The 42366-nt window shown below is 53.6% G+C and carries 27 protein-coding genes; 13 read left to right on the forward strand and 14 right to left on the reverse strand.

Annotation, left to right across the window (positions count from 1 at the left end; translation table 11 throughout):
• Positions 1–58: 58 nt before the first annotated feature.
• The 6 genes from J0A68_RS16530 to J0A68_RS16555 all read left to right on the forward strand — a co-directional run bounded on the left by J0A68_RS16530 (position 59) and on the right by J0A68_RS16555 (position 8155).
• Positions 59–619: a type 1 glutamine amidotransferase domain-containing protein gene (locus J0A68_RS16530; RefSeq protein WP_206579338.1), complete on the forward strand. Its 561-nt coding sequence runs from the start codon at positions 59–61 to the stop codon at positions 617–619.
• 343 nt (positions 620–962) lie between these two features.
• The gene (locus J0A68_RS16535) at positions 963–1370 is read left to right on the forward strand and encodes a hypothetical protein (RefSeq protein WP_206579339.1); all 408 of its coding nucleotides are present in this window, start codon (positions 963–965) and stop codon (positions 1368–1370) included.
• 147 nt (positions 1371–1517) lie between these two features.
• Positions 1518–2612, forward strand: a complete 1095-nt coding sequence (locus tag J0A68_RS16540) for an efflux RND transporter periplasmic adaptor subunit (RefSeq protein WP_206579340.1) — start codon at positions 1518–1520, stop codon at positions 2610–2612.
• 25 nt (positions 2613–2637) lie between these two features.
• A complete protein-coding gene (locus tag J0A68_RS16545; protein ID WP_206579341.1) occupies positions 2638–5862 on the forward strand; it encodes an efflux RND transporter permease subunit in 3225 nt (1074 codons plus the stop codon).
• Positions 5855–7288: a TolC family protein gene (locus J0A68_RS16550; protein WP_206579342.1), complete on the forward strand. Its 1434-nt coding sequence runs from the start codon at positions 5855–5857 to the stop codon at positions 7286–7288. The genes J0A68_RS16545 and J0A68_RS16550 overlap by 8 nt, the downstream gene beginning before the upstream one ends.
• 276 nt (positions 7289–7564) lie before the next feature.
• Positions 7565–8155 (forward strand): DUF4142 domain-containing protein, encoded by a 591-nt coding sequence (locus J0A68_RS16555; protein ID WP_206579343.1) that lies wholly within the window; start codon positions 7565–7567, stop codon positions 8153–8155.
• 415 nt (positions 8156–8570) lie between these two features.
• Here J0A68_RS16555 and J0A68_RS16560 read toward each other — a convergent pair whose 3' ends face one another.
• From J0A68_RS16560 to J0A68_RS16570, 3 genes are all read right to left on the reverse strand, one after another.
• Complete coding sequence (locus J0A68_RS16560) at positions 8571–9728, reverse strand: esterase (RefSeq protein ID WP_206579344.1); 1158 nt, start codon at positions 9726–9728, stop codon at positions 8571–8573.
• A gap of 4 nt (positions 9729–9732) precedes the next feature.
• The gene (locus J0A68_RS16565; protein WP_206579345.1) at positions 9733–10932 is read right to left on the reverse strand and encodes an esterase; all 1200 of its coding nucleotides are present in this window, start codon (positions 10930–10932) and stop codon (positions 9733–9735) included.
• A 147-nt stretch (positions 10933–11079) separates the two neighbouring features.
• The gene (locus J0A68_RS16570; protein ID WP_206579346.1) at positions 11080–13422 is read right to left on the reverse strand and encodes an ABC transporter permease; all 2343 of its coding nucleotides are present in this window, start codon (positions 13420–13422) and stop codon (positions 11080–11082) included.
• Between the two features lie 162 nt (positions 13423–13584).
• On the opposite strand from J0A68_RS16570, the gene J0A68_RS22950 reads away from it, so the two are divergent.
• Positions 13585–13710: a hypothetical protein gene (locus J0A68_RS22950; RefSeq protein WP_262898033.1), complete on the forward strand. Its 126-nt coding sequence runs from the start codon at positions 13585–13587 to the stop codon at positions 13708–13710.
• 201 nt (positions 13711–13911) lie between these two features.
• Here J0A68_RS22950 and J0A68_RS16575 read toward each other — a convergent pair whose 3' ends face one another.
• Both J0A68_RS16575 and J0A68_RS16580 read right to left on the reverse strand, forming a co-directional pair.
• Complete coding sequence (locus tag J0A68_RS16575; protein ID WP_206579347.1) at positions 13912–14070, reverse strand: hypothetical protein; 159 nt, start codon at positions 14068–14070, stop codon at positions 13912–13914.
• 131 nt (positions 14071–14201) lie between these two features.
• The gene (locus J0A68_RS16580; RefSeq protein ID WP_206579348.1) at positions 14202–15386 is read right to left on the reverse strand and encodes an ATP-binding protein; all 1185 of its coding nucleotides are present in this window, start codon (positions 15384–15386) and stop codon (positions 14202–14204) included.
• Between the two features lie 269 nt (positions 15387–15655).
• Here J0A68_RS16580 and J0A68_RS16585 point away from each other — a divergent pair, with 269 nt between their 5' ends.
• Together J0A68_RS16585 and J0A68_RS16590 are read left to right on the forward strand one after the other, a co-directional pair.
• On the forward strand, positions 15656–16504 hold the full coding sequence (locus J0A68_RS16585; protein WP_206579368.1) for a carbon-nitrogen hydrolase: 849 nt from the start codon (positions 15656–15658) through the stop codon (positions 16502–16504).
• A gap of 3 nt (positions 16505–16507) precedes the next feature.
• Positions 16508–17584 carry an agmatine deiminase family protein gene (locus tag J0A68_RS16590; protein WP_206579349.1) on the forward strand — a complete coding sequence of 359 codons (1077 nt, stop codon included), beginning with the start codon at positions 16508–16510 and terminating at the stop codon, positions 17582–17584.
• 59 nt (positions 17585–17643) lie between these two features.
• Here the strand turns inward: J0A68_RS16590 and J0A68_RS16595 are convergent, their stop codons facing one another.
• The 5 genes from J0A68_RS16595 to J0A68_RS16615 form a co-directional block, all read right to left on the reverse strand.
• On the reverse strand, positions 17644–18333 hold the full coding sequence (locus J0A68_RS16595; protein WP_206579350.1) for an ABC transporter ATP-binding protein: 690 nt from the start codon (positions 18331–18333) through the stop codon (positions 17644–17646).
• Positions 18330–19586: an ABC transporter permease gene (locus tag J0A68_RS16600; RefSeq protein WP_206579351.1), complete on the reverse strand. Its 1257-nt coding sequence runs from the start codon at positions 19584–19586 to the stop codon at positions 18330–18332. The genes J0A68_RS16595 and J0A68_RS16600 overlap by 4 nt, the downstream gene beginning before the upstream one ends.
• A complete protein-coding gene (locus tag J0A68_RS16605; RefSeq protein WP_206579352.1) occupies positions 19583–20650 on the reverse strand; it encodes an efflux RND transporter periplasmic adaptor subunit in 1068 nt (355 codons plus the stop codon). The genes J0A68_RS16600 and J0A68_RS16605 overlap by 4 nt, the downstream gene beginning before the upstream one ends.
• A 146-nt stretch (positions 20651–20796) precedes the next feature.
• Entirely contained in the window at positions 20797–22005 is a 1209-nt protein-coding gene (locus J0A68_RS16610) for a serine hydrolase domain-containing protein (protein WP_206579353.1), read from the reverse strand.
• A 50-nt stretch (positions 22006–22055) separates the two neighbouring features.
• The gene (locus tag J0A68_RS16615; RefSeq protein ID WP_206579354.1) at positions 22056–23012 is read right to left on the reverse strand and encodes a glycoside hydrolase family 43 protein; all 957 of its coding nucleotides are present in this window, start codon (positions 23010–23012) and stop codon (positions 22056–22058) included.
• A gap of 620 nt (positions 23013–23632) precedes the next feature.
• On the opposite strand from J0A68_RS16615, the gene J0A68_RS16620 reads away from it, so the two are divergent.
• Positions 23633–24469 carry an alpha/beta hydrolase gene (locus tag J0A68_RS16620; RefSeq protein ID WP_206579355.1) on the forward strand — a complete coding sequence of 279 codons (837 nt, stop codon included), beginning with the start codon at positions 23633–23635 and terminating at the stop codon, positions 24467–24469.
• A 135-nt stretch (positions 24470–24604) separates the two neighbouring features.
• The gene (locus tag J0A68_RS16625) at positions 24605–26038 is read left to right on the forward strand and encodes an alpha-L-fucosidase (protein ID WP_206579356.1); all 1434 of its coding nucleotides are present in this window, start codon (positions 24605–24607) and stop codon (positions 26036–26038) included.
• A gap of 421 nt (positions 26039–26459) precedes the next feature.
• On the opposite strand, the gene tamL is transcribed toward J0A68_RS16625, so the two are convergent.
• The 3 genes from tamL to J0A68_RS16640 form a co-directional block, all read right to left on the reverse strand.
• Positions 26460–28751 (reverse strand): translocation and assembly module lipoprotein TamL, encoded by a 2292-nt coding sequence (gene tamL / locus J0A68_RS16630; RefSeq protein WP_206579357.1) that lies wholly within the window; start codon positions 28749–28751, stop codon positions 26460–26462.
• Complete coding sequence (locus tag J0A68_RS16635; protein ID WP_236025631.1) at positions 28732–33765, reverse strand: translocation/assembly module TamB domain-containing protein; 5034 nt, start codon at positions 33763–33765, stop codon at positions 28732–28734. The genes tamL and J0A68_RS16635 overlap by 20 nt, the downstream gene beginning before the upstream one ends.
• A 365-nt stretch (positions 33766–34130) precedes the next feature.
• Entirely contained in the window at positions 34131–36227 is a 2097-nt protein-coding gene (locus J0A68_RS16640) for a beta-L-arabinofuranosidase domain-containing protein (protein ID WP_236025632.1), read from the reverse strand.
• Positions 36228–36478: 251 nt separating this feature from the next.
• Here J0A68_RS16640 and J0A68_RS16645 point away from each other — a divergent pair, with 251 nt between their 5' ends.
• Complete coding sequence (locus tag J0A68_RS16645) at positions 36479–38521, forward strand: glycoside hydrolase family 3 protein (RefSeq protein WP_206579359.1); 2043 nt, start codon at positions 36479–36481, stop codon at positions 38519–38521.
• Between the two features lie 214 nt (positions 38522–38735).
• Here the strand turns inward: J0A68_RS16645 and J0A68_RS16650 are convergent, their stop codons facing one another.
• Positions 38736–40895, reverse strand: a complete 2160-nt coding sequence (locus J0A68_RS16650) for an alpha-glucuronidase family glycosyl hydrolase (RefSeq protein WP_206579360.1) — start codon at positions 40893–40895, stop codon at positions 38736–38738.
• Positions 40896–41545: 650 nt separating this feature from the next.
• On the opposite strand from J0A68_RS16650, the gene tnpA reads away from it, so the two are divergent.
• Positions 41546–41992 (forward strand): IS200/IS605 family transposase, encoded by a 447-nt coding sequence (tnpA, locus tag J0A68_RS16655; RefSeq protein ID WP_206579361.1) that lies wholly within the window; start codon positions 41546–41548, stop codon positions 41990–41992.
• Positions 41993–42366 lie beyond the last annotated feature (374 nt).

Here is a 42366-nt window from a genome sequence, read left to right on the forward strand (position 1 = left end):
CAGCTTTCAGGCAGAAAGCCGCCGGCGACGGCGATTTGTTCACTAAACCACTAGAACTATGAGTTTGCTAAAAGACGTAAGGGTCGCCATCTTGGCCACCCATGGATTTGAAGAATCCGAACTCCTAGAACCCAAACGGGCCTTGGAAAAAGAAGGCGCAGAGACATTTGTCATTTCTCCAGAGCACGGACAGATCAAGGGCTGGAAAGACGGCGACTGGTCTGATGCCATACCTGTCGATGCGCGTGTGGACCAAGTGAGCCCGGTGGATTTTGATGCCCTATTGATTCCAGGTGGGGTGATTAACCCTGACCAACTCAGAAGGGACATGGGCGCGGTGCAGTTTGTCCGTGCTTTTTTTGAAGAACACAAGCCCGTGGGCGCGATCTGCCACGGTCCGCAGCTGCTGATCGACGCGGAGGTGACCAAGGGGAGGATACTCACCTCATTTTCGTCCATCCGCAAAGACTTGGAAAACAGCGGTGCCAGCTGGGTGGATGAAGAAGTCGTGGTAGACCAGGGCCTGGTCACCTCCAGGAGCCCCAAGGATCTTCCCGCCTTCAACAAAAAGATCGTGGAGGAATTCAGGGAAGGAAAACACGCTGGCCAGACCACCTAAAGCGTTCCGGATGCTATCCCGGCCTGATCTGGCCGGGATTTTTTTTGGCACATTTGGTCAAAAAGGGATTTTCACAAGTCCCAAGCCAGTGTCGGCTCAATTCCATCGCCCGCTGGGTAAGTTGGTTTTATGGAAACTAAACCAGCGGTATCGGATGGGCTAGCCCGGATTGTTTCGGCTTTGATGGGCTTGAATGGCGGGTGTTGGCTTTATTTTGCTGGAAATCAATAATATGGAAATCGTTGTGAGTTAGGCGGTTGGTTGTGAAGTCTGCAATTTTTCTTTCAAAAAATTAATGATTTTTCACTTGCTGGATAAAATATCTCGATTTAGCTTTGTGGTCATGTTCAGAAAAGCGCTTCGGTTAGCCCTTAGTTTTGTGCTTATCCTGTCGATAGGATACAGCCAGCTTTTCCTTGCCTTCTACGGCGGAACATTGGATTTTGCCTCGTCGCAAGGAGAGCCGGTCAAAGTAGAGTCGCGAGTCGCGCATTTTAGCCCAAAAGTAAAAACCGACCATTCGGCAGACCAGCAAAACCAAGACTGGGATTCCGAAGTATTGGAAAAAGATCCCGACGAATACACCGGATCGATCTCCCTAGAGCTTCAGCTTGCTTTTGGCGCGGTTTTCATTTGCCTTCTTTCACTGAGTTTCAGGAAATACCACGTCCGGTTTTTGCGGTATTACCGAAACTTCTTCTATATACACACCCACCGTTTGCACGTGTACAACGGGGTCTTCACTATTTAATTGCTGCCTGGGCCAAGTCCATACCACTTGGTCACCTTTTTCAATAGCAATAGACCCTGAGTTTTGGGGAGAAAGGCCTGATCCAGATCGGCGCTTTTCCGGTTCCCCAGACCGTTGATTACATCACTCTTTCAAACATCCAACATTATGAATTTCAATCGAATTCTCCTTTCGGTGGGAGTGGCTGCGCTGTTGTTTCATACCAGCTGTGAATCCAAACACGCCGAACATGAGGAAGACGCCACCTTCCAGGTGACCAACCCCATCCAAAAAGACACCGTAGTCTTTCGCGACTACGTCAGCCAGATCCGATCTTCCCAGCACATCGAGCTGAGGGCTTTGGAGAAAGGCTACCTTCAAAACATCTATGTAGACGAGGGCCAGTTTGTCAAAAAAGGCCAATTGATGTTCCGCATCATGCCGGTCATCTACCAGTCTGAGATGGAGATCGCCAAGGCTGAGGCCAACTTTGCCGAGATCGAATACCTCAATACCAAAAGTCTGGCGGACAGCAATGTCGTGTCGCAAAATGAACTGGCCTTGGCAAAAGCCAGACTAACCAAAGCCAAGGCGGAGCTGAGCCTGGCTGAAGCCCACTTGGGCTTTACCGAGATCAGAGCACCCTTTGACGGGATCATGGGTCGATTCAATGACGTGAGACAGGGAAGCTTGCTCGACGAGGGAGAGCTGCTGACCACCCTCTCCGACAATGCCAAAATGTGGGTGTACTTCAACGTCCCAGAGGCCGAGTACCTCGACCTGGTGTCTTCCTCCTCGCTGGAGGATATGCCGAGAGTTCACCTGCAGATGGCCAACCACAAGCGCTTTGCCGACGAAGGCGTGATCGAAGCCATCGAGTCCGACTTCAACAACGAGACTGGTAACATCGCCTTTCGGGCAACTTTCCAGAATGCCAACAGAATCCTCAGACATGGCGAGACCGGCAACATCCAGATGCCTGTGCCGCATCCTAACGCCCTGATCATCCCCCAGAAGGCAACCTTTGAGATCTTGGACAAAAAGTTTGTCTTCGTCGTGGGCGAGGACGGCGTGGTCAAGTCCAGACAGATCACCATTGCGACCGAGCTGCCCCACTTATACATCATCTCCGATGGCTTGGCTGCCAATGAGAAGATCCTGATCGAAGGGCTGCGAAAAGTGGAAAACAACCAGAAGATCAAGTTTGAATTTGTCAATCCGGAGAAAGTGCTGTCTGAACTAAACAGCCTACACGCTGAATAAGGCCATCCTTTAAACCACAGCCAAGATGTTTAGTAAATTCATTCAACGCCCGGTATTGGCGATAGCCATATCGCTTGCCATTATATTTCTGGGAGTGCTGGCCATCGCGACCAGACCTATCTCCCAGTTTCCTGAGATTGCCCCGCCACGGGTCAATATATTCATCGCTTACCCAGGTTCCAGTGCCGCGGTACTGGTAGAGTCCACGCTCGTGCCCCTCGAGCGCGCGATCAATGGGGTGCAGGGGATGCAGTACATCATTTCCGATGCCACCAGTGCCGGGGAAGCGACGATCCAGATCGTATTCGAGCCAGGCACTGACCCCAACGCCGCCGTAGTCAACGTGAAGACCCGCGTGGATCAGGTGATGAACAACCTGCCTCCGCTCGTGCAGCGGGAGGGTGTCATCATCACGCCTATCCAGCCCAGTATGTTGATGTATGTCAACCTCTACAGCAAGGACAAAAACGCGGATGAAAAATTCCTCTACAACTACGCCAACGTACACATCCTTCCTGAGCTCCAGCGGATCAGCGGGATGGGCCGCGCCCAGATCCTGGGAAGCCGCCAGTATGCCATGCGTGTCTGGCTGAAGCCCGACCGAATGAGAGCTTACAACATCTCCACGGATGAGGTGCTCGAAGCGATCGATGAACAGAGTGTGATCGGTAGACCGGGCCGACTCGGCCAGGCCTCCGGCAAGACTGCCCAGTCCTTGGAGTACGTGTTGACTTACAAGGGCCGATTCAACAAGCCCGAAGAGTATGAGGAGATCATCATCAAAGCAAATCCCGAGGGGGAAATCCTCAAGTTGAAGGATATCGCCGAGGTGGAACTGGGTTCGGAGTTTTTCGACATCTATTCCAACAAGGACGGATATCCAGCCGCTTCCATCGTATTGAAGCAAAACATAGGCAGCAACGCCAGCAAGGTCATCGAGGAAGTGAAAGCCAAGCTCAAGGAGATGGAACCGGACTTCCCTCCCGGCATGATGTACGAGATCAACTATGATGTGTCCAAGTTTGTGGATGCCTCTATCGACAAGGTAATGCACACGCTGGTCGAAGCCTTCGTCCTCGTGGCAATCGTCGTGTTCCTGTTCTTGGGGGATTGGAGGTCCACCTTGATCCCTGCGATAGCCGTACCTGTATCGCTGATCGGAGCCTTTGTCTTCATGCAGGTCTTTGGGCTGACGATCAACCTGATTACGCTCTTTGCACTCGTACTGGCGATCGGTATTGTGGTCGATGACGCGATCGTGGTGGTGGAAGCAGTCCACGCCAAGATGGAGGAGGAACACTTGTCTCCGTACAAGGCGGTGAAGAAGGTGTTGGGCGAAATCAGCGGCGCGATCATCGCGATCACCCTGATCATGACGGCGGTATTCGTGCCGGTAGCCTTTATGACTGGACCTGTCGGGGTATTCTACCGCCAGTTTTCCATTACCATGGCCAGCTCCATCATCCTGTCTGGGGTAGTCGCCCTGACGCTGACGCCGGTGCTCTGTGCCATGATTTTGAAAAACAACCACGGCAAGGCTCGCAAAAAGACCCCGGTAGATCGATTTATCGACTGGTTCAACGGCAGGTTTGAAAAACTGACCGGAAGGTACACCTCCCTGCTAAACCTCATCGTCAACCGACGCGTGGTCACTTGGGCAATTCTGGCGGCATTTGCTTTCGGTATTTTCGCAGTGGACAAAGTGCTTCCCTCCGGCTTCATCCCCAACGAGGACCAAGGGATGATCTACGCCATCATCCAGACGCCTCCGGGATCTACGCTGGAGCGTACCAACGAAGTCTCCAGAAATCTCCAGAAAATCGCCGAGGAAGTGGAAGGCATCCAGTCAGTCTCCTCTTTGGCAGGCTACGAAATCCTCACCGAAGGTCGTGGTTCCAACGCTGGTACCTGTCTGATCAACCTGAAAGACTGGTCGGATCGTGAGCACTCTGTGCACGAGATCATCGAAGAGCTGGAGGAAAAAACCAAAGACCTCGGCGCGGTCATCGAGTACTTCGAGCCGCCGGCAGTTCCGGGTTATGGTTCTTCTGACGGGTTCTCCCTGCGTCTTTTGGACAAAAACTCGACGGTGGACTACCACGAGTTTGACAAAGTCAATGCGGACTTCATGAAGGAGCTGCAAAAGCGTCCCGAGTTGACTGGTCTGTTCACCTTCTTTGCGGCGAACTATCCACAATACGAACTGATCATCGACAACGAACTGGCGATGCAGAAAGGTGTCTCCATCGGCAAAGCCATGGAAAACCTGGACGTCCTGATCGGCAGTACCTACGAACAAGGTTTCGTCCGATTCGGCAACTTCTTCAAGGTGTACACCCAGTCAGCTCCGGAGTACAGAAAACTGCCTAGCGACATCCTCAACCTCTTTATCAAGAGTGAGCATGGGGAGATGGTGCCGTATTCGGCCTTTATGAAGATGGAGAAAAAGCAGGGGCCAAACGAGATCACCCGATTTAACCTCTACACCTCTTCGTCCATCAAGGGTATTCCCGCCAAGGGCTACACCAGTGGTGACGCCATCCATGCCATCCAGGAAGTGGCCGAGCAGACTTTGCCACACGGCTATGACATCGCTTGGGAGGGGTTGTCCTATGACGAAGCCCGCCGTGGCAACGAGGCGGTGTACATCTTCATCGTCGTGTTGATCTTCGTGTACCTCGTTTTGGCGGCGCAATACGAAAGCTTCATCATTCCGCTGGCGGTGGTGTTCTCGCTTCCTGCCGGGGTATTTGGTTCCTTCCTCTTGCTGAAAGGCATGGGCTTGGCCAATGACATCTACGCCCAGATCGGCTTGATCATGTTGGTGGGGCTTTTGGGTAAAAACGCGGTGTTGATCGTGGAGTTTGCCGTGCAGAAGCGCCAGCAGGGAGCCACCATCTTGGCTGCTGCCATCGAGGGTGCCAAAGTCCGTTTCCGTCCCATTTTGATGACATCCTTTGCCTTCATCGCGGGCTTGATTCCTCTTGTCATCGCGACTGGCCCGGGTGCGATCGGTAACCGGACCATCGGTTCCTCGGCACTAGGGGGGATGCTCTTCGGGACGATTTTCGGTGTGATCATCGTGCCAGGCCTGTACTACATCTTTGGTACTATGGCTGATGGGCGCAAGATGATCCGTGACGAGGACGAGACTCCGCTGAGTGAGGAGTTTGTAGAGAGCGCCTACCGAGAGAGTGCCATCAAGAAGTTAAAGAAGTTGCTGAACAAAAAAGGATACGACAATGACTAAGCATATCATCACCAAATCCCTTGCAGCGGCTTTGATCTTGCTCGCTGTATGGTCTTGTAAAATCACCGCGCCGCCGACGCGTTCGGAAAATAAGGAAGTGCCTGAGAGCTACAATGGCTCTCAGGACACCAGCAATGTCTCTGAGGTCAAATGGGGGGAGTTTTTCAAAGACCCCAACCTGAAATCCCTGATCGATACGGCGCTGGCCAACAACCAGGAACTGAACATGATGCTTCAGGAGATCAGCGTGGCAAACAACGAGATCCGCGCCAGAAAAGGGGAGTACCTGCCCTATGTGAATATTCAGGCCGGCGCTGGAATGGACAAGGTAGGCCGATACACCCGATACGGGGCTTTGGAAGCAAACACTGAAATCCGACCCGGCGAGGAGTTTCCGGAGCCTTACTCCGACTTCATGGTAGGAGCCTATGCCTCCTGGGAACTCGACGTTTGGAAAAAGCTGCGCAACTCCAAGAAAGCGGCAGTGTTTAACTACCTGTCCTCGGTGGAAGGCAAAAATTTCATGGTCACCACCTTGGTAGCCGAGATCGCCAATTCCTACTTTGAACTCATGGCTTTGGACAACCAATTGGCGATCCTAAACCAGAACATCGACATCCAAAAGGACGCGTTGAATATCGTCAAGCTCCAAAAGGAAGCTGCGAAAGTGACCGAGTTGGCGGTGAAGCGATTTGAGGCGGAGGTAGCCAAAAACCAAAGCTTGATCTACAATATCCATCAGCAGATCACCGAGACCGAAAACCGCATCAACTTCCTGGTGGGGCGTTTCCCTCAGCCAGTCCAAAGGAGCTCGGCTTCTTTTGAGCAGCTGACGCCGCAGTTGATCAGGGCAGGTATCCCTTCCCAGCTTTTGGCCAACCGTCCGGATATCCGCCAAGCGGAGATGGATCTGGAGGCTGCCAAGCTGGACGTGAAGGTCGCCAAGGCCAACTTCTATCCGCAGTTTCGGATCACTGCCGGCTTGGGCTATCAGGCTTTCAATCCCAAGTTTCTCTTCAATACGCCGGAGTCCATGCTCTATTCCCTGGCCGGAGATCTGATGGCGCCTTTGATCAACCGAAACGCGATCAAAGCCAACTACTACTCCGCCAACAACAAGCAGATGCAGGCGGTCTACAACTATGAGCAAAGCATCCTAAACGGGTATATCGAGGTGGCAAACCAGCTTTCCAAGATAGACAACCTCGACAAAAGCTACGCGCTCAAGGCTCAGCAGGTGTCTGCGCTCACAGAGTCCATCTCGATTTCCAACAGCCTTTTCAGATCTGCCCGAGCTGACTATGTGGAGGTTTTGCTGACGCAAAGAGAGGCTCTAGAGTCCAAGATGGAGCTGGTCGAGACCAAAATGCAGCAGATGAATGCCATGGTCAACATTTATCAAGCTTTGGGAGGCGGATGGAATTGACCCCAAGTATAACTGAAGACGTTGGCGCAAGCTGACACTGAGTGATGATTAACTTTCTATGCAAAAACCATTCTGCAGCGTTGCGGGATGGTTTTTTTGATTTTGGTGCTTTTCGGCTGTAGCTATACTGTGAAACCCCGAACATGGGAAGTTATTGGGACAGACTGTTGGTATGATACACAGGATGGAGGTGGCCAAAACCGCCTAAAACAGGTTTTTGGCATACGGAACAGTCCTTGTAACAGGTGGTGCCGAACACTAAACCAACTATTTATCATGAAAACAATCAATCAAACCCCGCACACCTCTTCACTCAGAAGCGCCATGGTCAAGAGATCAGGAGCCGTACTGCTGGCTGCATTTTGCATGGTGGGAATGTCCTCCTGCACCGATGAAGACGACGAGCCCATCGTGGATACCGTGAGCCAGCAAGATCGCAATTTCGCCGTTTCCTCCTCCCAGTTTATCAACGCGCAGATCAGCATGGGCCAGCTGGCCATGGACAAAGGCGAGGATGATTCCGTCTTGGAATATTCCAGCATGATCGTGGAGGACAATACCGAGGCTTGGACAGAACTGGAAGGTATTGCCGATTCCAAGGAAATCGAGATTTCCGCGGATATCTCAGCGGAGATGCAGGCCAAGTACGACGAACTGGCGCTGCTGGAAGGCGAGGAATTTGACAAAGCCTACGTGCAGTTTCAGCTGGACGCGCTGGAAAGCTCCAAGTCTATGTTTGAAAACCAGATCGACAACGGACAGAACTTTACCGTGAAAGGCTACGCCGAAAAGACGCTGAGCCTCATCAAGGCCCACCGTACGGAAGCCTTGCTGGTAAAAGCTGAAATCGGGCTGGAGGATCTGTAACAGTATTCTTCCCCGTGAAAGAGCCGGTTTCCATGCAGTGGAGACCGGTTTTTTTATGATTTGGTTATAAAATTGAAATATTTCAAAATTGTACGATTGGCAAGAGCGATTGGAAAGATTAATATGATTGTCCGCTTTTATGCCAGTAGGCAGCCGTGTCAATCCGAAAGAACGATGAAAGTGGGGCTTTGCCCTACTTCGGTCATCGGTCATCGGTCGCCTGTACTGAGCGAAGTCGAAGTATCCGACCCGATTAGAGAAGTGAATACGCTTACTGGCAAGATTGCGGATAATCATGAAGATTAATCTGAAAATCCTAAATCAAAAGTCCAAAACGGAAAAAGCCACAGCTGCACAGATCAAATCCGTGCAGCTGTGGCTTTTTGTTTCATCTGCCTACTGTCGCCGATGGACTTTAGAACAACATCGGGGCAAACAGCACCAGGTAGTCCCGCCAGTTGGCCCAAGTGTGGCCGCCCTCGCTTTCGTGGTACTCATGCTCCAATCCTGTTTTGTCCAAGATGGAAAGCAGGCGCTGGTTGGACTCGATGACGAAGTCGATTTTGCCGCAGGCTACCCAATACTTCTCTACACCGCTGTCTTTCAATGCGGTGAATTTTTTCTCCAGTTCCGCCATGTCCGCATTGGCATCAAAGATCCCGCTGCTGAATACCCCGATGTAGGCAAACTTGCCCGGATAGGTGGTGGAAGCGGTGATGGTGTGCGCGCCGCCCATGGATAGACCGGCAATGGCGCGATGGCTCTTGTCAGACTTCACGCGGTAGTTTTTCTCGATGTAGGGCACCACGTCTTCCACGAGGCTTTTCTCAAATTTTCCCTGGTACTGACCATAGGTTTCGCGGGTGGGGGCAGCCACTCCCGGAGCTTGCTTCAGCGTGGAGCTTTGCCAGGCGTTCCCATTGGTCATCACCACCAGCATAGGCTTGGCTTTGCCCGCAGCGATCAGATTGTCCAGAATCAAGTTGGCGCGGCCTAGGGAGGACCAGGCATCCTCGTCACCTCCGGCTCCATGGAGCAGATAAAGTACGGGGTAGCTGTCCTTGGATGCGTCGTAGCCCGGAGGCGTATAGACGTACATCCTACGCTTCATCCCCAGCGAAGGGGAGTCGTACCAGACCTGCTCCAGCGTGCCGTGGGGGGTGTCATTGAGCTGAAAGACCTCCGATTCCGCGCCGGGGATCATCAGCAGGCTCGCATAGCGGGTGCCGTCCCGCAGCGCATGGGGGTTGGTGGGGTCGATGGCGGAGACGCCGTCGATGAAGAAGTTGTAGTGGTACATGGAGGTCGGCAGGGGGTCGATGGTGACCGACCAGATGCCTTTTTCGTCTTTGGTCAGTGGGAGCGTCTCGCCAAAGTTCATCCAGCTGCCGTTGATCGTGACGGCGTTGGCTTTGTCCGAAAAGACCCGAAAGGTGACCGAGCGGCTGTCGGAGATCTCAGGGGAGACGACCCGCGGGGCTTGCATGGCGCTGATCTCCTGCGCCTGGAGGCTGATGTGGGCCCCGGCGGAGAGCGTAAGCGCAAGCGCCAGGGTGGTGAGTTTGAGTTTCATGGGCTTATTGGTTAAAGAGTTTTGGTGCAAATTCGGTGAGGTAAACCCGCCAGTTTCTCCAGGTATGGCCGCCCTCGGATTCCACGTAGTCGTACGGCATCTTCATCGCGTCCAGCTTGGCGCGAAACTCCTTGTTGGCGTCGTAGAGGAAGTCGGTCTTGCCGATGGCGATCCAGTAGAGTTGGTAGCCGTTGTCCATTTCGGCCTTCAGCTTTGCGTCAAAGTCGCTGTACATCTTGCCGGAGGCATCTTCACGAGGCATGATGGCGGCCGAAAACAAACCCACGTAGTCGAAGGTGTTGGGGTAGTTGTTGGAGATGTGCAGGGAGTGGAAGCCGCCCATGGAAAGGCCCGCAATAGCCCGGTGGGCTTTGTCCGCTTTTACGCGGTAGTTGCTTTCCACGAAGCGGATGATGTCTTGGAAGTTGGCCTCGTAGGTGCCATCCATGGTTTTGGCCACCATAAACTGCGGCTTATAAAAGCCCTTGCTTCCTTCGCCCGGCGCGCCGTCCTGGATCACGTTGCCGTTGGGCATGACCACGATCATAGGCTTGGCTTTGCCCTCTGCAATCAGGTTGTCGAGGATTTGGGAAGTGCGGCCCAGGTTGATCCAGGCCTCCTCGTCTCCGCCGGCTCCGTGGAGCAGGTAGAGGACGGGGTAGGAGTCCTTGGAGCTTTCATATCCGGGAGGCGTATAGATCGTGACCCGGCGATCCATGCCCAGTCCCGGCGAGTCGTACCATCTTCGGGTTACCGAGCCGTGTGGGACGTCATTGACCTTGAAGAGGTCCGCATGCCCACCACCTATGAGAAAGATGTTGGTCGCCGAGGCGACGTCCCGGATCAGGAAGGGATTGTTGGGATCCGTGGTCGTGAAGCCGTCGACGATGAAGGAATAGTTGTACAGTTCGGGTTTGAGCGCGGCGCTTTGGTAGGTCCAGAGTCCTTTGTCGTCTTTGGTCAGGGCAGCTTTGCCGGGGCCGTCCATTTGGCCCATGGGCGTGTCCATTTTTTCTGTAGGGAGAAAATCCCCCGTGATCTGCACGGTCTGGGCATGGGGTGCCATGAGGCGGAAGGTGACCGTGCCGTCTGCATTTACTTCCGGGGATACGATTTGCTGGGCCCCAAAAAGCGCCTCTTGGGCTCGGGCGGCAAAGCCCAGCATGGCGATCAGGATAAAGCTGAGGAGTAGGTTTTTAGTCATGGGTTTTTCTATTGTCTCAAAGTGGAAAAATAGAAAACCGACCAATCAAATCCTAGCGCCGAGGATTTTAATCTCTCCGTGAACTGAGGTCAGAACGATGGAAAATGTTTGTCCGCTAAATCTTGTCCCAAGACAAATCAAGGACGCTTAGCCCTCGTTTTGCAAGGAATCCACCGGATTGGTCCAGGCGGCCTTCAGTGTATGGTAGCCCACCGAGAGCAAAGTCAGTCCCAGCATCAGCATGGCGGTGAGCAGATAGAGCGTCCATCGGATCTCTGTGTGGTAGGTGAATCCTTCGAGAAACTCCCCTACGAAATACCAAGCCACGGGAAAGCCAATCGCCAGGCTGGCCAAAACCAAGATGGCGAAGTCTCCGCAAAGCAGCAGGGAAAGACTGCCCGCCGAGGCGCCGAGCACCTTTCGGATGCCGATTTCCTTGGTGCGCTGGGCTGCGGTGAAAGAGGCCAATCCAAACAGGCCCAGCCCGGAAATCAGCACCGCAATGCAGGTGAAGGCCAAGGCAAGCCTGCCGATGACCTGTTCGTTTTGATACTCTCGGTCAAAGACCTCCTCCAAAAAGCTGAACTCAAAGGGATAGTCGGGATTGTGTTTTTTGAATACCGACTGGATTTGGGCTATGGTGGCGGTCATGGGGCTTTGCTCGGAGACCTTGATGAAGTAGTAGGAGCCGACGTTTTGCGAATACATGAAGACCATCGGCTCGATGCCCAGGCGCAGGTTGTCGTTGTGAAAATCCTCCGTGACACCGACGATCTGGCCTTTGCCCTGCCACATTTCCAGGGGAGTCCCCACCGCCGTCTCGGGATCCAAGCCCATCACCTCGGCGGCTTTTTTGTTGATGATATAGTTGGCGCCGTCCTGTACTCCGAGGAAGTTACGGCCCTCTGCCAGCGGGATTCCCAGGGTAGGGAGGAAGCCCTCGTCACAGCGGAAAATCTTGAAGTTGACCGTCGATTCCTGCGGCTTGCCAGGCCAGACTGGATCGGGACTGGTGATGGGCACGGAGAAGATGCTGTTTCCCCCAAAGGCGATATTTTCCACTCCAGGCAGCTGGAGCAGGTCGTTTTTGATGCCTGCGTAGGTTCGGACGATGCCCTCGTTTTGATCCACGACCAGGATGTTTTCCTTTTCAAAGCCCAGGTTTCGCTCGCCGATGTAGCGGATCTGCTGGTAGATCGCAATGCTGCCCACCACCAGGATGGCCGAGGTGGCAAACTGCGCCACGACGAGCACCCTCCGCAGGCTGCTGCCACTGAGCATGGCTCGGCTGTCTCCCTTCAAGACCCTCATGGGATTGAATCCCGACAGGACAAAGGCGGGGTAGCTGCCGGAAAGCAAGCCGGTCATTAGGGTAATGGACAGCGTGCCGATGAGAAAAGAAGGATTGGTCAAGTCCAGGTCGACGGATTTTTGTGTGACCTCATTGAAGAAGGGAAGCAGCAGCTGCACCAGCAGGACGGCAAAGAGCAGCGCGATCCAGGAAAGCAGCATGGACTCCATCACAAACTGGAGGACGAGCTCGCCGCGCTGGGCGCCGATGGACTTGCGTATGCCTACTTCCCGACCCCGTGTGCCTGAGCGGGCCGTGGCTAGGTTGATAAAGTTGATGCAGGCCATCACCAAGATCAGCAGCGCCACAAAACCGAAAAGATACACCTGTTCGATCCTGCCGCCTGCATTGACTCCATTTTCGAATCTTCCCTCAAGGCGCAGCTTGGCGTAGGGATAGAGAAAGGCCGTGCTGCTGCATTCGGAACAGTTGGCTTGGATCAGGCCGGAGAGTTTTGCGTTGGGGAGCTGGCTGTTTTCACGGAGCAAAACCGCCGTGCGGGAGCCGCCAGCCTGCCAGTTTTCCATCCAGGGATTTTCCCTCAGGTACAGCTCAAAGGGGGCGATGAAGTCAAACTGCAGGCTGGAGTTGGTCGGGAGGTTTTCAAAGACACCAGCCACCGTGAGCACATGGTTTTGGTTGAGGCTGACGGTCTTTCCTACGGGGTTTCCCTGCGGGAAAAGCTTCGCCGCCAGCTCCTCCGACAGCACGATGGTATTCAGATCTCCCGGATTTCCCTTGGAAAAGGGCAGCTGAAACACCTCAAAAAAGGCCGGGTCGGCAAAGATTCCGGTTTCGTTAAAACCCTCTTGCCCGTTTTTCACCAGCAAGTCCGTCTCAAAGCTATACCGAGCGGCAGCCTCGATCTCGGGGATTTCGTCCAGCAGGACGTCCTTGAGGCTTGCCGTGGGCACGGGATGGGAGGAAAGGCTGCCATCCGGCATTTCGGAGTGGATCATCACACTGTGGATGCGGTCGCTATTGGCCCAAAACCGGTCGTAGGACACCTCATCCAAGATCCAGAGCAGGATAAAAATGCTGACCGCCATCCCGGAGCTGAGGCCGAGGAGGTTGATCAGCGTGTAGCCTTTGTGTCGGAGCAGGTTTCTAAAAGAGGTCTTGAGGTAGTTTTTCCACATAGCTGCGTAGGTCGGTCGGAAATTCGGTTTGACAAGATACCCCAATCCAAGGCCATGCCTTTTGCGATCTTCGAAAATGGGCGAAAATAGACGGGTTTCTGGTTTTGCTCGGGAGCTGATCGGACAGTTTTGTTCGATTATGGGAAAAATAGGTTCCCGAACATGATTATCGGTCATCGCCTGCCCGACGTGTCGGGGTCTTCCGACCTGCCTGAGCAGACTGGCAGGGTTGCAAATGCCCACGAAGTAATTCTCCCCAGCACGCCAGACAGTACCTATCCAGGGTAGTTCTCCAGGATATAGAAAAAGTCGTTGGTGGTTGATTTGATGTTTTCGACTGATGCGGGGCCCTATTTGTACTTTAGATAGTCCAGTATCGCGAGAAAGTCCCTATTGGCTCGCTTGCCGACGAGGATTTTCACTTTTTTGGATTCAGAAAATCTTCTCTCGAAATCAACGTAGACTCATCCTCAGATTCTTCCAGTGCCATTAGGATGTCCTGTTTTTGTCCTCGGGCAGTTCTTCCCAGAGTTTTCCAGAGGGAAGTGCCTTTCTCAGCGAAAGAAAATCCCGCAGTGTTTCCAACAACTGCTCGTTTTCAATTTCATCCACTAGCTGGTGGACAGAAGTTTTAAGCGTGTTTGTCATGATGATAAAGGATTGACTAGTTGAAGTTGTTAACTTACGGAAACCTATATTGGAGAGAAAAAGATGTTTGGAAATCGGTGGTAGAATTGTTGATTTGAACTAAAAAAAAACTGTTTCCAGTGGGATTGGAACTATTTTTTGTTTGATTTATTGGAGCTCATTTTCATTAGAATGAATGATTTTATCATTGGGTTTCTAAATCTAAATCTCACATTGTTTTTTTCACCAATTTTCTCGATTACTTTGCCTCTTGATTCACTGCATAGATCATTTATGTAGTAGTTTATCCGTTGGCTAGTATAGTTTTTTCCGCTTAAGTTAAATAGAGAGTCTAATATGTCTCTTTTGGATGAAAATCCAAATTGATCAACTTCAGACGAAGCCAAAGCAAATAGTACTTCGGAAAATAATGTTTCGGATTTGCTTGATAGAGTTGCAATTTGATAAGCGTTTTTTATCGATTGTGCTGAATTTTCTAGCGCTTTGTCAATTGCAAAATCTAAGTCATCTTTATCAATCATAGATTTGTTACTTTGGAGACAATGTATTGCAGCATGTTTACATAGAAGGTGAGTAAAGCTTGGGAATCCAGTAGAAAATTCTATTATTTTCTTCCTTTGCGGAGAATTTATTTTGATTCCAATCTGAGCTAAACCACCATCAATAATTTCTCCTAGCTCGCTATTAGACATTCGAGGGGTGTAGATTTGGAGCAAGCATCGCTCAACAGATGGATGGTGGCCAATTAACTCGTTTACATCGAGCGCGATTCCAACAATTAAGATCGTTATATTTGGCATGTTGTCCGATAGTAGTTTTATCGTATCGGCCATTCTAGTTTTTACATCTGTGTTTGTTATACTATCAAATTCGTCAAATATAAAAAGTAATTTATTGTCAAGATTGCTCAATACAGATTCTATATCTTTTGAATCAATTGTCTCTTTTTCAGGAAGAAATAGATCGAGTTGAATGGTCTTTGGAGTACTCTTTGCTGTGAATCCAATTTTTTTGCTGTTTAAGTTGAAGCTTACTTTATTGAGAGCTTTTTGCCAAATAGATTTGAAGTCTTCTGTTCGGTTGCATGTTACTTTAGAAACAGTTACGCCTTTGTAAACCAGGGAGGCGATATTTGCAAGGCTCGTCTTTCCTACTCCTCTATCACCGTATATTACCGAATGCATACCTCTTTCGTTAATCGCTTCATTTAGTTTTTGAAACTGCTCAATTCTTCCAAAGAAGAGGTCTCTTGTTTCTATCGGGGCTGCTGGACTAAATACGCTTGAAGCTTTCTTTAGTTTTTCCTCTTGAGTCATTTTGAAATTTGCTGGTAAAAAAAGTCAATATTTAGTTTGAAATATCTATGTTATAAGTGTTTTTGGGATCTGTAGCAGCTTATCTGGTAAATATAAAGAAATATTTGGATGATTGATTAATTAGGTGGTGAGCTTTGACTTACGATCTAAGTTTTCCCTCTTCCCCATTCCAATTCCCTTCTCATTTGCCAATCCCTTTGCTCTGGGGTATCTTTGTCCCCAACACACCAAAACGATCTATCGTGGCAAACAAAAACGTGAAAGTAGGGATGGTCCAGCTCAGTTGCTCTGGGAATGTGGCCGAAAACATGGACAAAACCATCGCCGGCATCCGCCAGGCCGCCGCAAAAGGCGCCCAAGTGGTTGTGCTGCAGGAGCTCTTCCGATCACTGTATTTCTGTGATGTGGAAGACTACGAAAACTTCAAGTTGGCCGAGGCGATCCCCGGCCCCTCTACCGATATCCTCGGAGCCCTGGCCAAGGAGCTGGGCGTGGTGATCGTCGCTTCACTTTTTGAGAAGCGTGCCGAGGGACTTTACCACAACACGACCGCCGTGCTGGATGCGGACGGGGCCTACTTGGGCAAGTACCGCAAAATGCACATCCCAGACGATCCGGGCTACTTTGAGAAATTCTACTTTACCCCTGGAGACCTGGGTTATAAGGTCTTCCATACCAAATTTGGCAATATTGGCGTGCTGATCTGCTGGGATCAGTGGTATCCCGAGGCTGCGCGGATCACTGCGCTCAAGGGTGCCGATTTCCTGGTGTATCCCACCGCCATCGGCTGGGCTGGCTCGCAGGACGAAGCCACCAACGACGAGCAGTATGGCGCTTGGCAGACGATCCAGCGTTCCCACGCAGTGGCCAACGGGATTCCGGTGGTGTCTGTAAACAGAACCGGAATTGAGGGCCCGATGCAGTTTTGGGGAGGTTCTTTTGTCGCCAATGCTTTTGGCCGGGTGACTTACAAAGCGCCTCATTTGGAAGAGGAAATCCACGTGGAGGAGCTGGATCTGACCGGTTCTGATCGGTACAGAACCCACTGGCCTTTCTTGAGAGACCGCCGTATCGACTCCTACAGCCCGATCACCAAGCGATTCCTTGACGAAGAATAGGCCATGAGAGACATTTTTGAACTGGCGCGCACGGGTGCGGCCACTCCCAAGGAACTGGGCTATTATTTCCCGGCGGAGTTTGCCCCGCAGGAGTCTATGTGGCTGAGCTGGCCGCACAAGGAGGCCTCTTGGCCCGGCAAGCTCGACACGATCTATGCGCCCTATTCGCTTTTTATCAAAGAAGTGTCCAAGGGACAAAAGGTCAATATCAACGTCGCCGACGAGGAGATGAAGGCCTTTGCGGTCACGCAGCTGCAAAAAGCCGGTGTGGATCTGGGCAAGGTGAGCTTTCACTTTTTCCCAACCAACGACGCCTGGTGCCGCGACCATGGGCCTGCCTTTTTGATCAATCCAAAAGCCGAGCAGAAGAAGGCCTTGGTGAAGTGGGAGTACAATGCCTGGGGTGAAAAGTATCCTCCGCACGACTTGGACAACCTGATCCCTTTGCACATCGCGGCGGAATTGGGCATCCCTTGCTTCCGTCCGGGCATCGTCATGGAAGGCGGCTCGGTGGAGTTTAACGGCAAGGGAACCCTCCTGACCTCGGCCGCTTGCCTGCTCAACGAAAACCGGAACCCGCAGCTTAGCCAGTCCCAAATCGAGGGTTTTCTCTGCGACTATTACGGGGTGAACCATATCCTCTGGGTGGGTGACGGCATCATCGGCGACGATACCGACGGCCATATCGATGACATCACCCGCTTTGTCAACGAGGACACCGTCGTGACTGTGGTGGAGGAAAACAAAGCCGACGAAAATCACGCCATCCTGGACGAAAATCTCCAGATGCTGAAGCGCATGCGCCTCGAAAACGGCAAGCAGCTGAATATCGTCGAGCTGCCCATGCCTAGTCCGGTCATCTGGGAAGAGCAGCGCCTGCCAGCCTCCTACGCCAACTTTTACATCGGCAACGAGGTCGTGGTCGTGCCGACTTTCCGCGACAAAAACGACCAAAAAGCGCTGGATATCCTGACGGACTGCTTCTCTGGCAGAAGGGTCGTGGGAATCGATTCCACCGACATCATCTGGGGCTTGGGCTCTTTCCATTGCCTCAGCCAGCAGGAACCGGCTATCCAGTAAGAAGTGATCAGTGGGCAGTACGCAGTAAGCGACACTGCCTGCTGCCCACTGCAATCTGCTTACTGCCTGATCACCCGGCCGTCTTCCATCTCGATGATTCTGTCCGTGCCTTCGGCAAACTCCGGATCGTGGGTGACGATCAGCATCGTTTGTCCAAAGTCGGCGGCTAGCTCTTTGAACTTGTTGTACACGATGTCCGAATTTTTCTTGTCGAGATTTCCCGTAGGTTCGTCGCCCATGATCAGCAAGGGGTCGTTGATCAGGGCCCTGGCAATGGCCACGCGCTGTTTTTGTCCGCCTGAGAGTTGGTTGGCTTTTTTGCGGGCATGATCCTCCATGTCAAAAATCCTGAGCTTTTCCAGTGCCCGGTGCTCCAGTTCTTGTCTGGAGTATTTTCCCAGCTTGAGCCCGGGGATCATCACGTTTTCCAACACCGAAAACTCGTTGAGCAAGTAGTGAAATTGGAAGACGAATCCGATTTTTTCATTGCGAAGCTTGGAGAGGTAGTCCGCGGATCGGCCAGAGATCAACTCGCCATCCAAACTGAGCTGCCCTTTGTAGTCGGTGTCCATCGTAGATAGGATGTAGAGCAGCGTGGACTTGCCGCAGCCGGACTTTCCCACCACCGAGACAAACTCCCCCCGCCTGATCTGAAACGAGACCTTTTTCAACACCTGGGTTTCCGTGGGGTTGAAGAAAAACTTGTCGATGTTTTTCGCTTCGAGTAGGGGAGTTTGCAGTGCACTCATTTTCCGCGGATGATTTCTACAGGATCTACACCGCTGGCCTTTCTGGCCGGGAAAAATCCCGCAAAATAGGTCGTAATCAGGCTAAAGGTGCCCCCGATGAGGTAGTACTTGGGGTTGTAGTCCACGGGGAAGGTCTTGATCGTGGGCAGTGCCTCCGTCTCAAACGGAATCTGGTCTATGCCCAAGCCGGCCAAAAATCCGAACAAAAGCCCCAGTGCCCCACCTACGAATCCTATGGCCAGGGCGATGGTGATGAAGATCCGATTGATGTCCCGGCTGTCGAAGCCGATGGCCTTGAGGATGGCGATGGTGTCCAGCTTTTCATAGATCATCATGTTGAGGATATTGTAGATGCCGAAGCCAGAGACGACGAGCAGGGTGATGCCCACTGCGTAGCTGATCATGGTGCGTATGCTGGTTCCGGTTTCAAACTGCGCGTTGACCGTCTGGATGTCATCGGCATCGATCTGGAAAATCCCCGCCAGTTCCCTTGCCATGGCGGGAGCTTGATCCAGGTCGTGGAGCTTCACCTGGATGTCGGTGACGTAGGAGGCAGGCTCTCCCAGCATTTTTTGCACCGTTGCTAGGGAAGCGTAGCTGTTGACGTTGTCAAAGTCGCCGAGGCCTGACTGGTAATAGCCGACGACCTTCAGCTGCAAGCGGCTGCCCTGTGCCGTGGTCACTTGGATGACATCGCCGATGTCCGCGAGCATGCGGTCAGCCGCCCCTTTCCCCAGGATGATGGTGTTGGTTTGGTTTAGGTCTCCGTAGTCACCGGCGGTGATGTAGTCTGAGAACGCAAAAAGCTCGGCTTCTTTCTCCACCGCTATCCCGTTGACTATGCCGGTGAGGTCTATGGTGCCGACGTTGAAAAAGACCTGAGCGGAGATCTTGGGGCTGATTCCCAAGACCCGGGGATCGGCCTCCAAGCTGCGCATGATCGCCTCGCTGTTGTAGATGGCCAGCCTGCCGGTACTCGGCTTGATGGAGCGGATGATATTTAGCGACTCGCCAAAGCGCTCACTTTGGTCTATGGGTTGGTTGGGGTTGGGGCGGATCTCGTTGTAAAAGCGGATGTGGGGAGTGCGGTTGATGACCAGGCCGTCCAGCATGGAGTTGAGCCCGTTCATGAAGCCGAGCAAGGCCACAAACATGGTGATGCTGAACAGTACCCCGGTCGCGGCAATGATCGTCTGCTTTCGTCGGGCGAGCATCAGCGCTTTGGCTATTTCGATGATCAGGCCCCACTTCATTGGCCTGGGGGGATTATCCGGGTTTGCTCGTCCGCTCCCTCCAGGATCTCGGCAAACTGGAAGTTTTTCAATCCCACTTTGACCGGCAGCGTGTCGCCGTCCTCGGTGAGCACGCTTTTGTCCATCCAGAGATAGCTTCTGGGGATCACTAAGGCCGATGGATTTTCGCTGGTGACGATGTTGGCTTCCAGGGTCAGGTTTGGGAAAAGCTTGGGAGGGGACAGCGTGAAGACGGCCTCTACCGTGAAGCTCTTGGACTGGGGATCCATGATGGGATAGATGCGCGTCACCTTTGCCTCGAAGACTTCTTCTTTGAAGCTGTCCATCGTCACCAGGGCCACTTGGCCCAGCTCGACCTTGGAGATGTCGTATTCGTCCACACGAAGTTCCAGCAGAAACTCCGCCGCACTGCCGATGACGGCAAGCGGAGTCTGTGGGCTGACCATTTCTCCTTTTTCTTTCAGGATGGAAAAGACCACCCCGTCGATCTTGCTTCGAAGGGTGTAGTCTCCTTCGACGACCTTTGAGATGGCCAAGTTTTTAGAGGCGCTTTTGGAGTTGAACTCGATCTCCCGCCGGAGATCGCGATGCCTGAGCAGGTAGGATTCGTAGGCGGTCTTGGAGTTTTGGTAGGCCAGTTCGCGCTGCTCCAGCTCCACGGCACTGCCGATATTTTGGGACCAAAGCTTTCTCTGGCGACTGAGCAGCAGGGAGTCGTTCACCATTTTGCTCTTGGCCAGATCGGTGGCCAGCTCCAGATCCCGCAGTTTGGACTGGTTGGCTTGCTGGTCTGCATAGGCCTGGCTGAGCTGCGCGTTTTCCCTGCTGAGGGCTTCCCGCTCGCTAAAAACCTTCAGGATGGGCTCGCCGGCCCTGACCGTGTCGCCTTCCTCGACGAAAATCTCCTGGATCGGTCCGCTGGCCAAAGTAAAGGCCTCGTATTGGTCCCTGGCTTTGATGATGCCTGAGGCATAGACCGACTCGGTCAGGGATTGGCGATGGGGAGTGATCACCTCCGATTCGGGCTTTCCGCAGGAAAATCCGAGTAAAAGAACCAGAAACATCGCCCGATGGGGCCAAATGCCGCGAAAAAGCATGCTTGTTTCACTTTGGGGTGGAGCGGCCTCGACGAGGCGCAGGATTCATTTCAAGTTTATCAAAATACAAAGAAAAGCGCCAGCCTTTCTGGCTTTTCTTGTGCCGGCTTCGCCTAGTCCACGGCCTGATAGACCATCTGCCGAAACTTGTTTTCGTAGTGGCCGCTGAAAGGATTGAGCTGGGTCATGAAGACGGCCACCATTTTTTCGGCTGGATCTATGAAAAAGTAGGTGCAAAATGCCCCACTCCAGTAGAACGTCCCCTCCGAACTCAAGGCTTTGGAATCGGCCAAATCATCCACCACGGCAAAACCCAGCCCAAAACCCTTTCCGGGATCTTGGAACAAATCGCCGCTTTGGTTGATCCGCATGATGTCCACGGTCTTGGAGCTCAGGTAGCGCTTGCCGTTGAGTTCGCCTCCATTTAGCATCATCTGGGCGAAAAGCGCATAGTCCTGCGCAGTGGAGAAGAGTCCATGCGTACCTCCAAAGACCGTGTTTCCAGAAGTGGGCGTCTGTCGCTCGGAGGTGATCAGCTGGCCAGCATCGTCAAAGTTGTGAAGCTTCACCATCCTCGGAGCCTGCGCAGCGCTGAGGTTGTAGCCTGTATCTTTCATTCCCAGCGGGTCAAAAAGCCGGGCTTTTAGGAATTCGGCCGTACTCATCCCTGTGAAAACCTCAATGAGTCTCGCCAGGATATCGGGAGAGGCGGAGTAGTTCCACTTTTCTCCCGGATGGCTGGCCAGGGGTTGGGCGGCAAGGGCCTTGACCCGCTCTTCCAGTGTCTTGGGATTGGAGATGTAAATGGCCTCGCGCACTTCCTCGTCCAGCTTGGTCGAGCCGATGCCATGGAGAAATCCAGCCGTGTGGCTCAGCACCTGCGCGATAGTGATCTGGGATTTGGCAGGTTCCAAGCCGGAGGCGCTGCCGACCTGCGGATCCTTCACCACCTTCATGTCCTTGAACTCAGGAAGGTATTTGGAGATGGGGTCATTGAGAAAGAAGTGGCCTTCCTCATACAGCATCATGAATGCCGTGCTGACCACGGGCTTGGTCATGGATTGGATGAAGAAGATCTGATCCGTACGCATCGGTGTTTTGGCGGAAAAGTCGCTGTAGCCCAGGGCTGATTCATGGGCCTTTTCCCCGTTTTTGTAGATCAAGGTAACGACGCCGGGGAGTCGGGCTTCGTCGATTTCTTTTTGGTAAAAGGCATCGTATCGGGCAAGGCGCTCGGCAGACATCCCGCTTTGCGCCAGCGTGCTGACCGAGATCAGCAGTGCAAAAAAGCCGGTGGCAATCAATCGAAGAGGTGTTTTCATAGGTTTTTGGGGTTGGGTTTATTCAGGTCTTTGCCTTGGTTTTCGGTTGTCTATTTTTCCAAAAAACGGAAACTGCCAGCCTTTACCCGCAGTGCGTCCTGGCCGTTGCCCGACGGGACAAATTCCAGTTCGATGAGTGCCGTTTTGCGCGGAGCCACCTCGCTGTCGGAGGCGTGGGTATGCAGCACGTAGCGCAGTTTGCCGTCCTGGTCGACGAAGTAGTCCCCATGCCCCGTTCCGTTGATTTGGGCATCTTGGCGGGTGAAAATGGGATTCGATTCGCTTTTGGTCCAGGGGCCGAGCGGGCTTTTCGCGTAGGCGTAGCCGACGGCATAGTCGGGATTCCGGAAGTCGTTGGCCGAGTAGATGAAGTAATAGAGGCCTTGGTGTCGGATGATCGCCGGGCCTTCGGATACCGTCCAGGCGACCTTGGCGGTGTTTTCCCAGGGCTCCTCGGCGTGAAAGCAATAGCGGAGCGTTTCTTCCCTGATTCCCGAAAAATCATCTTTCAGTTCGGCGACATACAGGCGGTTGCCCTCGGTGAGGCGGACGTGGTACAGGTACTTTTTGCCATCCGAGTCGATGAATACGTAGGGGTCGATCTCTTTGCCCGACGCAGGTAAATGGGATTTTCCAGCGTGGGTGAAAGGCCCCAGTGGGCTGTCCGACACGGCGATGGCGATCTGCTCATCGGCGGTGTAGGCCATGTAAAACTTCCCTTCGAACTTAAAAACCTGAGGTGCCCAAAAGCCCTTGCTGCCAAAGGCCTCGCCTTTTTTCAGCGCAAAGCCTCCGTTTTTCTCCGACTTTTTCCAATCCTCCAGATCGCTGGAAACATAGACTTCAAAGCCATGGTTGGAGTCGCTGCCGTCCGTGCCGTAGAGGTAATAGACCGAGTCGTGGTAGAAGATCGTCGGGTCGGCGAGGCGGATGATGTCTTGCTTGGGAGTTGGGTGAAAAAGTACGTGAAGAAGGAAAAACAGGCTAAAGAGGCTTTGACAGATCATGCGGTGAAAGTGGGTTTACGGTTAAAGATAGTGATGCTTGTTTGGATATTGCTGTGCTGGAAGGACGAAGCTTAGCCTTTTTTCAAGGTCAAAAGGGGCTACGCCTTCTCTTCGCCCAATCGGGAACCTCACTCTATTTTCCTTCGCGCACCTTTGCGCCCTTCGTGGTTAAAAAGACTTGTGTGAGCGCTTCGCGCTGGATTTACCGCCAAGACACGGAGAGCGCAAAGGTCACGCAGAGATTATAGCCAAGTCAAAGCCCCACAGGGGCGTCATGTGCATAGCCTAGGGTTTTAACCCTAGGTCTTGTTTTGTGCGCTTTGCGCTGGATTTACCGCCAAGACACGGAGAGCGCAAAGGTCACGCAGAGATTATAGCCAAGTCAAAGCCCCACGGGGGCGTCAGGTGCATAGCCTAGGGTTTTAACCCTAGGTCTTGTTTTGTGCGCTTCGCGCTGGATTTACCGCCAAGACACGGAGAACGCAAAGGTCGCGCAGAGATTGTCGCGAAGTCAAAGCCCCGTCGGGGCGGCAGTTGGATAACCTAGGGTTTTAACCCTAGGTTATTTTCACCAGTTGCCGTGCTTTTTGGCTATTTTGGAACCCAAACCCACCCAGGCCATGCAGCACTTCGAGTCCAGCTATACCACTCCTGACGGCAAAAAGCTTTTTCTCCAAGCTTGGATGCCGGATAGCCCCAAAGCCTCCATGCTGCTCGTCCACGGATTGGGGGAGCACAGCGGCCGGTACGCGGATTTTGCTAAAAGTCTCTGCGGGGCAGGTGTGGCCGTTTTTACCTTTGACGGGCGAGGTCATGGAAAATCCGTCGCAGGAGATCCCGATGCCTTTTTCGAGTCGGCCGAAGACTACCTTCAGGATATCGAAGTGCTCTTTGGCAAAGCCAAAAACTACCTGCCCGGACTGCCGGCCTTTCTCTATGGCCACAGCATGGGTGGGGGATTGGTGGCTGCTTTTGTGCTCAAAAAGAAACCCGCAGCCCAAGGTGTGATCCTCAGCAGCCCGGCTATCCAAGAGGCGGAGGGTACCTCCAGACTGCTGATCGCCGTGTCGGATTTGATAAGTAAATACCTTCCTAAGCTGAAGGCGTTGAAGTTGGACATAGCCGGCATTTCCCGGATTCCCGAGGAGGTTGAAAAGTACAAAGCCGACCCATTGAATTGCCAGCAGAACATTCCTGCACGGACCGGTACCGAGCTTTACCATCAAATGAAGTATGTCCAACAGCACGCCGGGGAATTCAGCCTTCCCCTGCTGATCCTGCATGGTACGGCCGACCGCCTGACCAATCCCAAAGGCTCGGAACTGCTGTTTTCGGGAGCAAAGTCCTCGGACAAGACTTTGGAGCTGTTTGAAGGCGGGTACCACGAGCTGATCCATGATCTCGAAGCGGAGCGGTATAGGGGCCTGATTTTGGATTGGATTCAAAGTAGGCTTTAGCGAGAGAAAGCTGGGGAAAGGTCGCCTGAAAAGCCAGAATCCGGTTTTTCTTTTGTTCGCTTGCCCCCTCGGGCTTACCTTTAGACGCTGGACTTTTTCCAGTTGCCTAAAAACCCATCTTAGATTTTCTTTCCCATGAGTAAAAAGACCCTAGGGCTGCTTTTTGCAGCCTTTGTAGTTTCGCTTGGGCTCCGCGCCCAAAACACCCTTCACCCCACTTCCCAAGACTATCAGTATCCCACCGAGCCGGAAGTCCTGGCTAAGCTCGAGCAGTGGCGTGACCAGAAGTTTGGCATCCTCATCCATTGGGGCGTCTATGCTGTGCCGGGCATCGTGGAGTCTTGGAGCATCAACAACGAGGACTGGATTCGCCGCAAGGACACCACGCAGACCTACACGGACTACAAAAAGTGGTACTTTGGGCTGAAGGACGAGTTCAACCCCCAAGGATTCGATCCCGAGCAGTGGGCCGATGCCGCCGCCAAAGCAGGCATGAAGTACGTGGTCTTTACCACCAAGCACCATGACGGGTTCAACATGTTTGACACCCAGTACACCGACTACAAGATCACCGATGGCCCATTCAAAAATCACCCGAAAGCGGATGTGGCCAAGCATGTATTCGAGGCTTTCCGTGCCAAAGACATGATGATCGGAGCCTACTACTCCAAGCCGGACTGGCATTCCCAGTACTTCTGGTGGGACTACTACGCCACTCCAGACCGCAACGTGAACTACGATATTCGCAAAAATCCTTGGAGATGGAATCAGTTTAAGGAATTCACCTACAACCAGCTCAATGAAATCACCACTCGCTACGGGGACATCGACATCCTCTGGCTGGACGGGGGCTGGGTAAGGCCCAAGTCCACCGTCAACGAGGAAGTGCTGAGTTGGGGAGCGCCGATCCCGGACTTTGACCAGGAGATCAACATGCCGCGCATCGCTGAGATGGCCCGCAAAAACCAGGAGGGCATCCTGATCGTGGACCGTACGGTACACGGACCTTACGAAAACTACCGTACGCCAGAGCAGGGCATCCCCGCGACCATGTCCGCAGATCCTTGGGAGAGCTGCATCACGCTGGGTGGTGCCTGGGGCTATGTGCCCAATGACAAATTCAAACCTTCCCGCAAAGTGATCCACCTGCTGGTGGAAATCGTGGCCAAAGGCGGCAACCTGCTTTTGGGAGTCGGGCCGACGGCGGACGGGCAGTTTTTGCCGGAGCAGGTGTCTAGACTGGAGGAGATCGGCAAGTGGCTGGAAGTAAACGGAGCCGGAATCTATAATACCCGCGCGATCGAAAACTTCCAGGACGGCAAGCTCTATTTCACCCAAGGCAAAGAAAAAGAGCTGTACGCGATTCTTCCTTTGGAAGAGGGAGAAGAGCTGGGCGAGACCATCTCTTGGACGGTCAATGCGCCAAGCAAAGGGGCCAAGATCCAAGTGTTGGGCGAAAAAGGAAACCTCAAATGGAAGACCGAAGGCGGCAAGACTGTGGTGACTTTGCCAAAAAGCCTGCGCCAAAAGCTGGCTGATTCACCGGCCATTGTCCTTCAATACGAGTAAGTGGATTTTTGATTTTCGAAGTACGATTGACGAGGCTCCCGCTCTTCCCGCTCTTCGGAATTTGCAATTCCGAAGTACTATCGTAGGATCTCCGATCCGTACAAAAAGGTTTTTTGGAAGACGGATTTGAAATCCTACATGTTCGCCTCGGGATTGCAAATCCCGAGGAACCGAAAGCCACAGATGCACAGATTTGATCTGCGCATCTGTGGCTTTTTTGCCTAGGAACCCGCTCTTCGGAATTGCAATTCCGAAGTCGTAGCGTAGGATCTGTGATCCGAACAAACAGGTTTTCGAAGATGGATTGCAAATCCTGCGTGATCATCTCGGAATTGCAAATCCCGAGGAACCGAAATCCCGAGGAACCGACTAATGACGACCAGCGCTAGCTTGGCAATTTTTAAATTTTCCAATTTTCCAATCAGAAAGGGTACCCAATGGCGAAGTTGAAGATCAGGTTTTCCCGTCTCCAGGTCTTGCTGCCGATATCGAAGCTGTTGCCCCAGCGGTCTCCCTCCGGCAGGTAAGGCACGCGGACCGGGGTGGCCAGGTCAAACCGGATCACGAAATACTGGATGTCTATCCTAAGACCCAGCCCCGTGCCCACGGCGAGCTCTTTCCACCAGCTGGAACTGAACTTGCCTCCGGGGAGGGCCTCGTTTTCGTTTTGCAGCCAGATATTGCCCGCGTCCATGAAGAGCGCCCCCTTCAGGAAGGACACGATGGGGAAGCGGTATTCGATATTTCCCTCCATCCGTATGTCCCCGGTCTGGTCAAAGTAGGAATTGTTGTCACTCACCGGCGGACGGTAGCTGCCCGGGCCGATGGAGCGGATGCGAAAAGCCCTTACACTGTGCGGCCCACCGGAGAAAAACTGCTTGGAGTAGGGGAGCGAAAGGCTGCGGTTGAAGGGAAGGCCCCAGCCCGCATAGAGTCGGGTGGCGATGGTCTGCTCCCTGGACAGGTTGAGGTGGTATCTCAGATCCAGATCCAGCTTGCCGTATTGGGCATATTCCAGTCCGAGGATCTTGCCGTCACTCTCGCCAAAGAGGTTCTCCAGTCCATTGGCCAAGTTGCCCGCGAAGTCCAGCCCGAGGCCGAGGAAGTAGCCGTGGGTGCGGTAGCGGTCGTTGAGTTTGTTGTAGCTAAAGACGTAGTTGATTCCCAGGATGAAGTTTTGCTCGAAGCTTTTCCTCAGGAAGGGGTTGCTGTCCAGGATCTCTTCAAACTCGGGAGTGGTGTAGGTAAGGTTGACCAGGTTGATATTGATCGGGGTGAATTCATGGAAGGCGTATCGGTTGGCATTCCAGAGGTAGCCAAAACTTGTGAAGAAAGAATTCAGGCGATAGAGTCCTCCTCGGGCGAGGTATTCGGTACCCAGGCTGATTTTGGTTTTGGGCACGGAATAGCTGAAACGCTCCCGCACGGGCACAAAAAAGATGATGCGCGGAAAGATCAGGTCACCCTGCAAGCCCAGCTCCAGGGAGTGAAGCTTGTCCTGATTGCCGGAGGCCACCTGAAATTCATACCCGGCTCTGGCCGTGATGTTGATCATTTCCCCGCCTTGGAAGAGGTTTCTGTTTCGGTAGGCAAGTCCGAGCGTGGGTCCCGCAAAGGAGTTGGATTTGGACACCCCGAGGAGCTCTGCCCGCAGGGATCGCTTGGTCATCGGCGAGAGGTGAAACTCTGCGCTCAGATGACCGGTGGAGTCGAAGATCTTCAGGTCTTCATACCGCAGGTTGACGAATTTATAGTTGCCGATGTTGCTGAGTCGATTGCTGCTGAGTCGGGACTTCTGGGGGTCGTAGCGCTCTTCGGTGCCGATGAGGATGTATTGGTCCAGCAGATCCTCCTTGAAGGTGGTGCCCTCTTGGATGTAAAACTTCTCGTTGTAGACCACGGTGTCTGCCTCGGTCTCGTCCTCCTCGATGGAGTAGTTGGGAAAGACCTTGATGCTGTCGACCACGTAGGGGACTTTGCCGGACTGGGGTACGGCGTTTTTCATCCGCAGGTAGAGCCGGAAGTTGCGCAGGGAATCGGTGTCGTTGGTGTCGGCTTCGAAGATGAGGTAGTCGGCGTTGAAGTTGTAGTAGCCTTTGAGCTTCACCAGAGAGTCGATGCGGGAGCGCTCCTGCTTCAGGCGATCCAGATCGAAGCGGTCGCCTTTTTTGAGCTTGGGTTTTTCCTGGGAAAATACGATCTCCCGACTGATCTGGGAGGAGTCCCGCTCGATGATCAGCGTGTCCATGCGGTAAGGTTCGCCAACTTTCGCCGTGTAGGTGACGCCGGCAAACTTGTTTTTTCTAAAAACCTCAGAGGTCGCCGTCCCATAGAAAAAGCCGCGGTTTTCCAGCCGGTTGAGGATCAGTTCCTCGGTGCGGGAAGTGTTGACCTGCTTGAAATAGACGGGTTCTTCTCCCCACTTTTTGTTGATGAAGCGGGGGATAAAACCTGCCGAATCCCCGCGGGTCTTGTAGTGAGCCCAAAGCCCGACGTACATGCCGAGGAATTTCCCGTTGGGCTCGGGCCGAAGCAGGCCCTCCAGCTCGGCGTTCAGCTTCTTTTTGCCATCCACCTTGCCGCTATAGGCGACTTCCAGCTCGGCGCCGGTGTAGAGAAACTCGTCCTCGGGGATGTACTTTTTCACGCTGCATCCCACCAGGATCAGCATCAGCAGGACTGCCGTCGCCAGGCTATTGGTCAGGATCTTCATTCTTTCTGTTCGTTTTTTTTGCGGCTTTTTTGCGTTTCCGCTTTTCTTTTTTGGTCAGCACCTCCTCTTCCTCCTCCTTGACGGGAGGCCGCCAGAGCTCGGAAAATTCGTTAAACTCCCGGTTGAGGATCAATCCTATCCCGGTCACAAAGAGCTGCCCGTCGATGATGGACTCGAACTGGTTTTTGCGGAAAACGCGGATTCTCCATCGCCCGTCCTCGGTGAGGAGGTATTCGAAGCTGATGTTGGCCAGGAGGGCGTTGGCCTCCTGCTCTTGGCTTTGGGAGGAATTCCCTTCCAGCCCCACTTGGCTGCCCACCTCCACGATGAGGCGGTCGTCGAATAGGCGCTGCTGGGCGTTGATATTGAGGTCGGTACGGTTTTGCGCGGAGCCGCTCTGGTAGTCTTGGTAGCTGTCCACATCAAAGCCCACCGAGAAGCCGCTGTTTTCTCCAAAGATCTTGCTGGAAAGCGCGTTCATCTGGCTGGAAAGGAGCTGGCTGGCACTGTTGCGCGCGATGGCTTCGGCCCCGCCGCTGGAGCCGTCGCTTCCGGTGGATGGAAAGAAGCGGTCTAAGACCAAAAGGGAAAAAACCTGCTTGTTCAACTCATCCTCCTGTCCATTCACCTGCAACACGCGGGAGTAGACATTTCCCCCAAAAGCCCCGCGCTCGCTCTCGGGCATGTCCAGCGCAAAGGTAATCTCGGGTCTGAGCAGCTCTCCTTTTACGTTGAGATAGACCAGAAAGCTCAGCCGCTGCTGATACTGGCTGATGGTTTCGCTGTCGGAGCCGGAAAGCTGCGAGGACATCAGGTCTGCGGCGCTGGTTTCCACCGCATAGATCGCCCGTAGGTCCAGCGTGGCATCCATGGGATCGCCGTTCCAGGTGATGCGGCTGCCGGGATTGATGTCAAATTTCTTGCTGATCAGGTTGTAGAGTGACATTTCATAGAAGCCGCCGTTGACCTCATAAGCACCGGTGAGGGTGATGCGGCCGTTGGGGTTGATGTCCATGCGGAGCTCCGATTCCCCGGCAATGGTGAGGTTGTCGCCGGTGGAGGGGTCGATCACGACCTTGAAGTTCGCCTCCGGGTCAACCGCCAGCGCGGCATGGATCTCATACCCGGCAAAGGAGCTCGTGGTCTCGTCCAGAGGACGGGTCAGGATATCGTTGGGGTCGGATCGGTTGACAAAGTTTACCACGCCTTCCCGCTCCACCAGATCCAGCTCCGACTCGGGAATGATCACGGTGAGGTCGGTATTGTCCCGCACACGGAGGTTCGCCCGTACGATGGGAAGAGCCAGGTCACCCTGTATGCTGACGTCCGCGTCCAAGGAGGCTTTGCCAAAGACCAGTTCGTTTTCCTCATTGGTGGAGTTGATCGCCAGGAAATTTTCCGCATCCAGCTGCAGGTCAAAGGACGGGTTGGTCAAGTCCTCGGTGTACACCGTTCCGTCCACGGCAAAGGTGTTTCCATCTCCATCCCTGATCGTAAACTGGTCTAAATAGACCCCGTCGTTGTCCACGCGAAGAGTCTCATCCGAAAGGACATACTTGGTGCTGAGCTGGGTGGGGACAAAAGAAGCTTCGTTAAACTGGAACTCGCCTTCATAGATTGGGGCGGTGGTGGTACCGCCGACGCTTACTTTTCCACTCAAGTAGCCCTGTCCATCCGTGAGCTGGCCTTGGGAAAGGGAGGCGATTTTTTCAAGGTCGATTCTCCGAAGGTCCAGATCCAAGTCGATGTTTGCTCCTGCCTCATCCGCGACAAAGCTTCCTTCCAGTCCCAGATCCACGCCCCGATCCTGGAGGGTAAGGGCAAGCACGTAGTTGCCGAGGCTTTTTGCGGTGGCTTCCAGGTCCAGCGTCCCCAGCGGCGTGGCCATCACGACCAGTTCGTTGATGGTGAGTTTTCCCATCAGGCCGGTAGCTCCAAAGGGATTCTCCACGACCAGTTCGCCCCGGAGCGCTCCAGCCGCCAAGCTGTCGCTGGGGTTCAGCATTTCCGTGAAGGTTTCCATTCGGAAGTCGTTGAATTCGACCGCGATGTTTTTTTCCGTAAAGCCGGGGATGTCGTTTTCGATGACGAGGCTTTGGCCCTGTTTGCTGAGCTCGAAGTCGCGGAACTGCAGGTTGCCTGTGGAGTAGGTCACGCTGTTGTCCGAAGGGATGTCCCAAGCTTCGCCGTTCAACTTCAGGTTTTCCGGGGAAATATGGATCTGCGTGGAGTCGCCCGATATGCCGATCTCAAATGGAATCTGCGCAAGCACTTCGTCCTGGTAATGGGTGATGAAGTCCAGCTTCAGGAGGGAATTGTCCAGTATGCCGGTGAGCTCCGTCTTTTGCATCGCCACGGGACCGGTGGTCAGGCCCTGGAATCCCATCGCCAGATCCAGTTCATTTCGGTCGCCGTTGATCTGCACATGCAGCTCGTCGATCTCCGTACCGCCGTAGTTGAGGTAGGGGAAGTCGATCGCAGCGACTAGGGAGTCGCTCGCCTGGACAAAGTCCACCTTGACCCGTGCGCTGTCAAAGCTTTCCAAGCCAGTCAGCAGCACGTCGGTGAGAATGGGATCCGGTGCGATGCGCAGGTCGATATTCATCCGCAGGGAGTCGCCCTGGTAGTTGCGCTGGGCGGTGGAGTCCAGGTAGTGGGTGAAAAGGTCAGAAAGAGCCGTCTGTAGCGCTGCCGTCGAGGAGTTGGAGCGGAGGTAGCCGTTGATGATCTTGCTGTCTATGTCCAGGCTGGTACTGTCCGGCCTGAGATGGGCGGCGAGGTCCAGCGTGCCGGTTTGGTAGTTCCGGTCTTTGAAAAAGACGTTGCCGTCGCCCAAATGGGCGCTGAGGTCAAATGCCTCTGGATTTCCCTCAAAGTTGGCCTGGAGCTTAAGTTTTGCCCGGCTATTTTCCCCAGTCAGGCCCAGCTCGCGAAAGTCCGCTCCCTCCAAGTTGAGGTTGAGGTCTATTTTCGACTTGGCCGAGTCCAAGTCCAGCTGGGTCAGCAGGTCAAAATCTATGAATTCCTCCTTGATCCAGAGGTGCACGTCGCCGGCACCATTGACCAGTTTTCCCTCCAGGTTCAGCCCGCTGTAGTCTCCCCCATAGAGGCGCAGCCGCTCAAAGGAAGAACTCAGCTCCGCATTGAGAGAGTAGATATCCGTCCCCGCGCCGGAGGCTTTGATCCGGAAGCTGGCCGTGTCGAGCTCGGGCATTTGCAGCAGCGTACCCAGCTGCAGCGCCTTTACCTCCAAATCGGCATCGAAGGCCAGGGTTTGTTGGTTTTGGAAAGCTCCCTTCAGGGCGATGTTTCCCAAGCTGGTCTCCAGATCCAGCTCGGCCAAGAGTTCATCCAGGGCCCCTTCGACGCTGGATTGGAGGCTCAGTGTCTCTGGCAGCTGTATGCCCAAGGCTTTTTCATCCACAAAGCGGGTCAGGTCGGCGCGGGTGGACGCCATTCGGATCTCCGGCAAATCCATCCGGAGCTGCTCCATGTCCATGGGGTATCGTACTGTCCCCTCAGCCTGTAGCCTAGTCTCCGACCAGGCAATGCCAAGCGAGGCTATGTCAAGATTCTCCAAATCGCCCTCCAACTCGGCATCCAGCAGAATGGGGGCTTTGGCAAGTTCGCGGATGAGGGTGTCCTGAGCGAGCTCTGGGGAGAAAAAGTACGCATCCCGCACATCCAGGCGGGTGTCGGCTATCTCAAGCTCGATCTGGCTTCTTTCAGGAGCGCTGATTAGCTCCTTGATGGAGGCATAGTCGAGGCGGGTGCTGGCAGCAAGATAGGACCGGTTGGTTTCCAGGATCAGATCGTCAATCTCGATAGTTTCATCATCCAAAGCCAGGTCAAACTGAAACTGCGACAGCTCGAAGCCACTGCCCTCTACAAAGCGGAACTCCCGCAGCTCGGCGGCTACCTTGCGGTCTTCGAGCAGGATATCACCAGCATCCAGCGTCAGACCGGAGATGGAGATCAGCTCGGGATTAAACTGCCCCTTTTTCACCGCAACATCGGCCGTTTGGTAGGTGAGGTCTGTGGAGTCGATGCGGATCTGATCCGCTTCCACCACCCAGTCCGGCCAGGCAAAGGCCGCCGAATCCGCGCTCGGCTCCTCGACTGGTTCTGCTTTCTCCGAAAAATCCGAATAGCTCAGGCTGCTGCCCGCCAGGTGGATTTTTGCGAGGTGCACGATCTGGTCTTGGAGGCTGGCTTCGGGAAGCTCGACGATGAGCAGACCTATTTTCGCCAGCGCCTGCATGCGGTCTGGCTCGCTCTGGTAGTCCAGGTCTATGCCAGAGAGCAGCAGTTCGTCCAGCTCCACGCGGGGCAGGGGCGAGGTGCTGTCCTCTTCCTCGGAGGGAGGAAAAGGCTTGCTTTGATGGTAGTGGCCGGTGGTGTTTTTCAGTACGATCTGGTCGATGGAAAAGAAGAACTTTTCCAGGTCTATCTCCGAAATGTCCACATCGAGCACTCCCAGCCGCAGGGCGGCATCGATTCCCATCACTTCGTCGTCGTACACGAGGTCAAAGTCCCGGAAACTCGCCGGGGCGATGGAAATGGTGATGGGGTCGGAAGCGACGGTATCGACTGGAGCCGCCTGGGTGCTGTCCGAGGCAAAGGCTTCGAGGAGAAAGTCAAAGTTGAACTTGCCGCTGGACTCCGGACGGCTCACCCGGGCGGTGAGGCCTTGCCAGTCCAGTTTGGTGACGTGGATGTCTCCGGTGGTGATCAGGGGCATGAGCGCCAGCCCGGCCTCGAGTTTTTGGGAATACAGGAGCGTGTCTTGGGCTTCGTCTTCTAGGTAAAGGTCTTCGAGGAAAATATTTCCCCCGAAGGTCACGAAGAGCCTGCCGATTTGGATCTCGGTTCCGGTTTTCTCCTTGACAAAAGAAACCGCCTTGCCGACGATGATCTCCTGTCCCCAAGGGCTGCGGACAAAGAACACCCCGGCGATCAAGATCACCAAAACGACCCCGAGGATGATCCCCAGAACCTTGAAAAACTTAAACAAATATCGCTTGGTCGTAATAGCTTAAATAATTTACAGGTAATCACTGAATGCTTCTTTCCACAGAAAAAACGGGTATTGACTGTAGAATCTTGTCCACAGACCGTTGGGCATACGCTCCAGCTCAGCTTCCCATGGATGAAAACAAGCCGTGTTTTTGCCCCGGTTTTGGACTTGGGTTAAGTTGGGTCGGGCGATCCGTCCAATTCGTATTGTCAATTGACGAACCGCCCTTTTCAAATCAATAAACAAGCCATGGTAGGCGCTGTCTGTAAAATAGGCGAAAAATAGGGAGACCAAGCCTGCCGTTTCCAGCTCCTGTGTCCTTTTGTCGGTGAGCGGGCTAAATGTCCTGGATATCGCCTGGGCTACTCGATCGCAAGGGTGGGAAATTCCGTGATCCGAAGGGTGGTGCAGCCATAGGGGATCAGCGTGACGGTCTTTTTTCGCCCTTCCCATTCCTCCTTGGAGATCTTGGAAAAAGCCTTCTCCGGAAGCTGCGGCGCTCCGTTGACCAGAGTCCACTCGGGAAGCTGGACTGCCGAAAGGTGGAGTTCCACCGGGGCGTTTTCCAGATTCCAAGGGTAGCTTCCGTCCCATTCGGTTTCCTTTATCCCTACGACATCCTCGAGGTTTTCGAGGTCACTTTGGCTTAGCGCGAAGTTCCAGTCCGAGGTCGGATAGACTTCCGTAAAGGCCCTGAAGCGGTCTCCTCTGTCTTTGGCCTTTTCGTCATGGGTGACTTTCAGGCTATACACCAGCGGCCCGCGCTCGATGCTGACCAAGCCTTTGAACCAGGTTGATGAGTTGAGTTCCATGGGAAGTCGGAGTTTGACCAGGTCTCCGCTTTTCCACTCCCTGTCGAGGATGGCGATCCCGTCTTTGGTGTCGACGTCTTGTTTCTGCCCGTTGACCAAAATCTCAAAGTCCCTAGCCCAAGCCGGAATCCGAAGGTGGAAAGGAAAGCGGCTGCTTTCGGAAAGCTCCAGCTCGAAGTTCACTTCTTCCCGAAAGGGGAAGCCGGTCTTTTCGGTTAGTCTCAATTTTGCTCCCTGACCTACCAGCAGCTCCACCTCACTCGGCGCATACTGGATGGCTGCCACCCCGCCGTCGGACGTGGCGTAGAAGAGATTCTGGACAAACTTCGGCCAGCTTTGGTGCATGTTGGTCGTGCAGCAGGGGTAGCCCGAGAGCGTCCCAAAGACAAAGTCCGTCCCACCGTGGTTCTTGGTTTCGTAGGAGGTTTCCAGCCGGTCGGATAGCTCCACTTGGTTGGCCGCCTGAAAGTACTGCCGGGAAGTGAAGTCGTCCGATGCCTGGGTAGGGAGGGCGTTGTAGGTGATTTTCTCCAAGAGATCGGCAAAGTCCATGTCGCCGGTGATCTTGATCATAGTCTCCAGAGAGTACATTTCCTCCGCCACGGAACAGAACTCTATGCCCTGAACAGGATTGTTGCCATGCAGGGGCTCGTCGCCACCGTACATGCCCTGGGCTTGGCCATGGTAGGTCTGTAGGTCCTTGAGCGCCATTTTTACGGCAGCGATGGCGTCGCCGTCACCGCTTTTTTGGTAGTAAACCACGGGTTGTTTCAGGCCTTGGGCCACGTTCACCGTGTGGAGGCCGGGGAGTTTGGAAAGGGTGATCGTGGCGATCTCTGCCGAATCAAAGGGATAGGTTTTGATCTGGTTGTAGAAATGGGTGTTGTCATGCTGCAAATCATTCTCCGAGTTGGTATAGACTGTCTGCCAGGGGAAGGTCTGCTTTTGGATCAGCTCGCCCAGCTCCAGCAGCTTCTCGTCTCCGGTGATGTTGTACAGCCAATACACCACGAGCAGGTTGTCTCCGGCGCGCCGATTGGCCCAAAAGGAGAGATGGTCCAAAGGTTTTTGTGGCAGCTCTCTCAGCTGATAGTGGAAATACTTGGTCAAAGCCTCAACCACCCGCGGATCGCTGGTCGCCTGATAGTATTGCTGGAGGACTTTCAGCATCACCATCTTGGGCCACCAGTCCTCCCGAGGGCCCTTTTGGATTCCGGGTTCAGGTGTGGGGTCGGTTTCAAAGGGAATCGGGCCAAGGTATCCTGATTCCGCTTGGTTGTTGAGGGTCCAATCCACCCAAGTTTGGGCTTTGGCTTTGAGGGCTTCGTCATCGAGAATGTAGGCAAGCGGCAAAAGCCCGTCGATCCAATAGGGACCGCGCTCCCAGCCGTCCCCGTCCCCGCCCAGCCAGCCATTCCGGGCTCCGACCACCTCCGGATAGACCTCGTCCAAGTGACCAGTCAGCCCGGTGGCCATGCGCTTGAGCTGGTCTTCGAGCCATCCCTTTGGTTTGATACTTCCTATGGGGAGCTCCAGATAAGGGGTCTGGACAAGTGGCGCGCGGTTGCTCAGGTAGTGAGCCGTGTTTTTAGTGTCTTCTTTTGGCTGGGGGGAGCAGGCGAATATCAGCGCTGAGGCTAAGAACAAACTGAGAGATTTCTTCATAAAAAGCGTGTCAGAGGGGTGACTTCGAAAGCTTAAAATAGGGAAAGCAGATCAAGGGAACAATGTAGGGGGGAGCATGTGCGTCTCAGGGCTTAAAGGGAAAAACAGAGGGGGCGAGAAAAGAAAATCAAGTAAAACATACTGGTGCTGTGGATGAAATAACTGACAGCGAGCTGCCGACTGGAAGATTTTTTATATTAGGTCACTGACAAAAACCCAAAAACCACCCCATCATGGCCAAAGCATCTGTTATAGCTTTTCTAGGGATATTCTGTCTTGCTGAAAAATCAGTCGGACAGACAGGCCCCACCCACCCACCAAAAGTCGAGGCGAGGTCCGTAAACGTGATCCACCAGGATCAACTTGAATTTAAGGATCTCAACAAGAACCAAAAACTGGATGTCTATGAGGACTGGAGGCAATCGGTCGATGCACGGGTGGCCGACCTTCTCCGCCAGATGACCTTGGAGGAAAAGGTAGGGATGCTTTTGATCAATACCCTAAATGCCGAGGAATATGGCAAAGTCTCCGAAAGGGCTGTGGATTTCATCGAGAAAGAAAAAATGACCCGATTCATTTTTCGAAATTCCGTGACCCAAAGCCCGGTCCGGACAGGGGGGGCTGGGAATGGGTTTGCAGGCGTTCAAATCACGCCCTATGAAGCCGCCCAGTTTATGAATGCCGTCCAGGAAATTGCGGAAAATAGCCGATTGGGAATTCCTCTGATGTTTAAGTCCAATGCGAGAAATCACATGGACTATGACCCACGAGCGGGTATCAACGTGGAATCCGGTGCTTTTTCGGCTTGGCCAAAAGAAAGTGGGCTCGCCGCCACCCGCGACTTGGGGCTGATCGCTGACTTTGCGAAGACCATGGCGGCAGAATGGACTTCCATAGGTTTGCGAGGCATGTATGGCTACATGGCGGATCTCTCTACGGAACCTCGTTGGTATAGAGTGCACGAGACCTTTACGGAGGACAGCAAACTTGCCTCGGAGATCATCACGGTCCTTATTAAAAATCTTCAGGGCGAGTCTCTGAATTCCAAGAGTGTCGCTTTGACGATCAAGCATTTTCCAGGTGGAGGCCCACAGGAAGGAGGAGGCGATCCGCACTACGGTTTTGGTAAAAATCAGGCCTATCCTGCGGGCAGGTTTGACTACCATGTCGAGCCGTTCAAGGCGGCCATTGATGCGGGAGCCTCTTCGATCATGGCTTACTATGGGATTCCCGTAGGTCAGCCCTACCTTCCCAATGATGTGGGGATGGCCTTTTCGAAGGGTATTTTAACCGATCTGCTAAGAGAAAAACTCGGCTTCCAAGGATACGTCAACTCGGATACGGGAATTATTGGAGACAGAGCTTGGGGCTTGGAAGACAAGTCTGTGGAGGAGCAAATCCTGATAGCCATTGAAGCCGGAACAGATATTTTGTCAGGTTTCAACAACAACCAGCAGCTTCTCGGACTGGTGAATTCGGGAAAACTTCCCGAGCAAAGGGTTGACTTATCGGTCAAACGATTGTTGAGAGAACAGTTTGAATTGGGCTTGTTTGAGAATCCATTTGTCGATCCAAACCGGGCGGCCTATTTGATCGGGAATCCGTCGTTCCAGAGAAAAGCAGACCTCGCGCAAAGAAAGTCCATCGTTTTGCTCCAGAATAAAAACGTGTTGCCGCTGGCAAAGCCCGATGGGAAGGATTCCTTGAGGGTGTTTACCATGGGAGTCAATCCCTCGCTATTCAAAACGGACAGTTGGACAGCTGTTAAGGCTTTTTCCGGAGACTACGACGCTGCCAAAGGAGAGGCAATGAAACTGCCCACGGAAGATATCGACTACGCCATCATCCGGGTTCATGTCACCAATGAAAGAGGGACAGATCGGATGTTTGGTGGGGCTCAGCCTGACGAACTTGATCTCTTGGCCTTTTCGGACATGGCTAAATCCAAGTCATGGAAAATCTCTCCTTCGTTGGAGGACATACAGGCTGTAATGAAGCAATTGGGGCCCGAAAAGACCGTTTTGTCCATCGACTTCCGTCAACCTTATGTCTTGGACGAGGCAAGTGGCATGTTAAATTCCGGGGTGATTTTGGCAACCTTTGGCGTGAGTGACGCCGCGGTGATGGATATCCTTACCGGGAAATTCAAGCCAACAGGAAAGCTTCCGTTTGCTCTCGCAAACAACCCGGAGGCCATCAAAACCCAAGACCCCGATGCGCCTGGCTATCCTGAAAAAGACACCCTGTTTCCCTTTGGATTCGGATTGGAATATTAGCGGACGATCTTGTGGAAGGAGGCCAAAGTGGAACAATTGGCGAAGCTCTGGATATAGAGCTGAGCGATGTTCTCCATTATCCGTTTCCAACCGCTCCGAGTTTCCGCTCCTGTCCGTCTGATAGTTTGTATGCGACTATCGGAGAAACCTGCCTTGTGTAGAAGGATAGCTGATGAGGGAGTCTCCACTTCCTAACTTCCTAACCTCCAGCTTCTCACCATCTAGGCCTTATCCCCGGAGCCGTCGGGAAGCGTCGGCTTTTGTATTCCTCCAGATCGCCGGTCGGCTGCTCGATTTCCGCCGGGAAGGGGCGCTTCGCAAAAGTCTGGAAGTACAGCAGGCAGGCGTTTCTCCACCACTCGGCCTCCTCTGCCTGTATGGCCAGCAGCTGTCGCACATGCTCGTGGCGTTCGGGGTCGATTTTGTCTTGGACTGACGTCCAGGTTTCCTGCATTTGTCTCACGGATTTCACCCCCGCGTCGTAGTGGAGGCCGATTTCATCCCAGAGCGTCCTGCCGGATTGCAGTTTGAAATCCCAGGGCAGGTGGTGAAACCAGAGCAAGTACTTTTCCGGGATCTGCTGGGGATCCGACCAAGCCTGCACGATTTCGGGGGCATACTGGCCAAGTGCGTCGCTGCCGCTGGCCGTCCGGTCAAAGCCTATCCCCAGGCTGTCCGCCTGATGGTAGTAGGGCGCGGTCCAGTCAGGCCTGCCACCCGTCACCCAGGGGCCGGGGCCGTAGTGGTGGTCCCAACCCATGATATGGTGCAGCCCGAGCGGCATCATGTAGTTGACCGCGGCCTCGCGGGAATCGAGCAGCATCCCAGACACCTTGGAGAGCAGCTCGGGGTCTCTGCCAAAAGTCATCTTCACCCACTCCTCGGCAATGGTCTGGGAAGTCAAATCGGGATCCCAGGCCAGCCTTCCGAAAGCATACCAGTTGGACTGGGCCATGAGGTGGCCGGTCCAGTTGCGGTCGGTGCCGATATTGGAAACGCCGGCGACGAGCGTCAGCTTTTTGCCCGAGTCACTGCCATCCACGACGCCGCCCACGGTGGAGGATGGGGTAGGGCGGTAGGTTTTGCTTTGCAGGACTTCCTCCCACATCGGGGCTAGATAAACCAACTGCGTGGCCTGCCCGAGGTACTCCTGGGTGATCTGAAACTCCATGCCTACGTTGGTCTGGGGCATGGCTCCGAAGAGGGGGTGGAAAGGCTCCCGAGGCATAAAGTCTATCGCGCCGTTTTTGACCTGGAGGATCACGTTGTCCCGAAATTTCCCATCCAGGGGCTCAAACTCCAGGTTTGCGTGCTTGTGCCGATCCTCGTCCAGCTCGTGGGAATAGACGAAAGCCCGCCAGATCACCACGCCACCATGGGGGGCGAGTGCATCCGCCAGCAGGTTTGCCCCCTCGGCATGGTTGCGGCCATACTCGTGTGGGCCGGGCTGCCCTTCGGAATTGGCCTTGACGAGGAAGCCGCCAAAGTCCGGAATGAAGGAGTACATCTCCTCGGTTTTCTTTTTCCAAAAGTCGATTACGGCCGGATCGAGCGGGTCGGCGGTCTTCAGCCCTCCGATCTCCATGGGCGCGGAGAAGCGGGCCGTGAGGAACACTTTGATCCCGTAGGGACGAAAAAGGTCGGCAAGCACCTTCGCCTTCTTCATAAAGTCGGTGGTGAGGATGCGCGCGTTGGCGTTGACATTGGTCAGGGAGACGGCATTAATGCCGAGGCTGGCATTGGCGCGGGCGTAGTCGAGGTAGCGGGGATCGACGTAGCCGGGGAGCTTGTGCCAATCCCAGATGGAGAAACCCGCATAGCCTCGTTCCACAGTTCGGTCGAGGTTGTCCCAATGGTTGAGCATGCGGAGTCTAACCTTGGGGCTGTCAGTTTTTTCGGCAGTCTTATCGAAAGAGTCGGTTTGGATGCTTTTGAGCCAGTCGAAGACACCGTACAAGACGCCCACGGGTCTGTTGCCGATGATGGCGTAGTAGGTTTTGCCTTGGAAGGTGATCGGCCCACGCCAAAAGCCGTCCTCTCCGAGCGCCCTGAGGGACGTCTGCTGCTGGAGGCTGAGCACTTGGGAGAGCTCCTCCCGGGTACCCAGCCAGACCTGGGTTTGCGCGAGTCTTTCGGTGGTGAACACGGGAGATTGGCCGAGCATCTTTTCCCCGGAAAGGGTCAATTCCTTTTGGATGACCTCGTAGGTGGGGCTTTTTCCAAAAAAGTAAAAGCCCGAGTAGAGCCGTGAAAGGTCGGATCGGAGTTGGGTGTTTTGCACTGGACTGTAGTCCAGCCATAGCCCGTAGCCGTCATTGGCCAGGGCTGAAAAAGTGAGGGCAAACCAGCAGAGCAGGGTAAACAGGTTTTTCATGGGTATAGGTTTTTGGGCGTTTTAAGTTGATCAAAAAACGGGCGAAATCCTAAAGGCACAGGATGTTCAACCCCGTTGGAGTTGGGGTTGGCCTTGGGATCACCTAGTGCCCGCGGTTGCACCGGAGGCTATTGAAAGGTTTGACCACTTTGTGGTCTTTTTGTAGTCCGCCGTAAAAGAGGTTCGCCTTGGCGAGGAAAGAAAATTCACCTCATCACGATACCTAAGACCTCAGGATATCACAGCCAGCGACCCCGATAGGGGTCAAACTTCTCATTAACCATGGGTGCAACCCATGGACGAGAAGCGATAAATAGGTCAAAAAGACACCGAAGGGTGTCGAACTTGTCCATCGAAGTTCAACGCTGTTGGGGATATATATGGTATCACCTGGTACCCCGGTCGCTTGATAGATTTGACCACTTCGTGGTCGTTCATTTCCTGATGACCAAAACTCCCGCGCCGTCGATGCTGCGACCCCGATAGGGGTCAAACTTCTCATTAACCATGGGTGCAACCCATGGACGAGAAGCGATAAATAAGTCAAAACGACCCCGAAGGGTGTCGAACTGATCCCGAAGGGCGTTGAATTTTTCAATTGTCTTTCATCATAGAATCACCGAAATTCCACGGAGCCAAATCAGCTTTGTATGGGCACCTACACGCAATTGATCTACCACGTGGTTTTTTCCACGAAACATCGTGAGAAAACGATCGTCCCCGCCCAAAAGAAAAGGCTGTTTGCCTATGTTCATCACCTCCTCACCAACAAAAACTGCCACCTCTATCGAATCAATGGAGTGGAAGACCATCTCCATATTTTGACGCACATTCACCCGACAATATCCATCGCAAGCTTGGTCAAGGACATCAAGCTGGCCGCTGACGACTTCATCAAGCGTGAAGAAATCTTTCCGGATTTCAGGGGATGGCAGGACGGGTATGGTGCGTTTTCGGAATCTATAAAGGCGAAGGAACGTCTGATCAAGTACATCAAAAACCAAGAAGAGCACCATATAAAGACGACTTTTTTGGATGAATACAAAGCTTTGCTTCAGGAGTATGAAATCGAGTTTGACGAGAAGTACTTGCTATGAGTTCAACCCCGCTGGGGTTGGGGTTGGCCTTGGGATCACTTGGTGCCTCCGGTTGCACCGGAGGCTATTGAAAGGGTTGACCACTTCGTGGTCTTTTTGTAGTCTGCCGTAAAAGAGGTTCGCCTTGGCGAAGAAAGACAATCTACGCCATCGCGATATCTTCGGCTTATGATATCACCGCTTGCAACTCCGAAAGGGGTCGGACTTGTCATTAACCATTGGGGTTGGCCTTGGGATCAACTAGCCACCGGTTGCACCGGAGGCTATTGAAAGGGTTGACCACTTCGTGGTCTTTTTGTAGTCTGCCGTAAAAGAGGTTCGCCTTGGCGAAGAAAGACAATCTACGCCATCGCGATATCTTCGGCTTATGATAT

Origin of the sequence: Algoriphagus oliviformis (genome assembly GCF_017254915.1) — a bacterium.
Lineage (GTDB): Bacteria > Bacteroidota > Bacteroidia > Cytophagales > Cyclobacteriaceae > Algoriphagus > Algoriphagus oliviformis.

Coding starts and splice junctions, on each gene's coding strand:
- J0A68_RS16530 (WP_206579338.1), top strand. CDS start 59: ATGAGTTTGCTAAAAGACGTAAGGGTCGCCATCTTGGCCACCCATGGA.
- J0A68_RS16535 (WP_206579339.1), top strand. CDS start 963: ATGTTCAGAAAAGCGCTTCGGTTAGCCCTTAGTTTTGTGCTTATCCTG.
- J0A68_RS16540 (WP_206579340.1), top strand. CDS start 1,518: ATGAATTTCAATCGAATTCTCCTTTCGGTGGGAGTGGCTGCGCTGTTG.
- J0A68_RS16545 (WP_206579341.1), top strand. CDS start 2,638: ATGTTTAGTAAATTCATTCAACGCCCGGTATTGGCGATAGCCATATCG.
- J0A68_RS16550 (WP_206579342.1), top strand. CDS start 5,855: ATGACTAAGCATATCATCACCAAATCCCTTGCAGCGGCTTTGATCTTG.
- J0A68_RS16555 (WP_206579343.1), top strand. CDS start 7,565: ATGAAAACAATCAATCAAACCCCGCACACCTCTTCACTCAGAAGCGCC.
- J0A68_RS16560 (WP_206579344.1), bottom strand. CDS start 9,728: ATGAAACTCAAACTCACCACCCTGGCGCTTGCGCTTACGCTCTCCGCC.
- J0A68_RS16565 (WP_206579345.1), bottom strand. CDS start 10,932: ATGACTAAAAACCTACTCCTCAGCTTTATCCTGATCGCCATGCTGGGC.
- J0A68_RS16570 (WP_206579346.1), bottom strand. CDS start 13,422: ATGTGGAAAAACTACCTCAAGACCTCTTTTAGAAACCTGCTCCGACAC.
- J0A68_RS22950 (WP_262898033.1), top strand. CDS start 13,585: ATGATTATCGGTCATCGCCTGCCCGACGTGTCGGGGTCTTCCGACCTG.
- J0A68_RS16575 (WP_206579347.1), bottom strand. CDS start 14,070: ATGACAAACACGCTTAAAACTTCTGTCCACCAGCTAGTGGATGAAATT.
- J0A68_RS16580 (WP_206579348.1), bottom strand. CDS start 15,386: ATGACTCAAGAGGAAAAACTAAAGAAAGCTTCAAGCGTATTTAGTCCA.
- J0A68_RS16585 (WP_206579368.1), top strand. CDS start 15,656: ATGGTCCAGCTCAGTTGCTCTGGGAATGTGGCCGAAAACATGGACAAA.
- J0A68_RS16590 (WP_206579349.1), top strand. CDS start 16,508: ATGAGAGACATTTTTGAACTGGCGCGCACGGGTGCGGCCACTCCCAAG.
- J0A68_RS16595 (WP_206579350.1), bottom strand. CDS start 18,333: ATGAGTGCACTGCAAACTCCCCTACTCGAAGCGAAAAACATCGACAAG.
- J0A68_RS16600 (WP_206579351.1), bottom strand. CDS start 19,586: ATGAAGTGGGGCCTGATCATCGAAATAGCCAAAGCGCTGATGCTCGCC.
- J0A68_RS16605 (WP_206579352.1), bottom strand. CDS start 20,650: ATGTTTCTGGTTCTTTTACTCGGATTTTCCTGCGGAAAGCCCGAATCG.
- J0A68_RS16610 (WP_206579353.1), bottom strand. CDS start 22,005: ATGAAAACACCTCTTCGATTGATTGCCACCGGCTTTTTTGCACTGCTG.
- J0A68_RS16615 (WP_206579354.1), bottom strand. CDS start 23,012: ATGATCTGTCAAAGCCTCTTTAGCCTGTTTTTCCTTCTTCACGTACTT.
- J0A68_RS16620 (WP_206579355.1), top strand. CDS start 23,633: ATGCAGCACTTCGAGTCCAGCTATACCACTCCTGACGGCAAAAAGCTT.
- J0A68_RS16625 (WP_206579356.1), top strand. CDS start 24,605: ATGAGTAAAAAGACCCTAGGGCTGCTTTTTGCAGCCTTTGTAGTTTCG.
- tamL (WP_206579357.1), bottom strand. CDS start 28,751: ATGAAGATCCTGACCAATAGCCTGGCGACGGCAGTCCTGCTGATGCTG.
- J0A68_RS16645 (WP_206579359.1), top strand. CDS start 36,479: ATGGCCAAAGCATCTGTTATAGCTTTTCTAGGGATATTCTGTCTTGCT.
- J0A68_RS16650 (WP_206579360.1), bottom strand. CDS start 40,895: ATGAAAAACCTGTTTACCCTGCTCTGCTGGTTTGCCCTCACTTTTTCA.
- tnpA (WP_206579361.1), top strand. CDS start 41,546: ATGGGCACCTACACGCAATTGATCTACCACGTGGTTTTTTCCACGAAA.